This window comes from Micromonospora sp. DH13, from assembly GCF_020873825.1.
GTDB lineage: Bacteria > Actinomycetota > Actinomycetes > Mycobacteriales > Micromonosporaceae > Micromonospora > Micromonospora haikouensis.
Genome location: NZ_JAHWGR010000037.1, coordinates 1 through 57671 on the forward strand (window position 1 = coordinate 1; position 57671 = coordinate 57671).

The window sequence follows — 57671 nt, forward strand, 5'->3', positions numbered from 1 at the left end:
CGATGTCACGCAGCGACGCGTACCCGAGGACCGCCGCCGCGTGGGTGCGGACCAGGTCGGACAGCACCCGGTCGCGCTCGGCCTCCGCGGTGGCGGCGAGGGTGTCGCGCAGCGCCGCCGCCGCGTCGGCGGCCGGGGCCGCCGCCGGTGCCGCCGCGCCGGCCGGGCGGACCAGGCCGTGCAGCAGCCGGGGCAGCGCCGGCCCGAGCCGGCCGAGCACCCCCAGGTCCAGGGCGACGGGTACGACCACCGGGTCGGCGTGCCGCAGCCCCTCGGTGAACAGCTCCATGCCCTCGTCGGCGTCGAGGGGGCGGAAGCCGCCCCGGCTCATCCGCCGCTCGTCGACGTGACCGGGCCGCCCGCCGGGCAGGTCCGGGTTGGCCCACGGCCCCCACGCCATCGACGTGACGGTGAGCCCGCGCGAGCGCCGATGGTGGGCGAGCGCGTCGAGGAAGGCGTTCGCGGCGGCGTGGTTGGCCTGCCCGGGGCCGCCGAACAGCCCGGACGCCGACGAGAACAGCACGAACGCGGCGAGGTCCAGCTTCTCGGTCAGCTCGTGCAGGTGCCAGGCGGCGTCGACCTTCGGCCCGAGGACGGCGTCGAAGCGGGCCGGGGTGAGCGCCGGCAGCACCCCGTCGTCTAGGACCCCGGCGGCGTGCACGACGCCGACGAGGGGCCGGTCGGCGGGTACCTCGTCGAGCAGCACGGCGAGCGCGTCGCGGTCGGTGACGTCGGCGGCGACCACCTGCGCGGCGACGCCGAGGCCGGCAAGCTCGGCGACGAGGTCGGCCGCGCCGGGGGCGTCGGGGCCGCTGCGGCTGACCAGCAGCAGCCCACGTACCCGGTGCCGGGTGGCCAGGTGCCGGGCGACGAGCCGGCCGAGCGCGCCGGTCGCGCCGGTGACCAGGACCGTGCCGGCGGACAGGTCGGGGGCCGTGGCGTCCGGCGGCGGCGGGCCGAGCCGGGCCAGCCGGGGCGCGCGGAGCTGCCCGGCGCGCACGGCGAGCTGCGGCTCCCCGGTGGCCAGGGCCGCCGGCAGCGCCGCCGCCGACCGGGGGTCGTCGTCGAGGTCGAGCAGGACGATCCGGCCCGGGTGCTCCGACTGGGCGGAGCGCACCAGGCCCCACACGGTCGCGGCGGGCAGGTCGGTGAGCCGGTCGTCGGTGGCGACGGCGACCGCGCCCCGGGTGACCACGACGAGCCGGGCCGCCTCCAGCTCCGGCCGGGCCAGCCAGTCCTGCGCCAGGGCGAGGGCCTCGTGGGCGGCCAGGTGCGCGGCCCGCGCCGGGCCCGGCTCGTCGGCGCGCTGCCCGGTCACGGCGGCGAGCACCGCGTCGGGCCGGGCCGCGCCGCCGGCCACGGCCGCCACCAGGTCGTCCAGGCTCGGGTACGCGTCGACACCCGGCCACCCGTCGCTCCCTCCGGGGCCGGCGACGCCCGGCCACCCGGCGCCGAGCGCGGCGAGGGCGGCGGGCCGGGCGGCGGCCGGTTCCGGGGTGACCCAGTCGAGGCGGTGCAGGGACCGGTTGGCGGTGCGGCGGGCGGCGCTGAGCTGGTCGGCGGTGATCGACCGCAGCACGAGGGCGTCGAGGGAGGCGACGGGCACGCCGCCGGTGTCCGTGACGGTGGCCGCCACCGACCCGTCGGCGGCGGTGAGCCGCACGCGCAGTTCCCGGGCCCGGGTGGGCGCGATCGCCACCCCGGTCCAGGAGAACGGCAGCCCCGGCTGCGCGCCGCTGCCGGTGCTGTCGCTGCCGGCGGCCTCGCTGTGGGCGCTGCCGGTGCTGTCGGCCTCGCTGTCGGCCTGGCTGCCGGCGTCGGCGCGGCCGAGGGCGCTCGCGCCGATGGCGTGCAGGGCGGCGTCGAGCAGGGCCGGGTGCACGGTGAACGGGGCCGCGTCGCCCGGCGCGTCGGCGTCGAGGGCGACCTCGGCGAGGAGGTCGTCGCCGTGCCGCCAGGCGGCGCGCAACGCCCGGAACACCGGACCGTAGTGGTAGCCCTGCTCGGCGAGGTGCGGATACAGGGCGTCGAGGGCGATCGGTTCCGCCCCGGGTGGGGGCCACGCGGCGGCCGGGGCGACGGTCACCGGCCGGGTGGGGGCGAGCAGGCCGTGGGCGTGCCGCTGCCACTGCCGGCCGGCCGCCCCGGGCTGGTCGCCGCCGTCGCCCCCGGACAGATGGGCCTCGCCGACGGACGAGTGGACGGAGACGGGCCGCAGGCCGTCCTCGCCGGCCGCGCCGACGCGGACCCGCAGGTCGACGCTCCCCTCCTCCGGCACGGCGAGCGGGGCCTCCAGCACCAGCTCGGTGACGTGGGCGGCGTCGAGGTGCCGGCCGCTGAAGGAGGCCAGCTCGACCAGCGCGGTGCCGGGGAGCAGGACGGTGCCGAGCACGGCGTGGTCGGCGAGCCACGGGTGGGTGGCCAGGGAGATCCGGCCGGTGAGCAGCAGGCCCTCGTCGCCCGGCAGGTCGGCCACGGCACTGAGCAGCGGATGGTCGGCGGCGTCGAGGCCGACCGACGGCAGCCCGGCCCGGCTCGCGCCGCTGCCCTGCAGCCAGTAGCGGTCCCGCGCGAACGGGTAGGTGGGCAGGTCGACGATCGCCGTCGCGGCGAGGACCTTGGTGAGGTCGACGGGCAGGCCGATCGCGTGGGCGGTGGCCAGGTTGGTCAGGAGTCGCGTCGGGTCGTCGTCACCCCGCCGCAGGCTGCCCAGCGTGTGGCCGGTGACGCCGGCGTCGTCGAGGATCGCCGTCACCGGCATCGTCAACACCGGGTGCGGACTGATCTCCACGAACGTGGTGTGCCCGGCCGCGACAGCGACGCGGACGGCCGCGTCGAACTGGACGGTCTGCCGCAGGTTGTCATACCAGTAGTCGGCGGTCATGGTGGCGGGGTCGACCCAGTCGCCGGTCAGCGTCGAGACGAGCCGGATGTGGCCCGGCTGCGGGGCGACGTCGGCCAGGTCGGCGCGGAGCCGTTCGGCGACGTCCTGCACCGATGGGGAGTGCGACGCGTAGTCCACCGGAATCAGGCGGGCGCGGATGCCCTCGTCCTGGCACGCCTGCACCAGGTCCGCGACGGGCTGCGGCGGCCCGGACACCACCACCGTGGCGGGACCGTTCACCGCCGCCACACCCACACCGGAGAAGGCGTGGAGACGTTCGGCCACCGCGTCGGCGGACAGGTCCACCGACGCCATCGCACCCGTCCCCCGCAGCACCGCAAGCGCCCGCGACCTCAGCGCGACGGTCTTCGCCGCGTCCTTTAGGGACAGGATCCCGGCGACGCACGCCGCACCGATCTCACCCTGGGAGTGGCCGACCACCGCCTGCGGGGACACACCCGCGTGCTCCCACACCGCGGCCAGGGCGATACCCACCGCCCACAGGACCGGCTGCACCACCTCCACCCGCTCCAACCACGACTCGTCAACCCCGGTCAACACGGAGACGAGGTCGACGTCGAGATACGGGGCGAGAGCCCGCTGACACTCCCCAAGGCGCGCGTCGAACACCGGCGTACGGCCCACCAGACCGGCGGCCATGCGCGCCGACTGCGCACCCTGCCCCGGGAACACGAACACCGGACCCGCACCGTGACCCGATGCCACACCGGCGACCACGTTGCCCGCCGGCTGACCGGACGCCAGGGCGTCCAACCCCGACAGCAGGTCGGCCACGCCCGACCCGACCACCGAGGCGCGCTGGTCGAACGTGGCGCGGGTCGTGGCGAGGGACCAGGCCAGCGCGGCAGGGTCGAGGGCGTCGCGGTCGCGTACGTGGTTGGCCAGGCGGGCGGCCTGGTCGCGGAGCGCTGCCGCCGACCGCGCCGACACCGGCCAGACGAGGACGTCCGCGTCGACCAGTCCCGGCGCGGGGTCCTCGACGGGGGCGTCGGCGGGCTCCTCCGGCTGCTCGACGATGACGTGGGCGTTGGTGCCGGACATGCCGAACGACGACACCGCCGCCCGACGCGGCCGGTCCACCGCCGGCCACGGCCGCGCCTCGGTCACCAGGTCCACCGCGCCCGCAGACCAGTCGATGTGCGGCGACGGCTCATCCACGTGCAACGACGCCGGCACGACCCCGTGCCGCATCGCCTGCACCACCTTGATCACCCCGGCCACACCCGCCGCCGCCTGCGCATGACCGATGTTCGACTTGATCGACCCCAACAACAGCGGCGCGGCATCGCCCCGACCCTGCCCATACGTGGCCAGCAGCGCCTGCGCCTCGATCGGGTCACCCAACGTCGTGCCCGTGCCGTGCGCCTCCACCACGTCCACGTCCGACGTGGACAACCGGGCGTTCGCCAGCGCCTGCCGGATCACCCGCTGCTGCGACGGACCATTCGGCGCGGTCAGACCGTTCGACGCACCGTCCTGGTTCACCGCAGAGCCGCGCACCACGGCGAGGACCCGGTGCCCGTTGCGGCGGGCGTCGGAGAGCCGTTCGACGAGGAGCATGCCGACGCCCTCGGACCAGCCCGTCCCGTCGGCCGACGCCGCGAACGACTTGCACCGGCCGTCGGCGGCGAGGCCCTGCTGGCGGGAGAACTCGGCGAACGTGCCGGGGGTGGCCATCACGGTGACGCCGCCGGCCAGGGCCAGGTCGCACTCGCCCCGGCGCAGCGCCTCGCCGGCCAGGTGCAGCGCGACGAGGGACGACGAGCAGGCCGTGTCGACGGTGACGGCCGGCCCTTCAAGGCCGAGCGTGTACGCGACCCGGCCGGAGATGATGCTGTGCGCGGCGCCGGTCATCAGGTATCCCTCGGTGCCCTCGGGCACCTCGGTGAGCCCCGTCCCGTAGCCGGAGGTGGACGCGCCGACGAACACGCCCGTACGGCTGCCCTTCAGGCTGCCGGGTTCGAGCCCGGCGCGTTCCAGGACCTCCCAGGACGCCTCCAGGGTGAGCCGCTGTTGCGGGTCCATCGCGAGGGCCTCGCGCGGCGAGATGCCGAAGAACGCGGGGTCGAAGGCCGGGACGTCGTAGAGGAAGCCGCCGGCCGGGGCGTAGCCGCTGTCCGGGGTGGGGGTGTCCCAGCCCCGGTCGGTGGGGAAGTCGCCGATGGCGTCGACGCCGTCGGTGACGAGCCGCCACAGCTCCTCGGGGCTGCGGGCGTCGCCGGGGTAGCGGCAGGCCATGCCGACGATGGCGACGGGCTCGTCGGTGCCGGCGGCGACGCGGGCCTCGGCGGGTGCGGCGGCGGTGCCGCCGAACGCGGTCTCGCGCAGGTGCCGGGCCAGGTCGGCGGGGGTCGGGTGGTCGAAGACGAGGGTGGACGGCAGGCGCAGCCCGGTGACCTCGTTGAGCCGGGTACGCAGGTCCACGGCGGTGAGCGAGTCGAAGCCGAGGTCGGCGAACGGCCGGCCGCGCAGGTCGTCGGCGGTGGCGTGGCCGAGGACGCGGGCGGTCTGCGCGTTGACGATGGCGAGCAGTTCGCGTTCCTGCTCGGCCTCGGGCAGGTCGGCGAGGTGGCGCAGGGCGTCGGCGACGCCGGCCGGCGCGGCGGCGGCCTCGGCGTCGGCTTCGGCGAGGGCCCGCACCTGGGGCAGCTCGGACAGCAGCGGGCTGGGCCGGGTGAGGGTGAACGCCGGATGGAAGCGTCCCCAGTCGACGTCGGCGACGGTGACGCAGGGGGTGGGTCGGCGCACCGCCCGGTCGAGGGCGACGAGGGCGTGCTGCGGGTCGATGGTGGGCAGGCCCATCCGGTGCAGCGCCTCGGTGGCGGTGTTCTTGGCGGCCATGCCGTCGGCCCCGCCCCACGCGGTCCAGGACACGGCGGTGGCGGCGAGGCCCCGGTCGCGGCGGTGCACGGCGAGCGCGTCGAGCAGCGAGTTGCCGGCCCCGTACGCGCACTGGCCGGCGCTGCCCCACACGCCGGAGATGGAGGAGAACAACAGGAACGCGGTCAGCGGCCGGTCGGCGAGGCAGTCGTGCAGGTGCAGCGCGCCGAGCACCTTGCCGGCGACGACGTGGGAGAACTCGTCGAGGGTGGTGCCGGTGAGCGGGGTGAGCTGGTCGGTGCCGGCGGCGTGCACCACGGCGGTCAGGTCGGGCAGCGTGTCCAGCAGCGCGGCGACGGCGTCCCGGTCGGTCACGTCGCAGGCGACGGCGGTGACCCGCCCGTCGTCGGCGTACCCGTCGAGGAGGCCGGGGGTCGCGGCGCCGCGCCGGCCGACGAGGACGACCCGGCGGGCACCCTTGTCGAGCAACCAGCGGGTGACGTGGCCGCCGAGCGCGCCGGTGCCGCCGGTGACCAGGACGGTGCCGTCGGCCCACCAGTCGGCGGCGGGCCGGTCGGGGGCGGCGGCCGGGGCGAGCCGGCGGCCCCAGACGCCGCCGGGGCGCACGGCGACCTGCTCCTCGCCGCTGCCGCCGGCCAGGACGGCGGCGAGCCGGCGCAGCACGCTCTCGTCGGGGTTGGCCGGCACGTCGACGAGGCCGCCCCAGCGGTGCGGCTGCTCGACGGCGGCGGCCCGGCCGAGGCCCCACACGAGGGTCTGGAGGGGGTGGTCGACCCGGTCGGCGGGGCCGGCCTTGACGGCCCCGCTGGTGACGCACCAGACGGGCGCGGCGACGTCGAGGTCGGTGAGGGCCTGGAGCAGCACGAGGGTGGTGGCGGCCGCGACGCTCGTGCCGGGGTGGGCGGGCAGCAGCGCGTCCTGGCCGGCGACGAGGTGCAGCACCCCGGCGACGGGCGCGTCGCCGACGGCGGCGCGCAGCCGGTCGGCGAGCGCGGCCCGGTCGAGGTCGTCGGCCCCGACGCGCAGGGTCGCCGGTTCGTCGCCGCCGGCCTGCAGCAGGCCGGCGAGGCCGTCGGCCCAGGCGGGCGCGGCGTCGGCGGGCAGCACGAGCAGCCAGCGGCCCGTCGGCCGGTCACCCTCGGCGACCGGCACGGGCTTCCACACCACCTGGTACGACCAGCCGTCCGCCACGCCCGAGTCGTGCCGGTCGCGTCGCCAGGCGGCGAGGACGGGCAGCGCGGGCAGCAGGGCGTCCACGGGGTCGGCGTCGCCGGCCGGGGCGGTGCCGAGCTGGTCGCGCAGCGCGTCGACGTCGGCCCGTTCGACGGCCGCCCAGAACGCGGCGTCGGCGGTGGACTCCGTGCCGGCGGGGGCGGGCAGGGCCGTCAGGTCGGGCCAGTAGCGCTCGCGGTGGAACGCGTACCCGGGCAGCCGGACCCGGCGGGGGTCGGTGCCGGCGAACAGTTCCCGCCAGCCGACGGGCACGCCGGCGACGTGCAGCTCGGCGAGCGCGGTGAGCAGGGACGCCGGCTCGGGGCGGTCGCGGCGCAGCAGCGCCACGGCGGCGGGGTCGGCGTCGGGCCCGAGGATCTCCCGGGTCAGCGCGGTGAGCACCCCGCTGGGGCCGACCTCGAGGTACGTGCCGACGCCGTGGGCGTGCAGCCGCTCGACGCCGTCGGCGAAGCGGACCGCCTCGCGGACGTGCCGCACCCAGTAGTCCGGGGTGCGCAGCGCCTCCGGGTCGGCCAGGTCACCGGTCAGGTTGGACACGACCGGCAGGGCCGGCGCGCGCAGGTCGAGCCCGGCGACGACGGCCGCGAACCCGGCGAGCATCGGCTCCATCAGCGGGCTGTGGAACGCGTGGCTGACGGTCAGCCGCCTGGTCTTCACCCCGCGCGCGGCCCACAGGTCGGCGAGTTCGTCGACGGCGGCCTCGGCACCGGAGACGACCACGGCGGCCGGGCCGTTGACGGCGGCGATCCCCACCCGGCCGGCGTGCTCCTCCAGGCTCGCCGCCACCTCGCCCTCGGGCGCGGCGACGGCCAGCATCGCCCCGCCGGCCGGCAGCGCCTGCATCAGCCGCCCCCGGGCGGCGACCAGCGTCGCCGCGTCGGCGAGGCTGAACACCCCGGCGGCGTGGGCGGCGGTGATCTCGCCGATCGAGTGGCCGATCAGCACGTCAGGGGTGACGCCCCAGGACTCCAGCAGCCGGTGCAGCGCCACCTCGACGGCGAACAGCCCGGCCTGGGTGAACACGGTCTGGTCGAGCAGGGCGGCCTCGGGGGTGCCGGCCTCGGCGAACAGGACGGTCTTCAGCGGCTTCGGCAGCCGGGGGTCGAGGTGCCCGCACACCTCGTCGAGCGCGGCGGCGAACACCGGGAACGCCTCGGCCAGCTCGCGGCCCATCCCGACGCGCTGGGCACCCTGCCCGGAGAACAGGAACGCCACCTGCCCGCCGCGCGGGGTGCCGGTGACGAGGCCGGGGGCGGTGTCGCCGGCGGCGAGCGTACGCAGGTCGCGCAGCAGGTCGGCGCGGTCGGCGGCGAGGACGACGGCCCGGTGTTCGAGGGCGCCCCGGGTGGTGACCGACGACCAGCCGAGGTCGGCCAGCCGCGCCCCGGCGTCGGTCCCGGTGCCGGCGGCTTCGGTGCTGGCGTCGGACTCGGCGGCAGCGCCAGGGTCGGCTTCGGTGGCGAGCCAGTCGGCCCAGCGGGTGGCTTGGGCGGCGAGGCCGGCGGCGTCCCGGGCGGACAGCAGCACCGGGACCAGGCCGGCGGTCGCCACCGGGGCGGGGCCGGCCGGTCGGGTCGCCGGGGCGGCCTCGGCGGGCGGGGTCCCGGGGGCCGCCGGGGCGGCGTCCGGCGTCTCCGCCGGGGCCTCCTCGATGATCACGTGGGCGTTGGTGCCGCTCATCCCGAACGAGGAGACGCCCGCGCGGCGGGGCCGCTCCCCCGCCGGCCAGGGCTGCGCCTCGGTGAGCAGGGACACCGCGCCGGCCGTCCAGTCGACGTGCGGAGTGGGCTCGTCGACGTGCAGGGTGGCGGGAAGCTGGCCGTGGCGCAGGGCCAGCACCATCTTGATGACCCCGGCGACACCGGCGGCGGCCTGCGTGTGGCCGATGTTCGACTTGACCGAGCCGAGCCGCAGCGGCCGGTCCGCCGGGCGACCCTGCCCATACGTGGCGAGCAGGGCGGTCGCCTCGATCGGGTCGCCGAGGCTGGTGCCGGTGCCGTGGGCCTCGACGGCGTCCACGTCGGCGGGGGTGAGCCGCGCGCCGGCCAGCGCCTGGAGCACCACCCGCTGCTGGGCGGGGCCGTTGGGGGCGGTCAGCCCGTTGGACGCGCCGTCCTGGTTGACGGCGGAGCCCCGCACGACGGCGAGGACGGGGTGGCCGTTACGGCGGGCGTCGGACAGCCGCTCGACGAGGAGCACGCCGACGCCCTCGCCCCAGGCGGTGCCGTCGGCGGCCCCCGCGAACGCCTTGACGCGGCCGTCGAAGGCGAGGCCGCGCTGCCGGGAGAAGCCGATGAACGCGGCCGGGGTGGACATGACGGTCGCGCCGCCGGCCAGCGCGAGGGTGCACTCCCCCTGCCGCAGGGCGTGGCAGGCCAGGTGCAGCGCCACCAGCGACGACGAGCAGGCGGTGTCGACGGAGACGGCAGGCCCCTCCACGCCGAGCACGTACGAGATGCGGCCGGAGACGACGCTGGCGGCGGTGCCGGTGAGGACGTACCCCTCGACGCCGGGCGGGGGCGACTGGAGCAGCGCCGCGTAGTCCTGGCCGGTGGTGCTGGCGAAGACGCCGACCTGGTGGCCGCGCAGCGTCGCCGGGTCGATGCCGGCGTGCTCGAACGCCTCCCAGGAGGTCTCCAGCAGCAGCCGCTGCTGCGGGTCCATGCCCAGCGCCTCGCGCGGGGAGATGCCGAAGAAGCCGGCGTCGAACTCGGTGGCCGAGTCGAGGAAGCCGCCCTGCCCCACGTACGAGGTGCCGGGGTGGTCGGGGTCGGGGTGGACGAGCCGGTCGACGTCCCAGCCCCGGTCGGCGGGGAAGTCGGAGATGGCGTCACGGCCGTCGGCGACGAGCCGCCACAGGTCCTCGGGGGACCGCACGCCGCCCGGGAACCGGCAGCCGATGCCGACGATGGCGATGGGCTCCCGGTGGGCCGCCTCCAGCTCCCCGAGTTTCCTCTTCGTCTGGTGGAGATCCGCGGTAACCCATTTCAGGTATTCCCGGAGAGTGTCCTCAGTCGCCATTGCCGCCACCTCTTCGGGCCGGAAAAACCAGGCGGCCCAATACCGTCGACAGACGCCTCAAGCCGCAAAAACCAGAGCCCACGAACCGACCAGAAATTGCCAGACAAACACCACTGCAACACAGACCAGGTCCTACGTACCGGAGGAAGGTATTTGGCCCCGGACGGCGCTGCCAACCCCTAGCGGGCCCCTACCACGGCCCCTGGGCCGGACCTCGCCGTCCGGCCGTCACCCGAGCCCGAGGGCCGCGGCGAGCCGGGCCACGTCCGCCGGGACCGGCTCGCGGCGCGTCAGGTCGGTGAGCAGCGTACGGGCCACCGGCCGTAACCGGACCTCGGCCGGCGCGGTCCGGTCCGCGTCGACCAGGGCGCGCCCGGCGGCGAGCGGGTCGCCGGCCCGGAGGTGTCCCCGGCTGGCGTCGAGCAGGTACGCCGCGCGGTGCTCGGCGGGCAACCGCCGCCAGTGGTCAGCGCCGACGACCCCATCGTGCAGGCCCACCGCCTCGCCGCCGTTGCCCAGTTCGACGGCGGCGGCGACCCGGGCCATCCGCACCGCCGTGGGGCCGAACCCGGTCCAGTGCCGGTCGTGCTCCTCGCCGGCCTCGCCGGTCTCGCCTGTCTCGTCGGCGATCCGGGCCGCCTGGTCGACCAGTTCCTCTGCGCCGCGTTCGTCGCCGGCTCCGGCGGCGGCCAGGGCGGCCTGGAGCAGCAGCGTTCCGCGCAGCGCCAGGCTCGGGGAGGGGCCGTCGCGCCGCGCCTCGGGGGCGATGCGGTGCGCGGCGGCGATCGTGACGGCCAGGGCCGGCCGGGGGCGGTGCAGGGCGCGCAGCGCCTGCCCCAGCGGCACGGCGGCCGCCGCCGCCAGCAGCGGGTCGCCGGCGGCCACGGACATGGCCCGGTCGGCTGCCAGCCAGCCGAGGTCACCCGCGCCGAGCTTCACCAACACCGACGACGTGATCCGGTACGCCTGCACCAGCAGCTCCGCAGCACCGTCGCCCTGGGTGGAGTGGGCGTGTTGGGTGTCGCCGAGCAGCTCCGGCAGCATCCGCAGCAGTTGGGGGTAGTCGGCATGCTGGTAGGTCAGCCAGGCGTGCCGTACCCGCTGGTCCAGCTCGCCGACCGGCGGTGCCGCCTGCCGCGCCCGCGGCCCGGTCAGGGCGGCGTCGTAGCGGTCGAGGGCGGCGCGCACCCCGTCGATGCCCTGCGCGGCGGCGCGGGCGGCCTGCGACGGCAGGGCATCGCGGCCGAGCAGCGCCACCGGGTCGACGCGCAGCACGGCGGCGAGTTCCTGGATGACGGTGTAGCGGTCGAGGGCGCGGACCCCCCGCTCGACCTTGTCGACCCAGCTCTTCGACTTGCCGAGTCGGTCGGCGAGCATCTGCTGCGTCATCCGCCGCCGCGTCCGCAGCCGGGCGACCCGGCGTCCTATCGGCAGCTCACGGCTGGTCACGACGCCACCCCAGATTGGGTACGGCCCGGCTGCTCTCCTCGACCGCCCACATCTCCAACGGCCTGGCGCACCAGCCGACGATGCGGTCGGCTATGTCGGCGCTGCTCATGCCCGTGATCTCCGCCTGGGCGTCCGGGAGGTACGAGGTCAGGTAGCGGACGAGGGTCCGCACGTTGCACCGGCACAGCTCCTTGAGCTGGCGCTTACGGGTCAGGCACGGCCACGGCTCGCCGCAGACCAGGCAGTTCCAGTCCGGCCGCGACGGGCCGTGCAGCGCCGGGTAATCAGTCATCGCCCGGCCCCTCCCCCGGCCGACGGTGGCAGCCCTGCCGACGGGGTGGGTAGGGCGGCCACAGGGGCGGGCGTCGGTACTCGTTTCGGGGCCGCCGCGCCGAGGGGTCGGGCCGCCAGCGATCGGCGCGGAGTTCCGCTGCGGCCTCCCGGTGGCGGCGAGCCTCGTCCTGAGCGGCGACGAGTTCCCGGTAGAGGGCGTCGAGGTCAGCCTCCAACCGGCGCAGGAACCTACGGACCGCCTCTGGGTCGAAGCCGCGCCGGCCGAACCGGGTCAACGGGAACTCCTGCCACCGGACGTCGGCTGGCGTCAGCAGGCCTCGGCGGGACCGGTAGACCGCGCCACCTTCGCGGGGGCCGCTGCACTCGGTAGAAGGACCATCCCCCACCGCGTCTGTGCTGGGCTCCATGTGCCTCCTTCTGCCTTCACTTGGGCAGCAGCGCCACCGACGAGCTCTCGCCGTGTCGTGCTCTCAGCTATCTTGCGCCCACACACAGTGAGAACGCAAGACTTGCGTTTGCACGGACGGCGATCAGTTGCCCTGTCGGGATGGCGCGCCCACGAGACCGGCAGACTTGAGAGAGACCGGAGCGAAGGAGATGGAACTTGGCAACACGCCGTCAGCCACCAACCGTTCGGCTTCGACGCCTGGCCGGCGAGCTGCGCAGCCTCCGCCAAGCTTCCGGTCTGACCCGCGAGGACGCGGCTGCGCAGACGAACATCAACAGCGCCACGCTGTACCGCATCGAGACGGCCAAGGCCCGTCCGCAGCGGCGCACGCTGCTGACGTTGCTGGACAAGTACGGGGTCGGTGACCCAGAGCGCCGCGCCGCCCTGGTCGAGCTGTCCAAGCAGGCAACACAACTGGGGTGGTTGCAGGCGTACGAGTCGGAACTGCCCGAGGAGTACACGACCTACATCAGCTTCGAGAGCGAGGCGCGCAGCGTCCGCAACTACGAGTCGCTGTTCGTGCCCGGCCTACTCCAAACGCAGGGCTACACCCGCGCCGTGGTCACGGCCAGCCTGCCCCACGCCAGTGACGACGAAATCCAAAAGCGCGTCGAAACCCGCGCCCAGCGGCAGGCATTCATCACCAGAGATGATCCGCTCAAGCTGTCTGCCATCGTCGACGAGGCCGTGCTGCACCGCGAGGTCGGTGGCGCGGAGGTCATGGCCGAACAGCTTCGACACCTGCTCGACCTGACTGAACGGCCACACATCACGCTCCAGGTGCTGCCCTACAAGGTCGGCGCACATCCGGGTATGCACGGAGCGTTCGCCGTGATGGACTTTCCGGACGCCGCCGACCCCGAACTTGTCTACATCGAGAACATGGCAGGCGCGCTTTACCTGGAGAAGGAGGCCGACATCCGGCGGTATGCCGAGATGTTCGACCAGCTTCGGTCGGCAGCGCTGAACGTGGCCGACTCGCGGAAGTTCCTCGACCGCTTGATCGACAGTGAGGGTGAGGGAAGGCGAAAGTGAGCGTTCTGGATTTGGGGGCCGCGACGTGGCGGACCAGCACTCGTAGCGGCGCAAATGGCAACTGCGTGGAAGTCGCCCAGCTCACCAGCGCTGTTGCGCTGCGTGACAGCAAGGACCGCTCGGGCCCAGCGTTGGTGTTCACAGCCCGGGAGTGGGCGGCTTTCATCGAGGGCACCAAGGATGGGGAGTTCGATCAAGACCGACCAACCCGCCGTAGGCGGGGATTAGGGGCGAAGCGTTCTCCCCTAATGCAGTCACTAACCTGATCAAGGAGGCAGCGCAGACATGGACGTGACCAACGCCAAGTGGCGCAAGAGCATCCGCAGCGGCTCCAACGGCGGTTCGTGCGTCGAGGTCGCCGCCAACTTGCCAGGCATCGTCCTGGTCCGGGACACGAAGGACCGCGAAGGCGGCACCCTCGGCTTCACACCGGGCCACTGGCAGTCATTCGTCAACCTGGCCAAGCAGATCGGGCCCGTCGCCTGACCAGCACGTCAAGGAGTTGTCATCGAACGTCAGTGACGCGGCACGGACGAGCCTCGGCCATGGGCATTGATCAGGAGGCAGCACCGTTGAGGGTGCCGCCTCCGCTACCCGCACCGGAGGGCGACTTCAGACGCCGACGGGCAACTCGGGCTGGGGCAACATGCGCAGTTCCGCGGCCAAGACGGTGTCCTGCGGTCCGATGACCATGACCAGCGAGGTTCCGATGTGGCCTCCGCAGGCGGCGAGCGGCGCTCCCGTGGCCATGTCCGGGCAGGCGAGGTAGACCCACGCTGTGGCGTCCCCGCCGTCCACGGACAGTGTGCGCGTTCCGGCGGGTTCGGGCGGGTTGTTGGTGTCGAGCCGGTCGACGTACTGCGGTGGTGGTGGGCCGCTGCCCCACGGAGGCGTGCCTCGACGCCCTGCCAGTGCGAGCTGGTAGTTGATCAGGCTGGTCCACAGGTGGTACACCACGGAGGCACCGCCGGTGTCGTCGCGGACTGTGGTGACATCGATGGTGGCGCCGTCGTCGAGTTCGTGGCCGATGCTGACCTCGACGGGCCTCGGTCGGCCCATGTCGCGGGCGACTCCGTGCGCGTCGGCGTGGGTGGTCTCCTTGTGCCAGCCGACCATGTGGGCGCGGTGGTGAGGGGCCTCCAGCATGGCGAACCGGACGCCGAGCCAGCCGTAGATCTCTTCCGCCGTGGGCGGTGTCAACACGCCGCGAGGATCGTGCGGACATGACTGTCCGGAAGTGTGCGCCATGCTGGAGGCTCCCTCACCTTTCCATGGTGCGTCGAGGCTGCCTGTGCGTTTGGCGCATGCTGAACTGCCGTCGCGCTGGCTCGGCGGCTCGGCGGGGCGCGCCTCCGTCGACGTGAGTATCACCGCTTGCCAACGCAAGTCTTCAAGCTGGCCGGCCGGCTCATGCCCCTGATCAGCGCATCGAGATGAGTGCCTGCTCGATGTGCTCGAAGATGTCCGAGTCCGTCTCCTGCTGCCACTCTGGCATCTCCGACCAGTCGGCCACGTAGGAGGCTTTCGGGTTTGAAAAGTGCCTGAAGATCTGTGCAGTCCAGCACAGGGCGACGAAGCGGCCCTTCTGTTCACGGGTCAGCTTTGCAGTTGCACCCTCGGCCACCTCGATGAACTGGTGAACCTGCTCGTACACTGCGGCGGCGCTTGCCCGTTCCCATTCGGGCGTGGCCTCCCAGGGCGCGACATAGCCCGGCTTCGGTTCGCCGGGATAGTGCTTACGAACTCCGGCGATCCACGCCTCGCGGAACGCACGCCCCGGATCTTCGACCTGCACGCTGGCCCTCCCTGTGGTCACATCAATCCCCTTGCCCTCGCCATGGCATTGATCTGGCTGTTGAGATTCGTGGAACACCTCTCGCCGATGGTGGTGCGGCATTCAAGCGGGTGTGCCGAACTGCAGCCAGACGCGGACCCGCTCGGTGACCTTGTCGCGCCCCCCGAGTGCGTCGCGGACCTCGGCGGCAAACGTTGCTCGGCCCTGCCTGGAGGGTAGTCGGTCAGCCGATATGGCAGAGAAGACGCCGCCAACCATGTCGTCGATGGTAAGCGGGGCGTCGTACTGCACCAACGACTCCGTGTATCGGTAGCCGGCCCGAACGAGGGCGTTCTGGTTGTGTAGACGGCCGGCCTCGTCGGTTTGGCACGTCGCTGTGGCGGGGTGCCCGAGCAGCCGTTCCAGGCATTCGCGCAGTGCGCCGGACCACTCGGCGTCCTGTAGCCAGAGCGGTGCGCCGTTGGTGACCACGGCGACGCCGCCGCCTGGGCGCAGCAGCGGTCGGACGGCCCTGAACAACGCGTCGCGGTCCATGAAGTGGATAGCGACGGCAACGGTCAGCGCGCCGATCGTCCGGTCGCCGAGCAGCCGGCCCAGCGCGGGCAGGTCGCTGTCATCGCCGAGCAGCCACGTGGCGTTGGGCCTTGCAGCGTTGAGGGCCGCTTGGCGGGCCAAGGCCAGCATGTCCGGCTCCGGGTCCATGCCGACGACGGCCCCGACCCGGGCGGCGAGCGGGAGGCTCAACTGGCCGGTGCCGCAGCCGAGGTCGACCACCGTGTCTTCGGGGCTGAGGCCGAACGCTTCGACGAGGCCGTCGAGCACGTCGGGCGGGTAACCGCGTCGGTGCCTCGCGTAGTACGTCGCCACCTCACCGCTGAAGCTCGCTTTCATCTCGACAGCCTGCCGACAGCACAGATCGGGAAGCGAGCGATTCTGCTTAGGGCATGGTCAGGTGTTGCTGCTTGCGCAACGCCACGGCGAGATCGAAGAGCGCGTAGCGTCATGGCTCAACCGAAGCTTCACCCTCCTCAGCGACGAGCCCGTGCAACTCGTCGCCGTCGTTGACGTGATGGCACTGCTCCGGCCCATGAAGAGCCACCCCGCCGCGATGAAATAGCAGCTCGCCCACCTCGCTGAGATGGCCGAGCTAGCACACGGCGACGCCAGGTGGCGCAAGAGCAGCCGCAGCGGCTCCAACGGCGGTTCGTGCGTCGAGGTCGCCGACAACCTGCCGGGCATCGTCCTGGTCCGGGACACAAAGGACCGCGAAGGTGGCACCCTCGGCTTCACGCCGGGCGACTGGCAGTCGTTCGTCAACCTGGCCAAGCAGATCGGGCCGGTCGCCTGACCAGCACGTCAGGAAGGGTCAGACCTTGACATTGCGATCTCGTGGTAAGTGAGGACCTTGCCGACCTTTACTTCCCTTCGTGCCATACGAGCAGGCTGAGTACCGCCGCATCGCTGACGGCATCGCCGGGCAGATCAAGTCCGGAGAGCTGAAGGCACACGACAATCTGCCCTCCACCGCCGAACTCGCAGAGAAGAACCACGTCTCGCTTGCAACGGTGAATCGGGCCTTCGGCCTGCTACACGATCGCTTCCTGGTGTACGGCAAGCAGAGCAAGGGCGTTTTCGTGGCTGAGGCTGAGTAGCCACAACGGCGGCCGAACGGACCAAGACGCACGCAAAGGCCATCTTCCCGATCCAGGCCCGCTCGGGTCCGACACCAGGCTGGACTAACCGTCCGCACTAAGCTGTTCCAGATAGCTTCTGAACGATTCCGTGCCGGCGCGGTACTCTTCCAGCCATGCCTCGGCCTCATCCTCTCGCACCGGCCGCCCGCACAACATCTCTAGATGGTCCAGAAGCACCTTGCGGTCGTCGGTGGCGTTAAAGGTGACCTTGGCGTGGTTCAGCTGACTTCTTCTGACGATGTCCAGGCGCTGGCTCTGGTAGAAGAATGAGTCTGGTCCAAACCTGTACGACTCGCCCATGTCGCGGCCGACAGAGGAGTCACCTCGCAGCCACGTTAGGTAGATTGCGTCGTCCGTCATTATGAAGCGGAACACCGAAGTGTCGTCATGGTAGAGGATCTCGACTGGGCAGCGAGTTCGCCACTCAAACAACGCCACGACCGTCCGAAGTAGATCTGTCCTCAGGGTCTCCTCGATCGCGGCTCGGGTCATCCCCTGCGCCCATGGCGCCTCGGACTGGTCCGATGCCACTTGAGCGACTGCAGCTCTGTTGCGGGGATCAAGTATGCATATTGCGATGCGGGCAACCCTAGTCATGGTCGTGACCTGCAGCCGGGCCGGCACGAACCAGGCGGTCGGGCCGTAGAAAGTGATCTGACCGGTTCGGTGCAGGCTTCTGGTCAGGTCACAGTTGAAAGCGTCACCGTATCCGGTGTTCGTGTCTAAAGCCGCATAGGACGCCAGCGGAAGAAACAGCGCATTGGTCTGCGATAGATGGGACATCAGCCGCGTAGACAGTTCGCTGAAGCTCTCCTCGACGTTCTCCTCGATCGCCCTGTTCTGGACCTGGCCGGAGACTGCCGAGAAGGTGACCGCAAAGATTACGCTCGCGATCAGGTTCAAACCAACCGCCGAGAAGATCTCGTTGCGTGTAAGCGTGGTGTCGCGGCCGATCAGGACAACACCAAGCAGCAGCATGAGCAGGGTGGCGACCGCAAAGGCGTAGACCGTGACGACTCGACGCCAATCGCGCTTCTCCCTGGCCATCTGCACTCCACGCTCCCAGCGGGTACGCGCCCAGCGCATAGTAGCCCGCCGCTCAAGCGAGTAGGTATCGCGCCAGGGGTCGACGACGAGGGTCACGTAATCTGAGTGGCGACGATGACGCTGGCCAGGTCGGTCACCCCGAGCGCGACAGCGGCGGTGAAATGCCGCCCGACGACAGCATCGCGGAAGGGCTTCACAGGCGGTCGAATCGGTTCAGAAGGCCCCACCCAGGTTGCCGTCGGGGCCGCCCAGCTCCCGGTGGATGAAGTCGAACAACTCGGCGTCGCTGGCCCCATCGAGCGTCGGCGCAACAGGCGCGTCCGCCGACGTAGGCCGGTCGTCGCCCCAGCGGGCCAGGAACGCCTGCATCTGCACCAGCAGCTTCTGCCGGGTGAGCTGGTCGGGCGCGCTGGCGGCGAACAGCCCGTCCAGCTTCTCCAGCTCGGACAGCAGCCCCTCGGTGGCCGTGGCCCCGTCGGCCACGACGAGCGTACGCAGGTGGCGGGCCAGGGCCAGCGGCGTCGGGTAGTCGAAGACGACGCTGGCCGGCAGGGTGGCCCCGGTGGCCGCCCGGAGCCGGTTGCGCAGCTCCACGGCGGTCATCGAGTCGAAGCCGACCTCCCGGAACGCCCGCCCCGGGCCGAGGTCACCGGCGTCGGGCAGGCCGAGCACCGCCGCCGCCTGGGCGGCCACGAGGTCGACGAGCACGGCGTCGCGTTCGGCGTCGGTGAGCGGGCGCAGCCGGTCCCGCAGCGCGTCGGCGGCCCCGTCGTCGGCCGGTTCGGCGCTGTGCAGGCCGCGCAGCGCCTCCCGGGCCTCGGGGACCTCCCCGAACAGCGGGCGGGCCCGCACGGCGGCGATGGCCGGCACGAACCGGTCCCACCGTACGTCGGCCACGACAACCTGCGCGCCGTCGGCGACGGCCTGCCGCAGCGCGGCGGTCGCCAGGTCGGGGGCCATGCCGGGCAGGCCGCGGCGGCTGAGCTGGTCGAGGTCGGCGTCGGCGAGCCCGTCGGCCCAGGGGCCGAACGCCACCGACGCCACCGGCAGCCCGGTCCGCCGCCGGTTCTCGGCGAGGACCTGGAGCAGGGCGTCGCCGGCCGCCTGACCGGACCGCCCGCCGGAGCCCCACACCCCGGAGGTGGAGGAGCAGAGCACCAGCGCGCCGAGGGCCGCGCCCTCCAGCTCGTCGGCGTAGCGGGGGATGTCGCCGACGGTGGCGGCGAGGTCGGCGGCGAGGCCGGCGAGGGTCAGCTCCGCCAGCGGCACGGTGCCGGTGTCGGCGGGCACGTGCAGCAGCGCCGTGACCGGCCGCCCGTCGGCGGCGAGCTGTTCCATCCGGTCGGTGAGCTTCCCGCCGGCTGGCTGGTCCAGCGGCACCACGGCGGCGCCCTGCCGGCCCAGCCAGGCCGTGGCGTGGCCGGCGACGGTGCCCGCCCCGCCGGTGACCAGGACGGTGCCGTGCGGCGTCCAGCCGCCGCCCGTACCGTCGGCCGGGTCGGTGGCCCGGACCAGCCGCCGCGCGTACGCGCCCGAGGTGCGGACGGCGAGCTGGTCCTCCCCCTCGGTGTTGGTGAGCGCGGCGACCAGCCCGGCGGCGAGGTCGGCGGTGACCGTGCCGGGCAGGTCGACGAGGCCGCCGACGTGCCGGGGGTGTTCCAGGGCGGCGGCCAGGCCGAGGCCCCAGGTGGTGGCCTGCCACGGCCGGGCGGCCGGCGCGTCGTCGGTGGCGACGGCACCGGCGGTGGCCAGCCACAGCGGCAGCGGCACCTCGGCCGGAAGGCCGGTGTGCGCCTGCAGGAGCAGCAGGTTCGCCGCGAGGCCGGCGGGCAGGGTGTCCTGCCCGGGGTGCGGGGCCTCGTCGAGGGCGAGCAGGGACAGCAGCCCGGTCGGCTGGTGCGTCGCGCAGGCCAGGGCCAGGTCGGCGGCGAGGCCGTCCCGGTCGACGGTCGCCGGGTCCACGGTGAGCAGGTGCACGGCCGCCCCACCCGCGCGCAGCGCGTCGGCGACCGCGTCGGCGGCCTCCCGGGGCGGCGCGACGACCAGCCAGGTGCCCGGGTCCCCGGCGGTGAGCCGCTGGGGCCGCCAGGTGACCCGGTACCGCCAGCCGCCGATCGTGTCGTCCTCGTGCTGGCGGCGTCGCCACGACTCCAGCTCCGGCAGGAGGTCCCGCAGCGGCTGACTGGTGTCGATGCCGAGCCGGTCCAGGTCGCCGTCGGTGACCGCCCGCCAGAACGCGGCGTCGGCCCGGTCCGCCCCGCCGGCCGGCCCGGTGGTCAGGGTGGGCCAGTAGCGCTGCGGCTGGAACGCGTACGTGGGCAGCTCCGGCAGGTCGCGCGGGGCGGGCCGGGGGCCGGCGAGCGGGGCGAGCAGCGCCGCCCAGTCGAGGTCCCGGCCGGTCGCGTAGCGGGTGGCGAGGGCGGTGAGCAGCGCCGCCGGCTCCGGCACGCCGGCACGCAGGGCGGCCACGGCGGTGGCGTCGTCGGGCAGCAGCTCCGCGTTCATCGCGGTGAGCACGGCGGCGGGGCCGATTTCGAGGTACGTGTCGACGCCCGCCCCGCGCAGCGCGGCGACCCCGTCGGCGTAGCGGACGGCCTCCCGGACGTGCCGCACCCAGTAGTCCGCGGTGCGCAGGTCGTCGCCGTCGGCGAGCACCCCGGTCAGGTTCGACACGACCGGCACCAGCGGCGCGGCGAACGACAGCGTCTCCAGGGTCGCCCGGAACTCGGCCAGCATCGGCTCCATCAGCGGGCTGTGGAACGCGTGGCTGACCGTGAGCCGGCGCGTCCTGACGCCCCGCTCGCGCCACGCTCCCTCGATCTCGTCGAGGGCCTCGACGGCCCCGGAGACGACCACCGAGGTCGGCCCGTTGACGGCGGCGATCCCGACGTCGGCGCGACCGGCGATCGAGGCGAACACGTCGGCCTCGGCCGCGTTGACCGCCAGCATTCCGCCACCGGCCGGCAACGCCTGCATCAGGCGACCCCGCGCCGCCACCAGTGCGCACGCGTCCGCCAGGGACAACACCCCGGCCACGTGCGCGGCCGTGATCTCGCCGACCGAGTGGCCCCCGACGAAGTCCGGCACCACCCCGAACGACTCCACCAGCCGGAACAGGGCCACCTCAACCGCGAACAACCCGGCCTGCGTGAACACGGTCTGGTCCAGCAGACCCGCCTCGTCGGAGCCCGTCGAAGCGAACAGCACCGGCTTGAGCGGCTGCGGCAGCAGCGGATCCAGGTGGGCGCACACCTCGTCCAACGCCGACGCGAACACCGGGAACGCCGCGTACAACTCCCGGCCCATGCCGGCACGCTGCGCGCCCTGGCCGGAGAACAGGACGGCGGTGCCGCCCGTCGCCGTCGGGGCGGGCCCGACGAGGGCGGGGTGGGTGCCGCCGGCGGCGAGGGCCCGCAGCGCCGCGAGCAGGGTCTCCGGGTCGGCGGCGACGACCGTCGCCCGGTGGGTCAGGTGCGCCCGGCCCTCGGCCAGCGCCCAGGCCACCGCCCCGGCGTCGGCCGCTTCGACACCGACCGTGCCGGCGTCGGCCGTACCGCCGCCCGAGGTTGCCGGGTCGGAGCCGGCCGGGGTTGCCGGGTCGGCGAGCCGGCGGGCCAGCCGGTCGGCCTGCTCGCGCAGCCCGGCGGCCGTGGCGGCGGAGACCGGCCAGGGCAGCGCCGCGCCGCCCGCCGCCGACCGCCCGGCGAGGCCGACGGACCCGGCGGGGTCGACGGGCTCGACGGACGCAGCGGGGTCGACCGGCTCCTCCGCCGGTGCCTGTTCGAGGATCACGTGGGCGTTGGTGCCGGAGATCCCGAACGACGACACCCCGGCCCGGCGGGGGCGGCCGTCGGCGTCCCACGGGCGGGCCTCGGTGAGCAGCGCCAGCGGGGACGCCGCCCAGTCCACGTGCGGCGACGGCTCGTCGGCGTGCAGGGTCGCCGGCAGGGTGCCGTGCCGCAGGGCGAGCACCATCTTGATCAGGCTGGCCGCGCCGGCCGCCGCCTGGGTGTGCCCGATGTTCGACTTCACCGAGCCCAGCCACAGGGGACGGTCGGCGGGTCGGTCCGGCCCGTACGCGGCCGTCAGCGCCTGCGCCTCGATCGGGTCGCCGAGGGTGGTGCCGGTGCCGTGGGCCTCGACGGCGTCGACGTCCGCCGGGGTGAGCCCGGCGTTGGCGAGGGCCTGCCGGATGACCCGCTGTTGCGCCGGCCCGTTCGGGGCAGTGAGCCCGTTGGACGCGCCGTCCTGGTTGACGGCGCTGCCGGCCACCACGGCCAGGATCCGGCGGCCGTCGCGGCGGGCGTCGGAGAGGCGCTGCAGGAGCAGGACGCCGACGCCCTCGCCCCAGCCGGTGCCGTCGGCGTCCGCGCCGAACGCCTTGACCCGACCGTCGGCGGCGAGGCCGCGCTGCCGGGAGAACTCCAGGAACGCCCCCGGCGTCGACATGACGGTCACGCCGCCCGCGAGGGCCAGGTCGCACTCGCCGGAGCGCAGCGCCTGCGCGGCCAGGTGCAGCGCGACCAGCGACGACGAGCACGCCGTGTCGACGGTGACCGCCGGCCCGTGGAGCCCGAACGAGTACGCCAGCCGGCCGGACACCACCGACGCGCCGTTGCCGGTGGCCTGGTAGCCCTCCACCTCGGAGCGGGCGCCCAGCAGCAGGGTCGCGTAGTCCTGCCCGTTGGTGCCCATGAAGACGCCGGTGGCGGAGCCGCGTACCCGGTGCGGGTCGATGCCGGCCCGCTCGAACGTCTCCCAGGTGGTGTGCAGCAGCAGCCGCTGCTGCGGGTCCATGGCCAGGGCCTCGCGGGGGTTGATGCCGAAGAACGCGGCGTCGAAGTCGGCCACGCCGTCGAGGAAGCCGCCGCTGCGGGCGTAGCTGGTGCCCACCCGGTCCGGGTCCGAGTCGAACAGGGCGGCGAGGTCCCAGCCCCGGTCGGTGGGCATCGGCCCGATCGCGTCGCCGCCGTCGAGCAGCAGCTCCCACAGCTCCTGCGGCGACGACACGCCGCCGGGGAAGCGGCAGGCCATGGAGACGATGGCGATGGGTTCGTCGGCCGCCGGCCGGGCCGCGACCACCCCGACCGCCGGGCCGCCGTCGGCCGCGCCGGCCACCAGTTCGGTACGCAGGAACCGGGCCAGCTCCGCCGCCGACGGATGGTCGAAGACGACGGTCGACGGCAGGGTCAGCCCGGTGGCCCGGCCCAGCCGGTCCCGCAGTTGCACGGCGGCGAGGCTGTCGAAGCCGAGTTCCCGGAACGCCCGGCCGGCGGGCACCTGGTCGGTGGAGTCGTGCCCGAGCACCGCCGCCGCCTCGGCGCGTACCAGGTCGACCAGCAGGTTCTCCTGGCCGGTGGCCGGCAGCGCGGCGAGCCGCGCCCGCAGGCCGCTGGTGGCGGCGTCGGCCTCCGGCCGCTGCGCCTCGGGGGCGGGGGCCGGGGCGACCCGGTCGAACAGGCGGCTCGGCCGGGCCGCGGTGAACGCGGCGACGAACCGGGACCAGTCGACCTCGGCGACGACCGGCGCGGGCTCGGGGGCGTTGACCCAGCGGCCCAGCGCCGCGACGGCGGCCTCGGGCGCGAGGGGGGTGAAGCCGCGGCGGCGCAGGCCCTCGGCGGTCTCCCCGGCGGCCATGCCGTCGGCCGCCCACGGCCCGTAGGCGAGGGCGGTGGCGGGCAGCCCCTCGGCCCGGCGGGCGGCGACGAGGGCGTCGAGCAGGGCGTTGCCGGCGGCGTAGCCGGCCTGGCCGCCGCCGCCCCAGACGCCGGCGACGGAGGAGAAAACGACGAACGCGTCGAGGTCCCGGCTGCGGCAGGCGGCGTCCAGGTGCAGGGCCCCGAGCACCTTCCCGGCGAGGGTCGCCGACAGGTCGGCGGCGGTCACCTCGTGTGCCGGGGCGGTCCCGCCGGACGCGCCTGCGGTGTGCACGACGGCGGTGAGCGCGGGCAGGCCGGCGACGAGGGCGGTGACCGCCTCCCGGTCGGTGACGTCGCAGGCGACGACCCGCACCGCTCCGGCCAGCTCCTCGGTCAACTCGGCGGCACCGGGGGCGTCCGGACCACGCCGGGACGCCAGCACCACCTCGGCCGCACCGTTGGCCAACAGCCACCGGGCCGTGTGCCGACCCAACGCACCCGTACCACCGGTCACCAGCACCGTCCCCGACGGACGCCAACCCGACCCCACCGGCGGCGCGGCGGGCACGAGCCGCCGGCCGAAGACGCCGTTGCGGCGTACCGCCACCTGGTCCAGGGTGCCGTCGGCGAGCACCGCGACGAGCGCGGCGCGGGTGCTGCGGTCGGCGCGGGCGGGCAGGTCGACCAGCCCGCCCCAGCGGTCGGGCTGTTCCAGGGCGACGGCGCGGCCGAGGCCCCAGGCGAGCGCCGCCCAGGCGTCGGCGGCCCGCTCGCCGGCCGTGACCGGCATGGCGGCGCGGCTGAGCGCCCACACCCGGCCGGGCAGGCCCGTGTCGGTCAGCGCCTGGACGAGCGCGAGCAGCGCCGCCGTGCCGGCCGGCACGCCCGGCGCGTCCGGGAGGGACCCGTCCTGACGGGGCAGCACGCACAGCACGCCCGCCCAGCCGTCGATGCCGGTGCGGCGCAGCCGCTCGCCCAGCTCCGCCCGGTCGAGGGACGGCGGGGCGGTCAGCGTGTCGACGGTCGCGCCGGCCTCGGTGAGCGTCTTCGCGACGCCCGCGTCGGTGCCGCCGCCGACGGTGACGACGAGCCACCGGCCGGTCAGCCCGGCGGCCGGCGCGGGCCGCACGGGCTCCCACCCGATGCGGTACGACCAGCCGTCGAGCGCGGTGTCGCGGGTGCGCGCCTGCCGCCAGTGCGACAGCGCGGGCAGGGCCGAGCTGAGCGCGTCCAGGTCGGCGTCGTCGCCGAGTTGGGCGGCGAGGGCGGTGAGGTCGCCGCGTTCGACGGCGGCCCAGAACTCGGCGTCCCCGCCGTCGGTGTCCTTGCGGGTGGGCGGCAGCGCTTCGGGCCAGAACCGCTGGTGCTGGAACGCGTACGTCGGCAGGTCCACCCTGGACGCGCCGCTGCCGGCGAACCACTGCCGCCACGACACCGGCACCCCGTTGACGTGCAGCTCGGCCAGGGCGGCCAGCAGCGCCACAGCCTCGGGCCGGTCCCGGCGCTGCGCGGCGACCGTCAGCACGCCCTCGTCGCCGGTCAGCACGTCGGCGGCCAGAGCCGTCAACACACTCTGCGGCCCGACCTCCAGGAACGTGTCCACCCCGGCGGCGCGCAGCGCGGCGACCCCGTCGGCGAACCGCACGGCCTCCCGCACGTGCCGCACCCAGTAGTCGGCGGTGCGGATCTCGTCGGCGTCGGCGAGCGCCCCGGTCAGGTTCGACACCACCGGCACCAGCGGCGCGGCGAAGTCGAGCCCGTCGAGGACGGCTCGGAACTCGGCGAGCATCGGCTCCATCAACGGGCTGTGGAACGCGTGGCTGACGGTCAGCCGGCGGACGCGCACGCCCCGGCCCTGCCAGAGCTGCTCGACCTCGTCCAGCGCCGCGACCGCACCGGAGACCACGACGGCCGACGGGCCGTTGACGGCGGCGATCCCGACGTCGGCGCGACCGGCGATCGACTCCGCCACCGCCTCCTCGGCCGCGGCCACCGCCAGCATCCCGCCCCCGGCCGGCAACGCCTGCATCAGGCGACCCCGCGCGGCGACAAGTGCGCACGCGTCGGCCAACGACAGCACCCCGGCTACATGCGCGGCCGTGATCTCACCGACCGAATGCCCACCGACGAAGTCCGGCACTACCCCGAACGACTCGATAAGCCGGAACAACGCCACCTCGACCGCGAACAGGCCCGCCTGCGTAAAGACGGTGTGGTCCAGCAACGCCGCCTCGGCGGAACCCTCCGCCGCGAACAGCACCCCCTTGAGCGGCTGCGGCAGCAGCGGGTCCAGCCCGGCGCACACCTCGTCCAACGCCGACGCGAACACCGGGAACGCCTCCGCCAACTCCCGACCCATCCCGGCGCGCTGCGCGCCCTGGCCCGAGAAGAGGACCGCGAGCTGGCCGCGTTCGGTGGCCGTGCCGGTGACGATCGCCCCGGAGGGGTCGCCGCCGTCGAGCGCCCGTAGCGCGGCGAGCAGGCCGTCCCGGTCGGCGACCAGGGCGACGGCCCGCTGCTCCAGGGCCGGGCGCGTCGTCACCGACGACCACGCCACGTCCACCACGGAAAGCGACTCGTCACCGGCCAGCCAGCGGGCCCACCGAGCGGCCTGACCCGCCAGGGCCCCATCGGTGCGGGCGGACAGCAGCACCGGCACCACCGGCGGCACCACCCGCTCCACCACCACACCCTCGACAACCTCCACCGGAGGCTGCTCGATGATCACATGCGCGTTCGTGCCGGAGATCCCGAACGACGACACCGCCGCCCGACGCGGCCGGTCCACGGCCGGCCACGGCGTCGCCTCCGTGGCCAGCGCAACCGCCCCCGCGGTCCAGTCGATGTGCGGCGACGGCTCGTCCACGTGCAGGGTCGGCGGGACGAGGCCGTGCCGCATCGCCATGACCATCTTGATGATCCCGGCGACACCGGCCGCCGCCTGCGTGTGCCCGATGTTCGACTTGATCGACCCCAGCAACAGCGGCATCTCCCGCCCCTGGCCGTACGTGGCGAGCAGCGCCTGCGCCTCGATCGGGTCACCCAGCGTCGTGCCCGTGCCGTGCGCCTCGACGGCGTCCACGTCTGCCGGGGTCAGCCGCGCGTTGGCGAGGGCCTGCCGGATGACGCGCTGCTGCGACGGACCGTTCGGCGCCGTCAGACCGTTGGACGCCCCGTCCTGGTTGACGGCCGTCCCCCGCACCACGGCGAGGACCCGATGCCCGTTACGGCGGGCGTCCGACAACCGCTCGACGAGCAGCATGCCGACGCCCTCGGACCAGCCCGTCCCGTCGGCGGCGGCGGCGAACGACTTGCACCGCCCGTCCTGCGACAGCCCGCGCTGCCGGGAGAACTCGATGAACGTGCCCGGGGTGGCCATGACGGTCACGCCGCCGGCCAGGGCCAGGTCGCACTCCCCCGACCGCAGCGCCTGCGCCGCCAGGTGCAGCGCGACCAGGGAGGACGAACACGCCGTGTCCACGGTCACCGCCGGCCCCTCCAGGCCGAACGTGTACGCCACCCGCCCCGACAGCACACTGCCCGACGTGCCCGTACCCACGTAGCCCTCGACCTCGGCGGGCAGGTCCATGAGGCGCGTCGCCCAGTCGTGGTACATGACGCCCGCGAAGACGCCGGTGCGGCTGCCCCGCAGCCGGACCGGGTCGACCCCGGCGGACTCGAACGTCTCCCACGACGCCTCCAGCAGCAACCGCTGCTGCGGGTCCATGGCCAGGGCCTCACGCGGCGAGATGCCGAAGAACCCGGGGTCGAACTCCGCCGCTCCGTAGAGGAAGCCGCCGTTGCGGGTGTAGGAGGTGCCGCTGTTGTTCGGGTCAGGGTCGAAGAGGGACGCCAGGTCCCAGCCCCGGTCGGCGGGGAACTCGGAGATCCCGTCCCCGCCGTCGGCCAGCAGCGCCCACAGGTCGTCGGGGCTGGCGACTCCGCCCGGGTAGCGGCAGGCCATGCCCACGATCGCGATCGGCTCGTCGGTGTCCTTGGTCGCGCTGGCCACGAGGTCGGTCGCCGACTGGCGTACGCCGGCCAGCTCGGACCACAGGTGCTCGGCGAGCACGGCGGGGGTCGGGTAGTCGAACACCAGCGTCGAGCCGAGCCGCAGCCCCGTGGCCGCGTTGACCCGGTTACGCAGGTCCACCGCCGTCAACGAGTCGAAACCCAACTCCCGGAACGCCCGATCCGCCGGCACCGCCTCCGCACCACCATGCCCCAACACCTGCGCCACCAGGCCCCGGACCAGGAGCACGAGTTGCGCCCGGCCTTCGTCTTCGGTGAGGGCGGCGAGCCGATCGGCCCACCCCCCGCCACCGCCCTGCCCCGCCTGGCGGCGGCTGGTGGTGGCTCCGACGAGGGTGCGCAGCATGGGCGGCACCAGGCCGCCGGAGGCGGCGGCCCGCAGGGCGGGCACGTCGATGGTCGCCGGCACCAGGGCAGCCCGGTCCGCCGCGAGGGCCGCGTCGAACAGTTCGAGGCCCGTGGCCGCGCTCATCGGCGTCAGACCCGCCCGCGCCGAACGCGCCCGGTCCGCGTCACCGATCGACGCCGCCATCCCCTCGGTATCCCACATACCCCACGCCAACGACACCGCCGGCAACCCGGCCTCCCGGCGATACGCCGCAAGACCATCCAGGAACGCATTCCCCGCCGCATACGCACCCTGACCCGGCGAACCCAGCACCCCCGCGATCGACGAGAACACCACGAACAGATCCAGATCAAGACCGGCCGTCGCCTCGTGCAGGTGCCACGCCGCGTCGACCTTCGGGGCGAGGACGGCCGTCAGGCGATCCACGGTGAGCCCCTCGACGAGCCCGTCGTCGAGGACACCCGCCGTGTGCACCACCCCGGCCAGGCGGCGGCCGTCGGCGGTGAGCCGGCCCACGAGGGAGCGCACGGATTCGGCATCGGTCACGTCACACGCCGTCACCTCCACCGACGCGCCCAGGCCCGACAACCGCTCCACCAGCTCGTCCGCGCCCGCAGCGGCGGCACCCCGACGCGACACGAGCACCAACGACCGCGCCCCGTGCGCCGACACCAGATGCTCCGCGACCAGAGCGCCCAACGCGCCCGTACCACCGGTCACCAGCACCGCACCGTCGCCGAGCGGGGCAACCGCCGGGACGTCAGGCACCGACGCCCGCACCAGTCGCGGCACCCACAGCCCACCCGAACGCACCGCCACCTGACCACCGACGACGGCATCGTCGAGGGCGCCGGCCAGCACGGCCGGCAGTTCGGTTGCACCGTCGGCGTCGGCGTTCAGGTCCGCGAGGACGATGCGGCCGGGGTGCTCCGACTGCGCCGAGCGGAGCAGGCCCCACACGGCCGCGCCGGCCAGGTCGGTCACCCGGTCACCGTCACGCGCCACGACCGCGCCCCGGGTGACGACGACGAGCCGCGTGTCGGCGAGCACGTCGGCGGCCAGCCACGCCTGCGCCGCGCGCAACGCCTCCGATGCCACCGCCCGCACCACCTCGGGGGCCGGGTGGGCGGCGGCGACCGGCAGCACGAGGGCGCGCGGGGCGTCGGCCCCTGCGGCCACCGCCGCCAGCAGGGCCGCCACGTCGGGGTACGCCGCCAAGCGGCCCCCGCCCGTCGGCGCATGGAGGAACCCGGTCGTGGTGGTGTCCTCGGGGGTGAGCAGCGCCCAGCCGGCGGGGTCGGCGGTCGGGGCGATCTCGACGGCCTGCCACACCACCTCGAACAACGACCGCGACGCCGCACCACTGGCACCGACGCCGGTCAACTCCCGCAGCGTCAGCGAGTCCACCGACACCACCGGCGCACCCGACTCGTCCACCGCGACGAGACGGATCCCGGAACCAGCCTGGGTCAGCCGCACCCGCAGCACCCGCGCACCCGATGCGTGCACCTGCACGCCCGAGAACGCGAACGGCACCCGTGCCGCCGACGCCTCTTCACCAAGCAGCAACCCGATCGGGTGCAACGCCGCATCCAGCAACGCCGGATGCACCCCGAACCCGTCCGAGCTTCCCGCCTCATCGGGCAGGGCTACCTCGGCGGACACCTCGCCGTCGCCGGCCCACACCCGACGCAGCCCGCGGAACACCGGCCCGTACGCCAGACCCAGCCCCGCCAGGCCCGCATACCAACCCGAAAGATCCACCTCCGACACACCCACCGACGGCCACGCCGCAACCACCGGCTCCTCAGCGGAGGCCCCCTCCAGCACACCCTCGGCGTGCCGAACCCACCCGGCGTCACCGTCGCGTCGGGAGTAGATAGTCACCGGCCGCTCCGGCGCATCGGCGGGGCCGTCGACGCGTACCTGGATGCGCACGCTCCCGGCGTCGGGCACGACCAGCGGCGCGGCCATGGTCAGCTCCCGGAGCCGGGGCAGCCCCGCCTCGTCGCCGGCCCGGACGGCCAGCTCCACGAGCGCCGTGCCCGGCACGAGCGTCGCGCCGGAGACCGCGTGGTCCGCCAGCCAGGGGTACGCGGCGAGGGACAGCCGGCCGGTGAGCACCACCTCGTCGTTGCCGGCCAGGTCGACGGACGCGCCGAGCAGCGGGTGCCCCGCGTCGCCCAGCCCGGCCCCCGACACGTCGCCGGTGCGGGGCCGGCCGGCGTTCGGCCAGTACCGCTGGTGCTGGAATGCGTACGTCGGCAGGTCCACCCGGGACGCGCCCGTGCCGGCGAACCACTGTCGCCACGTCACCGGCACCCCGTTGACGTGCAGCTCCGCGAGGGCGGCCAGCAGCGCCACAGCCTCGGGCCGGTCCCGGCGCTGCGCGGCGACGGTCAGCACGCCCTCATCGCCGGGCAGCACGTCGGCGGCCAGGGCCGTCAACACGCTCTGCGGCCCCACCTCCAGGAACGTGCCCACCCCGGCGGCGCGCAGCGCGGCGACCCCGTCGGCGAACCGCACGGCCTCCCGCACGTGCCGCACCCAGTAGTCGGCGGTCCGCAGGTCGTCGCCGGTAGCGAGCGCCCCGGTCAGGTTCGACACCACCGGCACCAGCGGCGCGGCGAAGCTGAGCGTGGCAAGGACCGCCCGGAACTCGGCCAGCATCGGCTCCATCAACGGACTGTGGAACGCGTGACTCACCGCCAACCGGCGGGTACGCACGCCCCGGCCCTGCCAGAGCTGCTCGATCTCGTCCAGAGCTTCCACGGCCCCGGAGACCACCACGGCCGACGGCCCGTTGACCGCAGCGATCCCGACGTCGGCGCGACCGGCGATCGACTCGGTCACGTCGGCCTCAGCCGCGTTGACCGCCAGCATCCCGCCACCGGCCGGCAACGCCTGCATCAGGCGACCCCGCGCCGCCACCAGGGCACACGCGTCGGCCAGCGACAACACCCCCGCCACATGCGCGGCCGTGATCTCACCGACCGAATGCCCACCGACGAAGTCCGGCACCACCCCGAACGACTCGATAAGGCGGAACAACGCCACCTCGACCGCGAACAGCCCGGCCTGCGTGAAGACGGTCTGGTCCAACAGACCGGCGTCGGCAGAACCCTCATCGACGAACAGCACCGGCCGCAGCGGCTGCGGCAACAGCGGATCCAGGTGACCGCACACCTCGTCCAGCGCGGCAGCGAACACCGGGAACGCCTCCGCCAACTCCCGACCCATCCCGGCACGCTGCGCGCCCTGACCGGAGAACAGCAGCGCCAGGTGTCCGCGCTGCTCCGGGGCGCCCACGACCACGGCCCCGGACGGCTCACCCTCGACCAGGGCCCGTAGCGCGGCGAGCAGGCCATCCCGGTCGGCGACCAGGGCGACAGCCCGCCGCTCCAGGGCGGGACGCGTCGTCACCGACGACCACGCCACATCCAGCGCGGCAGACGACTCGTCACCGGCCAGCCAGCGGGCCCACCGACCCGCCTGCCCCACCAACGCACCCTCAGTACGAGCAGACAGCAGCACCGGCACCACCGGCGGCACCACCCGCTCCACCACCACACCCTCGACAACCTCCACCGGAGGCTGCTCGATGATCACGTGCGCGTTCGTGCCGGAGATCCCGAACGACGACACCGCCGCCCGACGCGGCCGACCCACCACCGGCCACGGCGTCGCCTCCGTGGCCAGGGCAACCGCCCCGGCGGTCCAGTCGATATGCGGCGACGGCTCGTCCACATGCAACGACGCCGGCACCACCCCGTGCCGCATCGCCATGATCATCTTGATCACACCCGCCACACCGGCCGCCGCCTGGGTGTGCCCGATGTTCGACTTCACCGAGCCGAGCAGCAGCGGGGTCGCCCGGTCCTGCCCGTACGTGGCCAGCAGCGCCTGCGCCTCGATCGGGTCACCCAGCGTCGTGCCCGTGCCGTGCGCCTCGACGGCGTCCACGTCGGCCGGGGTCAGCCGGGCGTTGGCCAGGGCCTGCCGGATCACCCGCTGCTGCGAGGGGCCGTTCGGCGCGGTCAACCCGTTCGACGCCCCGTCCTGGTTCACGGCCGTCCCCCGCACCACCGCGAGGATCCGACGCCCCTCCCGCCGCGCATCCGAGAGCCGCTGCACCAGCAGCATGCCCACACCCTCCGACCAGCCCGTCCCATCCGCCGACGCGGCGAACGACTTGCACCGCCCGTCGGCCGACAGGCCCCGCTGTCGCGAGAACTCCACGAACGTCCCCGGCGTCGCCATCACGGTCACACCGCCGGCCAGGGCCAGGTCGCACTCCCCCGACCGCAGCGCCTGCGCCGCCAGGTGCAAGGCGACCAGCGACGACGAACACGCCGTGTCCACGGTCACCGCCGGCCCCTCCAGGCCGAACGTGTACGCCACCCGCCCCGACAGCACGCTGCCCGACGTGCCCGTACCCACGTAGCCCTCGGTGTCCGGCGGCAGGTCGGCCAGTCGGGAGGCGTAGTCGTGGTACATGACGCCCGCGAACACGCCGGTGCGGCTGCCCCGCACCCCCGCCGGGTCCACTCCGGCGGACTCGAACGTCTCCCACGACGCCTCCAGCAGCAACCGCTGCTGCGGATCCATCGCGATCGCCTCACGCGGCGAGATCCCGAAGAAGGCGGGGTCGAAGTCGGCCGCCCCGGCGAGGAAACCCCCGTGCCGGGTGTACGAGGTGCCGCTGCGGTCCGGGTCGGGGTCGAACAGGGTGTCGAGGTCCCAACCCCGGTCGGCGGGGAACTCGGAGATCCCGTCCCCGCCGTCGGCCAGCAGCGCCCACAGGTCGCCGGGGCTGGCCACCCCACCCGGGTAACGGCAGGCCATGCCAACGATCGCGATCGGCTCGTCGGTGCCGGCGACGGCGCGGGTCACCGACCGGCGGGCGGTGAGCTGGCCGGAGACCTGCTCGTAGAGGTGCTCGGCGAGCACGGCGGGGGTCGGGTAGTCGAACACCAGCGTCGAGGCCAGCCGCAGCCCCGTGGCCGCGTTGACCCGGTTACGCAGGTCCACCGCCGTCAACGAGTCGAAACCCAACTCACGGAACGCCCGATCCGCCGGCACCGCCTCCGCACCACCATGCCCCAACACCTGCGCCACCAGGCCCCGCACCAACACGTCGATCTGGGCGCGGGCCTCGTCGGGGTCCAGGTTTGCGAGCTGGTCGGCCCAGTCTCCACCGCCCTGACCGGCCTGCCGCCGGGTGGTCGTCGTGCCGACGAGGGCGCGCAGCACCGCCGGGACCGGGCCGCCCGCGCCGAGGGCGGCCCGCATGGCCGGTACGTCGAGCACGGCCGGCACCAGGGCGGGGCGTCCCGCCGCGAGGGCGGCGTCGAACAGTTCGAGGCCCGTGGCCGCGCTCATCGGCGTCAGACCCGCCCGCGCCGAACGCGCCCGATCCGCGTCACCGATCGACGCCGCCATCCCCTCGGTATCCCACATCCCCCACGCCAACGACACCGCCGGCAACCCGGCCTCCCGGCGGAACGCCGCAAGACCGTCCAGGAACGCATTCCCCGCCGCATACGCACCCTGACCCGGCGAACCCAGAACCCCCGCGATCGACGAGAACACCACGAACAGATCCAGATCAAGACCAGCCGTCGCCTCGTGCAGATGCCACGCCGCATCCACCTTCGGCGCGAGGACCCGGGCCAGCCGGTCGGCGTCGATGCCGGTGACCACCGCGTCGTTCAGCACCCCGGCGGTGTGCACCACCCCGGCGAGCCGACCACCATCGGCGGTGAACCGCCCGACCAGGGCACGCACGGCCTCGGCGTCCGTCACGTCACAGGCCGACACCTCCACCGACGCGCCCAGGCCCGCCAGCCGTTCGACCACGGCGTCCGCGCCGGCAGCGGCCGGGCCCCGGCGCGACACGAGCACCAGCGACCGGACTCCGTGCGCCGACACCAGATGCTCCGCGACCAGAGCGCCCAACGCGCCCGTACCACCGGTCACCAGCACCGCGCCGTCGCCGACGGTCACCGGCGTCCCCGACGTGGACGCGCGCACCAGGCGGGGCACCCGCACCCCGCCCGAACGCACCGCCACCTGACCGCCCACGACGGCGTCGTCGGCGGCCCGGGTGAGCAGGCCCAGGGCGTGCCCGTCGAGGTCGCCGTCGATGTCGGCGAGGACGATCCGGCCCGGGTGCTCGGTCTGCGCCGAGCGGAGCAGGCCCCATACGGCGGAGCCGGCGAGGTCCGCTGCCGGATCCGCCGGCCCGGCGGCCATGGCGCCCCGGGTGACGACGACGAGCCGCGTGTCGGCGAGCGCGTCGGCGGCCAGCAACGCCTGGGTGGCAGCGAGGACGCCAGTGGTGACCGCGCGTACCGCCTCGGGGAGGGGGGCGGCGTCGGGGGCGGCGGCGACCGGCAGCACGAGGGCGCGCGGGGCGTCGGCCCCTGCGGCCACCGCCGCCAGCAGGGCCGCCACGTCGGGGTACGCCGGCAGGCCGGGCAGTGTCGCCGGCAGGTCCCCGCCGGTCAGCAGCGCCCAGCCGGACACCTCACCGATCGGGGCGACCTCGGCGGCCTGCCACACCACCTCGAACAGCGACCGGGACGCCGCACCCGCGACACCAACGCCGGTCAGCTCCCGCAACACGATCGAGTCCACCGACACCACCGGCGCACCCGACTCGTCCACCGCGACCAGACGGACCGCAGAGCCCGACCGCGTCAACCGCGCCCGCAGCACCCGCGCACCCGACGCGTGCACCTGCACACCCGAGAACGCGAACGGCACCCGCGCCGCTGCCGGCCCCTCGTCGGCCAGCAACAGCCCGATCGGGTGCAACGCCGCATCCAGCAACGCCGGATGCACCCCGAACGCCGCCGCGCCCTCCACCTCATCGGGCAGGGCCACCTCGGCGAACACCTCGCCGTCGCCGGCCCACACCCGACGCAGCCCGCGGAACACCGGCCCGTAGACCAGACCGAGACCCGCCAGAGCCTCATACCAACCCGACAGATCCACCTCCGACACACCCACCGGCGGCCACGCCCCCACCACCGGCTCCTCGGCCGCCACCGGCTCCAGCACGCCCTCGGCGTGCCGGACCCATCCGGAGTCACCGTCGGTCTCGGCGTGCACCGCGACGGGTCGGGCGCCGGTCGGGTCGGGCGCGCCGACGCGCACCTGGACCCGTACGCCGCCGGTGGCGGGCAGCACGAGTGGCACGGCGATGGTCAGTTCCCGGAGGCGGGAGACGCCCGCCTCGTCGCCGGCCCGGACGGCCAACTCCACGAGGGCGGTGCCGGGGACGACGACCGTGTCGGAGACGGTGTGCTCGGCGAGCCACGGGTGGGTGGCGACGGAGAGGCGGCCGGTGAGCACGACCATGTCCTCGCCGGCCACGGTGACGGCCGCGCCGAGCAGGGGGTGCCCGGCCGCGCCGAGGCCGGCGCCGGTGACGTCGCCCGCGCGGGCGCGGCCGATGCCGAGCCAGTACCGCTCGTGCTGGAAGGCGTACGTGGGCAGGTCGACGCGCTGCGGTTCGGTGCCGGCGTACCACTGGGTCCAGGTGACGGGCACGCCGTGGACGTGCAGCTCGCCCAGCGCGGCGAGCAGCGCCCGCGCGGCGGGCCGGTCGCGGCGCTGGGCGGCGACGGTCAGCACGCCCTCGTCGCCGGGCAGCACGTCGGCGGCCAGGGCCGTGAGGACGCTCTGCGGGCCGACCTCCAGGAACGTGCCCACCCCGGCGGCGCGCAGCGCGGCGACCCCGTCGGCGAAGCGCACCGCCTCGCGGACGTGCCGCACCCAGTAGTCGGCCCGGGTCAGCTCCTGCGGTTCGGCGAGCGCCCCGGTCAGGTTCGACACGACCGGCACGAGCGGCGTCCGGAACGACAGCCCGTCGAGGACGGCCCGGAACTCGGCCAGCATCGGTTCCATCAGCGGGCTGTGGAACGCGTGACTGACGGCGAGCCGGCGGGTGCGCACGCCCCGGTCCCGCCACGCCTCCTCGATCTCGTCCAGAGCTTCGACGGCACCGGAGACGACCACGGCCGACGGCCCGTTGACGGCGGCGATCCCGACGTCGGCGCGACCGGCGATGGACTCCGCCACCGCCACCTCGGCGGCGGCCACCGCGAGCATCCCGCCCCCGGCCGGCAACGCCTGCATCAACCGACCCCGCGCCGCCACCAGTGCGCACGCGTCGGCCAGCGACAACACCCCCGCCACATGCGCGGCCGTGATCTCACCAACCGAGTGGCCACCGACGAAGTCCGGCACCACCCCGAACGACTCCACCAGCCGGAACAGGGCCACCTCAACCGCGAACAGCCCCGCCTGCGTGAACACCGTCTGGTCCAACAGGTCGGCCTCGGCGGAACCCTCCGCAGCAAACAGCACCGGCCGCAACGGCTGCGGCAGCAACGGATCCAGGTGACCGCACACCTCGTCCAACGCCGACGCGAACACCGGGAACGCCTCCGCCAACTCCCGACCCATGCCGGCGCGCTGCGCGCCCTGGCCGGAGAAGAGGACGGCGAGCTGCCCGCCGGGGGTACCGGCGGCGGTGGCGACGGCGCCGGACGGTTCGCCGGCGGCGAGGGCGCGCAGCCCGGCGAGGAGTTCGTCGCGGTCGGCCGCCGCGAGCACGGCGCGGTGTTCCAGGGTGGCCCGGGTGGCGACGGACGACCAGCCCACGTCGGCGGGGCGGGGGGTCGGGTCGGCGGCGAGCCAGCGGGCCCAGCGGTCGGCCTGGGCGGCGAGGGCCGCCTCGGTGCGGGCCGACAGCAGCACGGCCGCCGGGACGGACGCGTCGCCGAACCGAACGGACGCATCTCCGGCCTGGGCCGGCGCGTCGCCGCTGCGGGCGGGCCGGGGGTCGGCGGGCGGCTGCTCGATGACGACGTGCGCGTTGGTGCCGCTGACCCCGAACGAGGAGATGGCGGCGCGGCGGGGGCGGCCCGTCTCGGGCCACGGCCGGGCCTCGGTGGCCAGTTCGACGGCGCCGGCCGTCCAGTCGATGTGCGGGGACGGCTCGTCGACGTGCAGGGTGCGGGGCACCACGCCGTGCCGCATCGCCATGATCATCTTGATGATGCCGGCGGCCCCGGCGGCGGCCTGGGTGTGCCCGATGTTCGACTTGATCGACCCCAGCAGCAGCGGCCGGCCGGCCGCCCGGTCCTGCCCGTAGGTGGCCAGCAGCGCCTGCGCCTCGATCGGGTCACCCAGCGTCGTGCCCGTGCCGTGCGCCTCGACCGCGTCCACGTCGGCCGGGGTCAGCCGGGCATTCGCCAGGGCCTGCCGGATCACCCGCTGCTGCGACGGACCGTTCGGGGCGGTAAGACCGTTCGACGCCCCGTCCTGGTTGACGGCCGTCCCCCGCACCACGGCGAGGATCCGCCGGCCGTCGCGCCGGGCGTCGGAGAGCCGCTGCACCAGCAGCATGCCCACACCCTCCGACCAGCCCGTCCCGTCCGCCGACGCCGCAAACGACTTGCACCTACCGTCGGCCGACAACCCCCGCTGCCGCGAGAACTCCACGAACGTCCCCGGCGTCGCCATCACCGTCACGCCGCCGGCCAGGGCCAGGTCGCACTCCCCCGACCGCAGCGCCTGCACGGCGAGGTGCAACGCGACCAGCGACGACGAGCACGCCGTGTCGACGGTGACGGCCGGCCCCTCCAGGCCGAACGTGTAGGCGACGCGTCCGGAGACGACGCTGCCCGAGTTGCCGGTGCCGATGTAGCCCTCCAGGCCCTCCGGCAGTTCCTGCACCTGCGAGGCGTAGTCGTGGTACATCAGGCCGGCGAAGACGCCGGTGCGGCTGCCCCGTACCCGCGCCGGGTCGACCCCGGCGGACTCGAACGTCTCCCACGACGCCTCCAGCAGCAACCGCTGCTGCGGATCCATCGCGATCGCCTCACGCGGCGAAATGCCGAAGAAGGCGGGGTCGAACTCCGCCGCCCCGGCGAGGAAACCCCCGTGCCGGGCGTAGGAGGTGCCGGGGTGGTCGGGGTCGGGGTGGAAGAGGGACTCCAGGTCCCAGCCCCGGTCGGCGGGGAACTCGGAGATCCCGTCCCCGCCGGACGCGAGCAACGCCCACAGGTCGTCGGGGCTGGCCACCCCACCCGGGTAACGGCAGGCCATGCCCACGATCGCGATCGGCTCGTCGCCGCCGCCGGTGGCGGCGACCGCCTCGGGCCGGTCGGCGGTCACGCCGGTGAGCTGCTCGTGCACGTGCGCGGCGAGGGCCGCCGGGGTCGGGTAGTCGAACACCAGCGTCGAGGCCAGCCGCAGCCCCGTGGCTGCGTTGACCCGGTTACGCAGGTCCACCGCCGTCAACGAGTCGAACCCCAACTCCCGGAACGCCCGGTCCGCCGGCACCGCCTCCGCACCACCATGCCCCAACACCTGCGCCACCAGGCCCCGCACCAGCACGTCGATCTGGGCGCGGGCCTCGTCGGGGGCGAGCGCGGCGAGGCGCTGCGCCCAGCCGCCGGCCGCGCCGCTGCCGGCCTGCCGCCGGGCGGTCGCGGTGCCGACGAGGGCGCGCAGCATCGGCGGTACGCCGGTGGCGGTGGCCGCCGCGCGCAGCGCCGGCACGTCGACGACGGCGGGGACGAGCGCGGCGGCGTCGGTGGCGACGGCGGCGTCGAACAGGGCGACGCCGACGGGCCCGCTGATCAGGCCGAGGCCGGAGCGGGTGACCCGGGACCGGTCGGCGGCGCTGAGGGTGGCGGCCATGCCGTCGGTGTCCCACATGCCCCAGGCCAGGGAGTGCGCGGTCAGGCCCCGGGCGCGGCGGTGGGCGGCGAGCGCGTCGAGGAAGTGGTTGGCGGCGGCGTACGCGCCCTGGCCCGGGGAGCCGAGGACCCCGGCGATGGACGAGAACACCACGAACAGGTCCAGGTCGAGGCCGGCCGTCGCCTCGTGCAGGTGCCACGCCGCGTCGACCTTCGGCGCGAGGACCCGGGCCAGCCGGTCGGCGTCGATGCCCGTGACCACCGCGTCGTCGAGAACACCCGCCGTGTGCACCACCCCGGCGAGCCGACCACCATCGGCGGTGAACCGCCCGACCAGGGCACGCACGGCGTCGGGGTCGGTGACGTCGCAGGCGAGCACGTCGACCCGCGCGCCGAGGGCGGTCAGCTCGGCGGCGAGGTCGGCCGCACCGTCGGCGGCGGGGCCGCGCCGGCTGACCAGGGCGAGGGAGTCCACGCCCCGGTCGGTGACGAGGTGCCGGGCCAGCAGCGCGCCGAGCGCGCCGGTGCCGCCGGTGACCAGGACGGTGCCGCCGAGGGGACGCCGGGCGGGCGCGGGTGGGGTGTCGGCGCGTACCAGACGGGGGGTGTAGGTCGTGTCGGCGCGGACGGCGAGCTGCGCGGCGGCCGGGTCGTCGGCGGCGGCCGCGAGCAGTGCGACGGCGGGCGCGTCGAGGTCCCGGTCGAGGTCGGCCAGGACGATCCGGCCGGGGTGCTCGGACTGGGCGGCGCGCAGCAGGCCCCACACGGCCGCGCCGGTCAGCTCGTCGGCGGGGTCGGCGTTGGCGGCCCGGACCGCGCCCCGGGTGACCACCGCGAGGCGGGTGTCGGCGAGGGCGTCGGCGGCGAGCCACGCCTGGACGGCGGCGAGCACGGCGGCGGTGCCGGCCCGCACGGCGGCGGGCAGCGCGTCGGCGGGCAGGCCGGCGGGCGTGGCGGGCACGGGCAGCAGGACCAGCGGGGGTACGTCGGCGGCGGCCAGTTCGGCGACGCCCGGGTACGCGGGGACGCCGGGCAGCGCGGGCGTGGCGGGGCCGAGCAGGGCGGCGCGGGGCGCGTCGGCGGGGGCGAGCGGCTCGGCCCGCCAGTCGACGCGGAACAGCGACCGGGCGGCGAGGGTGGCCGCCGACGGATCGCCGCCGGTCATCTCGCGCAGGACGAGGGAGTCGACGGTGACCACGGGCCGGTCGGTGTCGTCGACGGCGAGCAGCCGCACGGCGGTGCCGGCGCGGGTGAGCCGGACGCGGAGGGTGTCCGCGCCGACGGCGTGCACCTGGACACCCGCGAACGCGAACGGGGCCTTGGGGCCGGTGGTGCCGTCGCCGGGCAGCAGGGCGGTGGGGTGCAGGGCGGCGTCGAGCAGGGCGGGGTGCACGCCGAAGCCGGCGCTGCCGTCGGCGGTGGCGGCGGGCAGGGTCACCTCGGCGTAGACGGTGTCGTCGCCGGCCGTCCAGGCGCGGCGCAGGCCCTGGAACACCGGCCCGTACGTCATGCCGTGGCCGGCGAGGGCGTCGTACCAGCCGGCGAGGTCCGCCTCGACTGCGGCGGGGGGCCACGCGCCGAGGCCGGCGTCGGCGGTGGGTTCGACGGCGGTGAGCAGGCCCTCGGCGTGCCGCACCCAGTCGCCGTCGGGGTCGTGGTCGGGCTGGGAGTGCACGGTGACGGCCCGTCCGCCGAGGCCGTCGCGGGGGCCGACGCGGACCTGGACGCGCACCGCGCCCTGGGCGGGGAGCACCAGCGGGGTGGCGATGGTCAGCTCCCCCACCCGGCAGGGGCCGAACTCGTCGCCGGCGCGCAGCGCCAGTTCGACGAGCGCGGTGCCGGGGACGACGACCGCGCCGGCGACCACGTGGTCGGCCAGCCACGGCTGGGCGGCGACGGAGAGCCGGCCGGTGAGCACGGCCGCGTCCTCGCCGGCCAGCCGGACGGCGGCGGCGAGCAGCGGGTGCCCGGCCGCGCCGAGGCCCGCCCCGGAGACGTCGGAGGCGCGGCCGGCGGGCCGCAGCCAGAAGCGTTCCCGCGCGAACGCGTACGTGGGCAGGTCGACCCGGGTCGGTGCGGCGTCGGCGAGCAGCGGGGCCCAGTCGACGTGTGCTCCGCCGGCGTACAGCTCGGCGAGGGCGGCGAGCAGGGCGCGGGGCTCGGCGCGGTCGCGGCGCTGGGCCGGGACGGCGAGCAGCTCGTCGTCGGTCAGGGTCTCGCGGACCAGGGCGGTGAGCACCGCGCCGGGGCCGATCTCGACGAACGTGTCCGCCCCGGCGGCTTGCAGTGCGGCGACCCCGTCGGCGAACCGCACGGCCTCCCGCACGTGCCGCACCCAGTAGTCGGCGGTCCGCAGGTCGTCGCCGGCGGCGAGCGCCCCGGTCAGGTTCGACACGACCGGCACCAGCGGCGCGGCGAAGGTCAGCGTCTCCAGGACCGCCCGGAAGTCGGCGAGCATCGGCTCCATCAACGGGCTGTGGAACGCGTGACTCACCGTCAACCGGCGGGTGCGGACGGCCCGGCCCTGCCAGAGCTGCTCGACCTCGTCGAGGGCCTCGACCGCGCCGGAGACGACCACGGAGGTGGGCCCGTTGACGGCGGCGATCCCGACGTCGGCCCGACCGTGCAGGGACTCCGCCACCTCGGCCTCGGCCGCGTTGACCGCGAGCATCCCGCCCCCGGCCGGCAACGCCTGCATCAGACGACCCCGGGCGGCCACGAGCCGACACGCGTCGGCCAGGGACAGCACCCCGGCCACGTGCGCGGCGGTGATCTCACCGACCGAATGCCCGCCGACGAGGTCCGGCACCACCCCGAACGACTCCACCAGCCGGAACAGGGCCACCTCGACCGCGAACAACCCGGCCTGCGTGAACACGGTCTGGTCCAACAGAGCGGCGTCGGCGGAACCCTCCGCCGCGAACAGCACCCCCTTGAGCGGCTGCGGCAGCAGCGCATCCAGGTGGGCGCACACCTCGTCCAACGCCGACGCGAACACCGGGAACGCCTCCGCCAACTCCCGACCCATCCCGGCACGCTGCGCGCCCTGACCGGAGAAGAGCAAGGCGACGGGGCCCCGGTCGGCGGCGCGGCCGGTGACGACGGCGTCGGTGGGCTCGCCGTCGGCGAGGGCGGTCAGGGCGGCGGCCAGCTCGGCGTGGTCGGCGGCGAGGAGCACCGCGCGGTGTTCCAGGGCGGTGCGGGCGACGAGCGACGTCCAGCCGACGTCGACCAGCCGGGGCAGGTCGCCGCCGGTGGTCCGGTCGGCCCAGCGCCGGGCCCACCGGGTGGCCTGGCGGGACAGGCCACCCTCGCCCCGGGCGGAGAGCAGCACCGGCACCAGCGGCGGGGCGGGCCGGTCGGCGGCGTCGCCGTGCGGCCGGTCGGCGGTCGCGCCGTCCTGCCGCTGCACGGTCGCGCCGGCCGGCTGCTCGGCGGTCGCGCCGTCGGCCGCCGACGTGGGCGGCTGCTCGATGATGACGTGGGCGTTGGTGCCGCTGACCCCGAACGACGACACGGCGGCGCGGCGCGGCCGGTCCACCTGCGGCCACGGCCGGGCCTCGGTGAGCAGCTCGACCGCGCCGGCCGTCCAGTCGACGTGCGGGGTGGGCTCGTCGACGTGCAGGGTCGCCGGCAGGGTGCCGTAGCGCAGCGCGAGGACCATCTTGATCACCCCGGCGACGCCGGCCGCGGCCTGGGTGTGGCCGATGTTCGACTTGATCGACCCCAGCCACAGCGGCTGGTCGGCGGGGCGGTCCTGCCCGTACGTGGCGAGCAGCGCCTGCGCCTCGATGGGGTCGCCGAGGGTGGTGGCGGTGCCGTGGGCCTCGACGGCGTCCACGTCGGCGGTGGTGAGGCCGGCGTTGGCCAGGGCCTGCCGGATGACCCGCTGCTGCGACGGCCCGTTCGGGGCGGTCAGCCCGTTGGACGCGCCGTCCTGGTTGACGGCGGAGCCGCGCACGACGGCGAGGATGCGGTGGCCGCGCCGCTGGGCGTCGCTGAGGCGTTCGACGAGGAGCACGCCGACGCCCTCGCCCCAGCCGGTGCCGTCGGCGGCGGCGGCGAAGGAACGGCACCGCCCGTCGGCGGCGAGGCCGCCCTGCCGGGTGAACTCGACGAACGCGCCGGGGGTGACCATGACGGTCACGCCGCCGGCCACGGCGAGGTCGCACTCGCCCTGCCGCAACGACTGCACGGCCAGGTGCAGGGCCACCAGCGACGACGAGCAGGCGGTGTCGACGGTGACGGCCGGGCCCTCCAGGCCGAACGTGTAGGAGACGCGGCCGGAGATGACGCTGTGCGCGCCGCCGGTGAGCCGGTAGCCGTCCAGGTCGGGGGTCTCGTCGCCGGTGCCGTAGCCGGACGGGGACGCGCCGACGAACACGCCGGTGGGGGTGCCGTGCAGGCTGTCGGGGGTGACGCCGGCCTGCTCGAACGCCTCCCAGGTGGCCTCCAGCAGCAGCCGCTGCTGCGGGTCCATGGCGAGGGCCTCGCGGGGGGAGATGCCGAAGAAGACGGGGTCGAAGTCGGTGGCCCCGTCGAGGAAGCCGCCGTGCCGGGTGTAGGAGCGGCCGGGCGCGTCGGGGTCGGCGGCGAGGAGCCGGTCGAGGTCCCAGTGCCGGTCGGGGGCGAACTCGGTGATGCCGTCGCGGCCGGCGGCGACGAGGTCCCACAGCCCGTCGGGGTCGCTGACGCCGCCCGGGTAGCGGCAGCTCATGCCGACGATGGCGATGGGTTCGTCGGCGGCGGCCGGGCCGATGCCGGTGCCCGGGGTCGCGGCGGGTGCGGCGTCGTCGAGCCGCAGCAGGGCGGCCAGGTGCCCGGCGAGGGCGGCCGGGTTGGGGTAGTCGAAGATGAGCGTGGTGGGCAGGGCCAGCCCGGTCGCGGCGGTGAGCTGGTTGCGCAGCTCCACGGCGGTCAGCGAGTCGAAGCCCAGCTCCTTGAACGCCCGCTTCGGCTTGACCGCGTCGGTGCCGGGGTGGCCGAGGACGGCGGCGGCGTGGCCGCGCACCAGGTCGGTGAGCTGCCGGTCGCGTTCGGCGCGGGTCACGGCGGCCAGGTCGCGGCGCAGGGCGGCGGCGTGGTCGGTGATGCCGTCGGCGGGGCGGGCGGCGAGGGCGTCGCGGGCCTCGGCGATGTCGTCGAGCAGCGGGCGGGGCCGGGCGGACGCGTACGCGGGGGCGAAGTGTTCCCAGGCGACGTCGGCGACGACGAGGCAGGTCTCGCCGTGCTCGACGGCGCGACGCAGGGCGAGCAGCGCGGCAGCCGGCTGCATCGGGTTGAGGCCGCGCCGGCTGAGCAGCCGCTGCGCCTCCTCGGTGGTGGCCATGCCGCCCTCGGCCCAGGCGCCCCAGGACACGGAGGTGGCGGCGAGTCCCCGGGCGCGGCGCTGCTCGGCGAGCGCGTCGAGATACGCGTTCGCGGCCGCGTACGCGCCCTGGCCGCCGCTGCCCCACACGCCGGAGATGGAGGCGAACGTGACGAACGCGTCGAGCTGCCGGTCGCCGAGCAGCTCGTCGAGGTGCACCGCCCCGGCGACCTTGCCGGCCATGACGTGGTCGAGGACGTCGAGGTCGGTGTCGACGAGGGCGGTGAGCTGGGTGATCCCGGCGGCGTGCAGCACGGCGGTGAGCGGGGCGACGTCGTCGAGGCCGGCGACGAGGGCGGCGACCTGCTCGCGGTCGGCCATGTCGCAGGCGGCGACGGTGACCCGTACGCCGGTGGCGGTCAGCTCGTCGGCCAGCTCGGCCGCGCCGGCGGCGGCGAGGCCCCGGCGGCTGGTGAGCACCAGGTGTTCGGCGCCGTTGGCGGCGAGCCAGCGGGCGGCCTGCGCGCCGATCGCGCCGGTGCCGCCGGTGACGAGGATCGTGCCGCGCGGCTGCCACGCCGTGACCCGCCCGGCGGTGCGGGCGGTGGCGCGGGCGAGGCGGCGCACGAACGTGCCGTAGGGGCGGACCGCGAACTGGTCCTCGTCGCCGCCGCCGACGAGGATGCGGGCGACCTCGGCCCAGCAGGCGGCGTCGGGCGTGGTCGGCAGGTCGACGAGGCCGCCCCACTGGCCGGGGTGTTCCAGGCCGACGACCCGGGCGAGGCCCCACAGGGCGTGCTGGGCGGCGCTGGCCACCGGCTCGGCCGGGTCGGTGCCGACGCCGCCGACGGTGAGGCACCACAGCGGGGCGGGCACGTCGGCGTCGCGCAGCGCCTGCACGAGGCGGGTGGTGGCGACCAGGCCGGTGGGGATGCCGGGGTGGCCCGGGTACTGGTCGTCGGCGAGGCCGAGCAGCGACACCACGCCGGCCAGGGGCGCGTCCCGGTGCTCGGCGAGGGCGGCGGCCAGTTCCTCGCGGGTGGTCCCGGCGGGGTCGACGGCGACGCGCCGCACCCGGCGGCCGTCGGGGGCGCCGTCGACTGCGGACTGGAGGGCGTCCACCCAGCCGGCCACGGTGGGGTCGCCGGCCGGCAGGACCACGAGCAGGTCACCGGCCATCGTCGGGCCGGCGGGCGGGCCGGCGGGCTTCCAGACGATCCGGTACGACCAGCCGTCGAGCACGGCGCGCTGCAGCCGGGCCCTGCGCCAGGACGACAGCACGGGCAGCGCCGGGGCGAGCACCTCCAGGTCGGCGGGCGCGCCGTCGAGCTGGGCGGCGAGGGCGGCCACGTCGGCGCGTTCGACGGCCGACCAGAACTCGACGTCGACGACGTCGGGGCTGACCGGTCCGGCGGCGGTGGCGGCGGCCGTCCGCTCGGGCCAGTAGCGCTGCCGCTGGAACGCGTACGTGGGCAGGTCGACCAGGGCGTCGGCGGGGGCGAGGACGCGGCGCAGGTCGACGGCGAGGCCGTGGGCGTGGGCGGCGGCGAGGCTGGTGAGCAGCCGCGCGGCGGCGTCCTCGCCGCGGCGCAGGGTGGCCAGGGCCCGGCCGGTGGTGCCGGTGTCGTCGAGGATCGCGGCGAGCGACATGCTCAGCACCGGGTGCGGGGACACCTCGACGAAGTCGGTGTGTCCGGCGTCGACGGCGGTGCGCACGGCGGTGTCGAACAGCACCGGCCGGCGCAGGTTCTCCGCCCAGTAGTCGGCGTCGAGGGCCGCGCCGTCGATCCAGGTGCCGGTGACGGTGGAGAGGATCCGCACGTCGGCGTCGCGGGGCACGACGCCGGCCAGGTCGGCGCGCATCCGGTCGGCGACGGGCTGCACGGCCGGCGAGTGGGAGGCGTAGTCGATGTCGATGATCCGGGCGCGCACGCCCTGCGCGGCGTACGCGGCGGCCAGGTCGGCGACGGCCTGCGGCGGGCCGGAGACGACGGTGGCGGTGGGCCCGTTGACGACGGAGACGCTCAGCCCGTCGGGGAGCCGGCCGGCGACCTCGGCGGCGGGCAGGTCGACGGCGACCATCGCGCCGGTGCCGGCGATGCCGGCGAGGGCGCGGGCCCGCAGGGCGAGGATCTTGACGGCGTCGGCGAGGGTCAGCGCCCCGGCGACGTGGGCGGCGACGATCTCGCCCTGGGAGTGGCCGACGACGGCGCGGGGGGTGAGGCCGGCGTGCCGCCACACCCGGGCCAGGCCGACGCCGACGGCGAACAGGGCCGGCTGGACGACCTCGGTGCGGGTCAGCCACGACTCGTCGGCGCCGGTGAGGACGGCGACCAGGTCGACGTCGAGCCAGCGGTCGAACTCGGCCTGGCACTCGGCGAGAGCCTCGTCGAAGACGGGGCAGGCGCCGATCAGGCCGGCGGCCATCGAGACGTACTGGGCGCCCTGGCCGGGGAAGACCCAGACGGGCCCCTCGCCGGGTTCGCCGGCCACGCCGGTGACGACGGTCCCGGCGGGGGTGCCGGCGGCGAGGGCGTCGAGGCCGGCGAGGAGCTGCGCCGGGTCGGCGGCGACGACGGCGGCCCGGTGCTCGAACTCGGAGCGGGTGGCGGCGAGGGACCAGGCGAGCCGGGCCGGGTCGAGGCCGGCGCGGGCGCGGACGTAGCGGGCGAGGCGGGCGGCCTGGGCGCGCAGGGCCGCCGTGGACCGGGCGGACAGCGCCCACACGGTGGCGGCGGGCGCGGCGAGCAGGCCGGGCCGGTCCTCGGGTACGCCGGGGGCGGGAGCGGCGTCGGCCTGTTCGAGGATGACGTGGGCGTTGGTGCCGGAGATGCCGAACGACGACACGGCGGCCCGGCGCGGCCGGTCGACGGCGGGCCAGGGGCGGGGCTCGGTGAGCAGCGACACGGCCCCGGCCGACCAGTCGATGTGCGGCGACGGGGTGTCGACGTGCAGGGTGGCCGGCAGCAGCCCGTGCCGCATCGCCATGACCATCTTGATGATCCCGGCGATGCCGGCGGCGGACTGGCTGTGCCCGATGTTCGACTTGATCGAGCCGAGCCACAGCGGCTCGTGCCCGTCGCGGTCCCGCCCGTAGGTGGCGAGCAGCGCCTGCGCCTCGATCGGGTCGCCGAGGGTGGTGCCGGTGCCGTGCGCCTCGACGGCGTCCACGTCGGCGGGGGCGAGCCGGGCGTTGCTGAGCGCCTGCCGGATGACCCGCTGCTGCGCCGGCCCGTTGGGGGCGGTGAGCCCGTTGGACGCGCCGTCCTGGTTGATCGCGGAGCCGCGCACCACGGCGAGGACGCGGTGGCCGTTGCGCTGGGCGTCGGAGAGCCGTTCGACGAGGAGCAGGCCGACGCCCTCGGCCCAGCCGGTGCCGTCGGCGGCGGCGGCGAACGACTTGCACCGCCCGTCGGAGGCGAGGCCGCGCTGCCGGGAGAACCCGACGAACGCGCTGGGGGTGGCCATCACGGTCACGCCGCCCGCGAGGGCCAGGTCGAACTCGCCGGAGCGCAGCGCCTGGCAGGCCAGGTGCAGGGCGACCAGCGACGACGAGCAGGCGGTGTCCACGGTGACGGCCGGCCCCTCCAGGCCCAGCGCGTACGCGATGCGGCCGGAGACGACGCTGGTGGCGGTGCCGGTGAGCAGGTAGCCCTCGTCGGCGCCGTCCGCGCCGCCGTCCTGGCCGACGCCGTAGCCGTTGGCGGCGGTGCCGACGAACACGCCGACCTTCTGCCCGCGCACCGACGACGGGGCGATGCCGGCCGACTCGAACGCCTCCCACGACGTTTCCAGCAGCAGCCGCTGCTGCGGGTCCATGGCCAGGGCCTCGCGGGGGCTGATGCCGAAGAAGTCGGCGTCGAACTCGGCCGCCTCGTAGAGGAACCCGCCCTGCTGGGTGGTGGAGCGGCCGACGCGGCCGGCCTCCGGGTCGTACAGGTTGTCCAGGTCCCAGCCCCGGTCGGCGGGGAAGCCGCCGATGGCGTCGCCGCCCGCGGCCACCAGGTCCCACAGCTCGTCCGGCGACGACACCCCGCCCGGGTAGCGGCAGGACATCGCCACGATGGCGATCGGCTCCCGGGCCGCCGCCGTCAGCTGCTGGTTGAGCTGCTTGAGCCGGCTGGTCTCCTTGAGCGAAGCCCGAAGCGCCTCGACGACCTTATCTGCAGACGTGGACATCAGTTACTCCGTACGTGGGGCAAGGTCAGGACTCGGAGCCGTCGAGCGCCAGCCTGATGAGGGTGTCGGCGTCCATCTCGTCGATGTCGACGTCCCCACCGGGTGCGGGGTCGGTGTCGTCGCCGTCGGTGAGCTTGAGCAGCAGGTCGAGGAGCCCGGCCTCGCGGATGCGGGCCAGCGGGATGGTGGCCAGGGCCTGGCGGACCGCCGTCTCGGCCGGGTCGGCCGCCTCCTCCCGGTGCGCCTCGGGGACCAGCGCGGTGAGCAGGTGGTCGGCCACGGCGGCCGGGTCGGGGTGGTCGAAGACGAGCGTGGTGGGCAGGGGCAGCCCGGTGGCCCGGGTGAGCCGGTTACGCAGCTCCACGGCGGTCAGCGAGTCGAAGCCGAGGTCCTTGAACGCCCGCCGCGGCTTGACCCGCTCCGGGCCGGGGTGGCCGAGGACGGCGGCGGCCTCGGCGCGGACCAGGTCGGTCAGGTGCCGGTCCTGCTCGTCGCGCGGCAGGGCGCGCAGCCGGTCCCGCAGGGCCTGCCCGCCGTCGGCCGGCGCGGCGTCGTCGTCGGGGCGCTCGGCGGGCCGGGCCTCGGGCAGGTCGGCCAGCAGCGGCCGGGGCCGCACCGACGCGTACGCCGGGGCGAACGTCGCCCAGTCGACGTCGGCGACGGTGAGGCAGGCCCGCCCGCGCCCGACGGCGACCCGCAGGGCGTGCACGGCGTCGGCCGGGGACATCGCCCGCAGCCCACGCCTGGCCAGTTCCCGCTGGGCGTCGTCGGTGGCCATCCCGCCGTCGGCCCACGGTCCCCACGCCACGGAGGTGGCGGCGAGTCCCCGGGCGCGGCGGCGCTCGGCGAGGGCGTCGAGGTAGGCGTTGCCGGCCGCGTAGCCGGCCTGCCCGCCGCTGCCCCAGATCCCGGCGATGGACGCGAACAGCACGAACGCGTCGAGCGGCCGGTCGCCGAGCAGTTCGTCGAGGTGCACCGCTCCGGCGGCCTTGCCGGTCAGCACCCCGGCGAGCCGGCCGAGGTCGGTGTCGACGAGCGGCGCCACGTCGTTGAGGCCGGCGGCGTGCACCACGGCGGTCAGCGGGGCCGGGTCGGCGTCGACGCGGGCGAGCAGCGCGGCGACCGCGTCCCGGTCGGCCACGTCGCAGGCGGCGACGGTGACCCGTACGCCGAGGGCGGTCAGCTCGTCGCGCAGCTCCGCCGCGCCCGGCGCGTCCTCGCCGCGCCGGCTGGTCAGCACCAGGTGTTCGGCCCCGTTGCCGGCGGCCCAGCGGGCCACGTGCGCGCCGAGCGCGCCGGTGCCGCCGGTGACGAGCACGGTGCCGGAGGGCCGCCACCGGTCGGCCGCCGCCGCGTCGGCGGGGACGGCCCGGGTCAGCCGGCGCGCGTACACGCCGGTGGGCCGCACGGCGAGCTGGTCCTCGTCGCCGGCGGCGGTGAGGGCCGCCGCGAGCCGGGCGGGGTCGACACGGGCGGCGGGAGCGACGCCAGTGGCGGGGTCGGCGTCGGCGGCGGGCAGGTCGAGCAGGCCGACCCGCAGTTGCGGCAGCTCCAGGCCGGCGACCCGGCCGAGGCCCCACAGGCCGCCCTGGGCGGCGCTGTGGACGGCGTCGCCGTCGCCGGTGCCGACCGCGCCCCGCGTCACGCACCACAGGGTCGTGCCCGCCCCGGCGTCGTGCAGGGCCTGCGCCAGCGCCAGCGTGGCCGCCGTGCCGACGGGCACGGCCGGGTGCTGCGGGTGCGGGTCGTCGGCCAGGCCGAGCAGGGAGACGACGCCGGTGACGGGCCCGTCGGCGAGCGCGGCGGTGAGCCGCCGGGCCAGGCCGCCCCGGGTGGCGCCGGCCGGATCGGCGGGCAGCCGCCGCACGTCCGCGCCGGCCGAGGCGAGCGCGGCGGCGATGTCGTCGGCGGTGTCGCCGTCGGGCCCGACGAGCAGCCAGCCGCCGGCCGCCACCGGCGGGTCAGCCGGGTCGATCGGCCGCCACCCGACCTGGTACGACCAGCCGTTCACCGCCGCGTCCCGGGTGCGGGCCCGCCGCCAGGTGGTGAGGGCGGGCAGGGCCGGGGCGAGGGCGTCGAGGGCGGTGTCGTCGCCGATCTGGGCGGCGAGGGCGGTCAGGTCGCCGCGTTCGACGGCGGCCCAGAACTCGGCGTCCCCGCCGCCGTCGGTGTCCTTGCGGGGGCGCGGCAGCGCTTCGGGCCAGAACCGCTGGTGCTGGAACGCGTACGTCGGCAGGTCCACCCTGGACGCGCCGCTGCCGGCGAACCACTGCCGCCACGACACCGGCACACCGTTGACGTGCAGCTCCGCCAGGGCGGCCAGCAGCGCGGCCGCCTCGGGCCGATCCCGGCGCTGGGCCGCGACGGTCAGCACACCCTCGTCGCCGGGCAGCACGTCGGCGGCCAGAGCCGTCAACACACTCTGCGGCCCGACCTCCAGGAACGTGTCCACCCCGGCCTTACGCAGCACGGTCACGCCGTCGGCGAACCGCACCGCCTCGCGGACGTGCCGCACCCAGTAGTCGGCGCTGCGGATCTCGTCGGCGTCAGCCAGCGCCCCGGTCAGGTTCGACACGACCGGCAACAACGGTGCCGCGAAGCTGAGCGTGGCGAGGACAGCTCGGAACTCGGCCAGCATCGGCTCCATGAGCGGGCTGTGGAACGCGTGGCTGACGGTCAGCCGGCGCGTCCGGACCCCCCGGTCCCGCCACGCCTGCTCGACCTCGTCCAGGGCCTCGACGGCACCCGAGACGACCACGGCCGACGGCCCGTTGACGGCGGCGATCCCGACGTCGGCGCGACCGGCGATCGACTCCGCCACCGCCTCCTCGGCCGCGGCCACCGCGAGCATCCCGCCGCCGGCCGGCAACGCCTGCATCAGGCGACCCCGCGCCGCCACCAGCGCACACGCGTCGGCCAGTGACAACACCCCCGCCACGTACGCAGCCGTGATCTCACCGACCGAATGCCCACCGACGAAGTCCGGCACCACCCCGAACGACTCCACCAAACGGAACAGGGCCACCTCAACGGCGAACAGGCCCGCCTGCGTGAAGACGGTCTGGTCCAACAGGTTGGCCTCGGCGGAACCCTCCGCCGCGAACAGCACCCCCTTGAGCGGCTGCGGGAGCAGCGGGTCCAGCCCGGCGCACACCTCGTCCAACGCGGCGGCGAACACCGGGAACGCCTCCGCCAACTCCCGACCCATCCCGGCACGCTGCGCGCCCTGGCCCGAGAAGAGGACCGCGAGCTGGCCGCGCTGCTCCGGGGTGCCGACCACCACGGCACCGGACGGCTGACCGGTGGCCAGAGCCCGCAGGGCAGCCAGCAGATCGTCCCGGCCCTCGGCGACGACCACCGCCCGCTGTTCCAACGCCGGACGCGTCGTCACCGACGACCACGCCACATCGACCGCGGAAAGCGACTCGTCACCGGCCAACCACCGGGCCCACCGAGCGGCCTGACCCGCAAGCGCCCCATCGGTGCGGGCCGACAGCAGCACCGGCACCACCGGCGGCACCACCCGCTCCACCACCACACCCTCGACAACCTCCACCGGAGGCTGCTCGATGATCACATGCGCGTTCGTGCCGGAGATCCCGAACGACGACACCGCCGCCCGACGCGGCCGGTCCACGGCCGGCCACGGCGTCGCCTCGGTGGCCAGGGAAACCGCCCCGGCGGTCCAGTCGATGTGCGGCGACGGCTCGTCCACGTGCAGGGTCGGCGGGACGAGGCCGTGCCGCATCGCCATGACCATCTTGATGATCCCGGCGACACCGGCCGCCGCCTGCGTGTGCCCGATGTTCGACTTGATCGACCCCAGCAACAGCGGCATCTCCCGCCCCTGGCCGTAGGTGGCCAGCAGCGCCTGCGCCTCGATCGGATCGCCCAGTGTCGTGCCCGTGCCGTGCGCCTCCACGGCGTCCACGTCCGCCGGGGTCAACCGCGCATTCGCCAGCGCCTGCCGGATCACCCGCTGCTGCGACGGACCATTCGGCGCCGTCAGACCGTTGGACGCCCCGTCCTGGTTCACCGCCGTCCCCCGCACCACCGCGAGGATCCGACGCCCCTCCCGCTGCGCGTCCGAGAGCCGCTGCACCAGCAGCATGCCCACACCCTCCGACCAGCCCGTCCCGTCCGCCGACGCGGCGAACGACTTGCACCGCCCGTCGGGGGACAGCCCGCGCTGCCGGGAGAAGCCGACGAATGCGCTCGGCGTGGCCATGACGGTGACGCCGCCGGCCAGGGCCAGGTCGCACTCGCCGGAGCGCAGCGCCTGCGCCGCCAAGTGCAGCGCGACCAGCGACGACGAACACGCCGTGTCCACGGTCACCGCCGGCCCCTCCAGGCCGAAGACGTACGCGACGCGACCGGAGGCGACGCTGCCGGCGGTGCCGTTGACGAGGTAGCCCTCCAACTCCTCCGATGCCGCCAGGCGGCCCGCGTAGTCGTGGTGGATCAGGCCGGCGAAGACGCCGGTGGTGGCCTTCGTGTCGCGCGGGTCGATGCCGGCGTGTTCGAACGCCTCCCACGACGTCTCCAGCAACAGCCGCTGCTGCGGATCCATCGCCAGGGCCTCACGAGGACTGATCCCGAAGAACCCCGGGTCGAACTCCGCCGCCTCGTACAGGAAACCACCCTGCCGCGTCGTCGACGTCCCCGCCCGATCCGCATCCGGGTCATACAACGCATCGAGATCCCAACCCCGATCGGCCGGGAAACCACCGATCGCATCCCCACCCGACGCCACCAGATCCCACAACTGCTCCGGACTCGACACCCCACCCGGGAACCGGCAGGACATGCCGACGATCGCGATCGGGTCGTCGTCGTCCCGGGCTACGGCCCGGGTGGTGGCGGCCGGGGTGGCGGAGTGGCCGAGTTGCTCGTGCAGGTGCTCGGCCAGGCGCTCCGGCGTCGGATAGTCGAACACCAGCGTCGCCGTCAACCGCAACCCCGTCGCCGAGGCCAGCCGGTTACGCAACTCCACCGACGTCAGCGAGTCGAACCCGAGTTCCTTGAACGCCCGCCCACCCGCAACCGCCTGCGCCGACGCGTGCCCCAACACCGCCGCCGCCTGACCACACACGAGATCTACCAACAACCGACGCGCCTCGTCCCGCGAGAGCCCGACCAGCCGTTCGGACCAACCCGAGCCGGCCCCGGCCCGCGCGGCACCCGCCTGGCGGCGTCCGCCGGTCCGGGCCAGCAGCCGGACGATCGGCGGGACCTGCCCGGCGTCGCCGGTGATCCGCAGCCGGGCGGCGACCACCGCCGCCCGGGACCCGGCGGTCGCGGCGTCGAGGAGGGCGGCGCCCTCGGCGGCGGTGAGGCCGGCAATGCCGAGCCGTCCCAGGCGCTGCCGGTCGTCGGCGCTGAGCTGGGCGGTCATCCCGCCCGTGGCCCACATGCCCCAGCCGATGCTGGTCGCCGGCAGCCCTTGGGCGCGGCGGTGCTGGGCGAGGGCGTCGAGGAACGCGTTCGCCGCCGCGTAGTTGCCCTGACCCGGCGAGCCCAACGTCGCCGCGATCGACGAGAACACCACGAACGCCGACAGATCCAGGTGCGCAGTCGCCTCGTGCAACGCCCACGCACCGTCGACCTTGGGCCCCATGACCGCAGCCACACCGTCGGAGGAGAGCGAGCCGATCGTCGCGTCGGCGATCACCCCGGCCGTGTGCACCACGGCCGTCAACGGGTGCGCCGGGTCGATGCCGGCGACCAGGGCCGCCACCTGCCCCGCGTCGGCGACGTCCACCGACACGGCGGAAACCTCCGCACCCGCCTCGGTCAGGTCCGCCACCAGCGCCGCATAGTCGGAACCCTCGACCGGCAACCGACGCGACGCCAACACCAACCGACGGCTCTGGCCCGTGGCGACGAGATGCCGGGCGACCACCCCGGCCAGGGTGCCGGACGCGCCCGTGACCAGGGTCGTGCCGTCCGGGTCGACTGCGACCGGAACCGTCAGCACCACCTTGCCGATGTGCCTCGCCTGGCTCAGGTGTCGCAGGGCCTGCCGGGCCTGCCGCACATCCCACACCCGCACCGGCAACGGCGACAGCGCACCCTGCTCGAACAACGCCAACAACTCGCCCAGCATCTGCCCGATGCGCTCGCCGCCCGCCTCGTTCAGGTCGAACGCCCGGTAGGCAACCCCCGGATGCTCCGCCGCCACCACGGCGGCATCACGTACGTCGGTCTTGCCCATCTCGACGAACCGGCCACCACGCGGCAACAACCGCAACGACGCATCCACGAACTCACCGGCGAGGGCATCGAGCACCACGTCCACGCCGGCACCACCGGACGCGGACGCGAACACCTGCTCGAACTCCGTCGACCGCGACGACCCGATCCGCTCCGGAGCCACCCCGAGGCCCCGCAGCGTCCCCCACTTGCCAGGGCTGGCGGTCGCGTAGACAGTCGCACCGAAGTGGTGCGCGAGCTGGATCGCCGCCATGCCCACCCCACCCGCACCCGAGTGGATCAGCACAGACTCGCCGGAGCGCAGACCCGCCAGATCGTGCAACGCGTAGTACGCCGTCAGGAACACCACCGGCACCGACGCCGCCTCAACAAACGACCAGCCGGCAGGGATCCTGGCCACCCGCAACCGCTGAGCCACCACCTGCGGCCCAAACCCAGGCTCAAACAACCCGAACACCCGATCACCCGGGCTCAGGTCATCCACACCCGGGCCGACCTCCAGCACCACACCCGCACCCTCGCTACCCATCACCGCCGACGGATCCGGATACATGCCGAGCGCGATCAGGACATCCCGGAAGTTCACCCCGGCGGCGCGTACCGCGATGCGGACCTCGCCGGGCGCGAGGGCGGCCGGGGCGGCGGGGACGATCTCGACGCCGTCGAGCGTGCCGGGGCGCGCGGCGGCGACGTGCCACGCACGGTCCGCCGGCGGGGTCAGCTCCGCGCCCGGCTGGCGCACGAGCCGGGGTACGCACACCGCGTCGCCCCGGAGCGCGAGCTGGCCGCCGACGGTGGACGGGTCGGCCGCGACGGTCGCCAGAACGGCGAGCGCCTGCGGGCCGATGGCCTCGTCGGTGTCGGCGAGCACGATGCGGTCGGGGTGCTCCGACTGCGCCGAACGCAACAGACCCCACACCGCCGCACCCGCCAGATCGGCCACCCCGTCCTCGTCCCGCACCACCACGGCACCCCGGGTCACCACCACCAACCGCGAACCCTCAAGCAGATCGGCGGCAAGCCACCCCTGCACCACACCCAACACACCCGCAACAACATCCCGCACCGCGTCTGGCACAGACCCCCCGGCGACGCCGACGGGCAGCAACACGAAAGCCGGGACGGGTCGCCCTGCCTCCACGGCCGCCACCAGCGCCGGCACGTCCGCGTACGCGGGCACCTCGGGCAGCCCGGCGTCGCCGAGCGCCACCCAGCCAGAGCCGTCGGCGGCGGGGGCGACGTCCTGCGGCTGCCAGGTCACCTCGAACAGGGAACGGTCGGCGGCGCCGGGCGCGGCCACGCCGGTGAGTTCCCGAAGGACGAGGGAGTCGACGGAGACGACCGGCGACCCGGACTCGTCGACGGCGACCAGCCGCACCCCGGAACCGGCACGACTCAACCGCACCCGCAACACCGACGCACCAGCGGCGTGCACCTGCACACCGGTGAAAGCGAACGGCACCCGAGGCCCGGTGCCGGCGTCGAGCAGCCCGATCGGGTGCAGCGCGGCGTCCAGCAGCGCCGGGTGCAGCCCGAACGCGGACGCGTCCGCCGCCGACTCCGGCAGGGCCACCTCGGCATACAGCTCGCCGTCGCCCGTCCACACCCGTCGGAGCCCCTGGAACACCGGCCCGTACGCCAGCCCGTGCCCGACAAGCGCGTCGTACCAACCGGACAGGTCCACCTCGGACACCCCGACCGGCGGCCACGCCCCGACCGTCGGCTCCTCGGCCACGGCCGGCTCCAACACACCCTCGGCGTGCCGGACCCACTCCCCGTCCCCATCCCCGTCGGGCTGGGCATACACGGCCACATCCCGGCCGCCGGAGTCGTCGGCAGCGCCGACCCGCACCTGCACCCGCACAGCCTCGGAAGCCGAAAGCGTCAACGGCGCGGCGATCGTCAACTCCCGCACCCGCGACGCACCCACCTCGTCGCCGGCCCGCACCACCAGCTCGACCAGCGCCGCACCCGGCACCACCACCGCACCCGACACCACATGATCGGCCAACCACGGATGCGTCGACACCGACAACCGACCGGTCAACACGACCTCGTCGTCACCCGCCAGGCGCACCGCCGCGCCCAACAGCGGATGCCCGGGGGCGGCGAGCCCGGCACCGGACACGTCGCCGGCCCGCCAGGCCGCCGCGTCGGGCCAGTACCGCTGCCGCTGGAACGGGTACGTCGGCAGGTCCAGCGGGCGCACGGCCGCGCCGCCGCCGGTGAGGGTGGCCCAGTCGACGGGCACGCCGCCCGCGTACGCCTCGGCGAGGGCCGCGAGCAGCGCGGACGCCTCGGTGCGGCCCCGGCGCAGGGTCGGCACGACCACCGGCCCGGCGGCGGGTTCCGCGGCGTCGGCGAGGCAGTCGGAGATCATGCCGGCGAGCACCCCGTCCGGCCCGACCTCCAGGTACGTGCCGACGTTGCGCTGCCGCAGGTAGGCGATCCCGTCGGCGAAGCGGACGGCCTCCCGGACGTGCCGCACCCAGTACCCGGGGTCGCACAGGTCTTCCGGGTCGGCGGCGACGCCGGTCAGGTTGGACACGACGGGCAGCGTCGGCGGCTGGAAGGTGAGCCCGTCGAGGACGGCCCGGAACTCGGCCAGCATCGGTTCCATGAGTGGGCTGTGGAAGGCGTGGCTGACCCGCAGTCGGCGGGTGCGTACGCCCCGGTCCCGCCAGTTCGCCTCCACGGCATCGAGGGCGTCGGCGGCGCCGGAGACGACCACGGCCGCCGGCCCGTTGACGGCGGCGATGCCGAGCCGGTCGGTCAGGCCCTCGATGGAGGCGCGGACGTCGGCCTCGCCGGCGGCGACGGCGAGCATGCCGCCCCCGGCGGGCAGCGCCTGCATGAGCCGGCCCCGGGCGGCGACCAGCGCGCAGGCGTCGGCGAGGGAGAGCACTCCGGCGACGTGCGCGGCGGTGATCTCGCCGACAGAGTGGCCGCCCACGAGGTCGGGGACGATCCCGAACGACTCGACGAGGCGGTACAGGGCGACCTCGACGGCGAAGAGGCCGGCCTGGGTGAACACCGTCTGGTCGAGCAGGTCCGCGTGGGGGGAGCCTTCGGTGGCGAACAGCACGTCGCGCAGCGGGCGGGGCAGCAGCGGGTCGAGGTGGGCGCACGCCTCGTCGAGCACGGCGGCGAACACGGGGAACGCCCCGTACGCCTCCCGGCCCATGCCGGGGCGTTGCGCGCCCTGGCCGGAGAAGAGGACGGCGAGCCGGCCGGGTCGGACGGTGCCCCGGACGACGACGGACGACGGCTCGTCGGCGGCGACGGCGGCGAGGCCGGCGAGGAGGCTCTGCCGGTCGCGGGGCAGCAGCACCGCGCGGTGTTCGAACGCGGACCGGCCGGTGGCGAGGGCGTGGCCGAGGTCGGGCAGGCCGACGGCCGCGTTCTCGCCCAGCCAGTCGCGCAGCCGGCGGGCCTGCTCGGCCAGGGCGTCGCCGGTGCGGGCGGAGAGCA

The 57671-nt window shown here is 75.2% G+C and carries 16 protein-coding genes (1 of these 16 running past the window's edge); 6 read left to right on the forward strand and 10 right to left on the reverse strand.

Annotation, left to right across the window (positions count from 1 at the left end; translation table 11 throughout):
- From LPA42_RS27665 to LPA42_RS34760, 4 genes are all read right to left on the reverse strand, one after another.
- A partial coding sequence (locus LPA42_RS27665; protein WP_228986965.1) for a type I polyketide synthase occupies positions 1–10000 on the reverse strand: 10000 nt, incomplete at its 3' end.
- A 228-nt stretch (positions 10001–10228) separates the two neighbouring features.
- A complete protein-coding gene (locus LPA42_RS27670) occupies positions 10229–11449 on the reverse strand; it encodes a helix-turn-helix domain-containing protein (protein ID WP_077937028.1) in 1221 nt (406 codons plus the stop codon).
- The gene (locus tag LPA42_RS27675; protein ID WP_077937027.1) at positions 11436–11741 is read right to left on the reverse strand and encodes a hypothetical protein; all 306 of its coding nucleotides are present in this window, start codon (positions 11739–11741) and stop codon (positions 11436–11438) included. Before LPA42_RS27675 ends, LPA42_RS27670 begins: the two co-directional genes overlap by 14 nt.
- Positions 11734–12150, reverse strand: a complete 417-nt coding sequence (locus LPA42_RS34760; RefSeq protein WP_077937026.1) for a DivIVA domain-containing protein — start codon at positions 12148–12150, stop codon at positions 11734–11736. Before LPA42_RS34760 ends, LPA42_RS27675 begins: the two co-directional genes overlap by 8 nt.
- Before the next feature lie 197 nt (positions 12151–12347).
- Between LPA42_RS34760 and LPA42_RS27680 the strand changes: the two genes are divergently transcribed.
- Genes LPA42_RS27680 through LPA42_RS27690 form a run of 3 tightly spaced genes read left to right on the forward strand, consistent with a single transcriptional unit; the run spans position 12348 to position 13712 of the window.
- The gene (locus LPA42_RS27680; RefSeq protein ID WP_228986966.1) at positions 12348–13226 is read left to right on the forward strand and encodes a helix-turn-helix transcriptional regulator; all 879 of its coding nucleotides are present in this window, start codon (positions 12348–12350) and stop codon (positions 13224–13226) included.
- Positions 13223–13492, forward strand: coding sequence for a DUF397 domain-containing protein (locus LPA42_RS27685; RefSeq protein WP_077937025.1), 270 nt, complete (start codon positions 13223–13225; stop codon positions 13490–13492). The genes LPA42_RS27680 and LPA42_RS27685 overlap by 4 nt, the downstream gene beginning before the upstream one ends.
- Positions 13493–13511: 19 nt before the next feature.
- Positions 13512–13712, forward strand: a complete 201-nt coding sequence (locus LPA42_RS27690) for a DUF397 domain-containing protein (RefSeq protein ID WP_077937024.1) — start codon at positions 13512–13514, stop codon at positions 13710–13712.
- A gap of 126 nt (positions 13713–13838) precedes the next feature.
- Here the strand turns inward: LPA42_RS27690 and LPA42_RS27695 are convergent, their stop codons facing one another.
- The 3 genes from LPA42_RS27695 to LPA42_RS27705 form a co-directional block, all read right to left on the reverse strand.
- Positions 13839–14474, reverse strand: a complete 636-nt coding sequence (locus LPA42_RS27695; RefSeq protein WP_144082600.1) for a hypothetical protein — start codon at positions 14472–14474, stop codon at positions 13839–13841.
- 172 nt (positions 14475–14646) lie between these two features.
- Positions 14647–15042 carry a hypothetical protein gene (locus LPA42_RS27700; RefSeq protein ID WP_077937022.1) on the reverse strand — a complete coding sequence of 132 codons (396 nt, stop codon included), beginning with the start codon at positions 15040–15042 and terminating at the stop codon, positions 14647–14649.
- Positions 15043–15123: 81 nt separating this feature from the next.
- Positions 15124–15912, reverse strand: a complete 789-nt coding sequence (locus LPA42_RS27705) for a class I SAM-dependent methyltransferase (RefSeq protein ID WP_077937021.1) — start codon at positions 15910–15912, stop codon at positions 15124–15126.
- 61 nt (positions 15913–15973) lie between these two features.
- Here LPA42_RS27705 and LPA42_RS27710 point away from each other — a divergent pair, with 61 nt between their 5' ends.
- From LPA42_RS27710 to LPA42_RS27720, 3 genes are all read left to right on the forward strand, one after another.
- Positions 15974–16138 (forward strand): hypothetical protein, encoded by a 165-nt coding sequence (locus LPA42_RS27710; protein WP_158229400.1) that lies wholly within the window; start codon positions 15974–15976, stop codon positions 16136–16138.
- Positions 16139–16159: 21 nt separating this feature from the next.
- On the forward strand, positions 16160–16369 hold the full coding sequence (locus LPA42_RS27715; protein WP_077937020.1) for a DUF397 domain-containing protein: 210 nt from the start codon (positions 16160–16162) through the stop codon (positions 16367–16369).
- A 79-nt stretch (positions 16370–16448) separates the two neighbouring features.
- The gene (locus LPA42_RS27720) at positions 16449–16673 is read left to right on the forward strand and encodes a GntR family transcriptional regulator (protein WP_077937019.1); all 225 of its coding nucleotides are present in this window, start codon (positions 16449–16451) and stop codon (positions 16671–16673) included.
- Positions 16674–16757: 84 nt separating this feature from the next.
- Here the strand turns inward: LPA42_RS27720 and LPA42_RS27725 are convergent, their stop codons facing one another.
- The 3 genes from LPA42_RS27725 to LPA42_RS27735 form a co-directional block, all read right to left on the reverse strand.
- Positions 16758–17858, reverse strand: a complete 1101-nt coding sequence (locus tag LPA42_RS27725; RefSeq protein ID WP_077937018.1) for a hypothetical protein — start codon at positions 17856–17858, stop codon at positions 16758–16760.
- Between the two features lie 117 nt (positions 17859–17975).
- A complete protein-coding gene (locus LPA42_RS27730; RefSeq protein ID WP_228986967.1) occupies positions 17976–47987 on the reverse strand; it encodes a type I polyketide synthase in 30012 nt (10003 codons plus the stop codon).
- A gap of 25 nt (positions 47988–48012) precedes the next feature.
- Positions 48013–57671, reverse strand: partial view of a type I polyketide synthase gene (locus LPA42_RS27735; protein WP_228986968.1) — the final stretch only. The gene runs 13918 nt beyond the window's last position; 9659 of the gene's 23577 nt are visible here — the last part of the coding sequence; the start codon falls outside the window, past its right edge — the gene reads right to left on this strand; it ends in the stop codon at positions 48013–48015.

What these genes read in the sequence shown, in the direction of transcription:
- LPA42_RS34760 (WP_077937026.1), bottom strand. Translation starts at nt 12,150, where the DNA reads ATGGAGCCCAGCACAGACGCGGTGGGGGATGGTCCTTCTACCGAGTGC.
- LPA42_RS27715 (WP_077937020.1), top strand. Translation starts at nt 16,160, where the DNA reads ATGGCCGAGCTAGCACACGGCGACGCCAGGTGGCGCAAGAGCAGCCGC.
- LPA42_RS27675 (WP_077937027.1), bottom strand. Translation starts at nt 11,741, where the DNA reads ATGACTGATTACCCGGCGCTGCACGGCCCGTCGCGGCCGGACTGGAAC.
- LPA42_RS27730 (WP_228986967.1), bottom strand. Translation starts at nt 47,987, where the DNA reads ATGTCCACGTCTGCAGATAAGGTCGTCGAGGCGCTTCGGGCTTCGCTC.
- LPA42_RS27705 (WP_077937021.1), bottom strand. Translation starts at nt 15,912, where the DNA reads ATGAAAGCGAGCTTCAGCGGTGAGGTGGCGACGTACTACGCGAGGCAC.
- LPA42_RS27690 (WP_077937024.1), top strand. Translation starts at nt 13,512, where the DNA reads ATGGACGTGACCAACGCCAAGTGGCGCAAGAGCATCCGCAGCGGCTCC.
- LPA42_RS27695 (WP_144082600.1), bottom strand. Translation starts at nt 14,474, where the DNA reads ATGGCGCACACTTCCGGACAGTCATGTCCGCACGATCCTCGCGGCGTG.